This is a genomic window from Glutamicibacter arilaitensis, from assembly GCF_044793945.1.
Taxonomy (GTDB): domain Bacteria; phylum Actinomycetota; class Actinomycetes; order Actinomycetales; family Micrococcaceae; genus Glutamicibacter; species Glutamicibacter arilaitensis_B.
In genome coordinates, this window is record NZ_CP084994.1 from 2,295,661 (window position 1) to 2,353,331 (window position 57,671).

Annotated in this window: 48 protein-coding genes (2 of these 48 only partly in view); 21 read left to right on the forward strand and 27 right to left on the reverse strand. The window is 58.2% G+C overall.

All coding sequences use genetic code 11. The annotated features are described in order from the left end of the window. From LG294_RS10850 to LG294_RS10885, 8 genes are all read left to right on the forward strand, one after another. A protein-coding gene (locus tag LG294_RS10850; RefSeq protein ID WP_404285581.1) for an SDR family NAD(P)-dependent oxidoreductase crosses the window boundary here: on the forward strand, positions 1-109 show its end. The gene continues 581 nt to the left of window position 1, outside the view; 109 of the gene's 690 nt are visible here — the last part of the coding sequence; its start codon lies off the left edge, out of view; its stop codon occupies positions 107-109. Positions 110-190: 81 nt separating this feature from the next. Further along, positions 191-1,252, forward strand: coding sequence for a threonine aldolase family protein (locus LG294_RS10855; protein WP_404285583.1), 1,062 nt, complete (start codon positions 191-193; stop codon positions 1,250-1,252). Positions 1,253-1,307: 55 nt separating this feature from the next. Further along, the gene (locus tag LG294_RS10860) at positions 1,308-1,949 is read left to right on the forward strand and encodes a DUF3000 domain-containing protein (RefSeq protein WP_404285585.1); all 642 of its coding nucleotides are present in this window, start codon (positions 1,308-1,310) and stop codon (positions 1,947-1,949) included. Between the two features lie 34 nt (positions 1,950-1,983). Then, positions 1,984-3,201 (forward strand): ribonuclease D, encoded by a 1,218-nt coding sequence (locus tag LG294_RS10865; protein ID WP_404285587.1) that lies wholly within the window; start codon positions 1,984-1,986, stop codon positions 3,199-3,201. Between the two features lie 147 nt (positions 3,202-3,348). Further along, a complete protein-coding gene (locus LG294_RS10870; RefSeq protein WP_404285589.1) occupies positions 3,349-4,599 on the forward strand; it encodes a thiolase family protein in 1,251 nt (416 codons plus the stop codon). 10 nt (positions 4,600-4,609) lie between these two features. Beyond that, positions 4,610-6,724, forward strand: a complete 2,115-nt coding sequence (locus LG294_RS10875; protein ID WP_404285591.1) for a 3-hydroxyacyl-CoA dehydrogenase NAD-binding domain-containing protein — start codon at positions 4,610-4,612, stop codon at positions 6,722-6,724. Between the two features lie 153 nt (positions 6,725-6,877). Continuing rightward, entirely contained in the window at positions 6,878-7,351 is a 474-nt protein-coding gene (locus LG294_RS10880; protein WP_404285593.1) for a Rieske (2Fe-2S) protein, read from the forward strand. 69 nt (positions 7,352-7,420) lie between these two features. After that, entirely contained in the window at positions 7,421-7,897 is a 477-nt protein-coding gene (locus tag LG294_RS10885) for a ubiquinol-cytochrome c reductase iron-sulfur subunit (RefSeq protein WP_404285595.1), read from the forward strand. 93 nt (positions 7,898-7,990) lie between these two features. On the opposite strand, the gene LG294_RS10890 is transcribed toward LG294_RS10885, so the two are convergent. Continuing rightward, positions 7,991-8,965 carry an aldo/keto reductase gene (locus LG294_RS10890; protein ID WP_404285597.1) on the reverse strand — a complete coding sequence of 325 codons (975 nt, stop codon included), beginning with the start codon at positions 8,963-8,965 and terminating at the stop codon, positions 7,991-7,993. A 136-nt stretch (positions 8,966-9,101) separates the two neighbouring features. Between LG294_RS10890 and argG the strand changes: the two genes are divergently transcribed. Beyond that, complete coding sequence (gene argG, locus LG294_RS10895) at positions 9,102-10,529, forward strand: argininosuccinate synthase (protein WP_404285599.1); 1,428 nt, start codon at positions 9,102-9,104, stop codon at positions 10,527-10,529. A 100-nt stretch (positions 10,530-10,629) separates the two neighbouring features. Here the strand turns inward: argG and LG294_RS10900 are convergent, their stop codons facing one another. The 9 genes from LG294_RS10900 to LG294_RS10940 all read right to left on the reverse strand — a co-directional run bounded on the left by LG294_RS10900 (position 10,630) and on the right by LG294_RS10940 (position 21,887). Next, entirely contained in the window at positions 10,630-10,875 is a 246-nt protein-coding gene (locus LG294_RS10900; protein WP_404285601.1) for a hypothetical protein, read from the reverse strand. Beyond that, positions 10,872-11,207 (reverse strand): hypothetical protein, encoded by a 336-nt coding sequence (locus LG294_RS10905; protein WP_404285603.1) that lies wholly within the window; start codon positions 11,205-11,207, stop codon positions 10,872-10,874. Before LG294_RS10905 ends, LG294_RS10900 begins: the two co-directional genes overlap by 4 nt. Positions 11,208-11,340: 133 nt before the next feature. Beyond that, positions 11,341-11,910, reverse strand: coding sequence for a hypothetical protein (locus LG294_RS10910; protein WP_404285605.1), 570 nt, complete (start codon positions 11,908-11,910; stop codon positions 11,341-11,343). Positions 11,911-11,943: 33 nt separating this feature from the next. Beyond that, positions 11,944-12,519: a DUF402 domain-containing protein gene (locus LG294_RS10915; protein WP_404285607.1), complete on the reverse strand. Its 576-nt coding sequence runs from the start codon at positions 12,517-12,519 to the stop codon at positions 11,944-11,946. Between the two features lie 8 nt (positions 12,520-12,527). Further along, the gene (gene dxs / locus LG294_RS10920; RefSeq protein ID WP_404285609.1) at positions 12,528-14,495 is read right to left on the reverse strand and encodes a 1-deoxy-D-xylulose-5-phosphate synthase; all 1,968 of its coding nucleotides are present in this window, start codon (positions 14,493-14,495) and stop codon (positions 12,528-12,530) included. A gap of 181 nt (positions 14,496-14,676) precedes the next feature. After that, entirely contained in the window at positions 14,677-15,531 is an 855-nt protein-coding gene (locus LG294_RS10925; protein ID WP_404285611.1) for a phosphotransferase, read from the reverse strand. A gap of 113 nt (positions 15,532-15,644) precedes the next feature. Next, the gene (acnA, locus tag LG294_RS10930) at positions 15,645-18,353 is read right to left on the reverse strand and encodes an aconitate hydratase AcnA (protein WP_404285613.1); all 2,709 of its coding nucleotides are present in this window, start codon (positions 18,351-18,353) and stop codon (positions 15,645-15,647) included. A 190-nt stretch (positions 18,354-18,543) separates the two neighbouring features. After that, positions 18,544-19,866 (reverse strand): class I SAM-dependent RNA methyltransferase, encoded by a 1,323-nt coding sequence (locus LG294_RS10935; RefSeq protein ID WP_404285615.1) that lies wholly within the window; start codon positions 19,864-19,866, stop codon positions 18,544-18,546. 5 nt (positions 19,867-19,871) lie between these two features. Continuing rightward, positions 19,872-21,887, reverse strand: a complete 2,016-nt coding sequence (locus tag LG294_RS10940; protein ID WP_404285617.1) for an APC family permease — start codon at positions 21,885-21,887, stop codon at positions 19,872-19,874. A gap of 143 nt (positions 21,888-22,030) precedes the next feature. Here LG294_RS10940 and LG294_RS10945 point away from each other — a divergent pair, with 143 nt between their 5' ends. Together LG294_RS10945 and LG294_RS10950 are read left to right on the forward strand one after the other, a co-directional pair. Beyond that, the gene (locus LG294_RS10945) at positions 22,031-22,705 is read left to right on the forward strand and encodes a potassium channel family protein (protein ID WP_404285619.1); all 675 of its coding nucleotides are present in this window, start codon (positions 22,031-22,033) and stop codon (positions 22,703-22,705) included. 17 nt (positions 22,706-22,722) lie between these two features. Further along, on the forward strand, positions 22,723-23,388 hold the full coding sequence (locus LG294_RS10950) for a potassium channel family protein (RefSeq protein ID WP_404285621.1): 666 nt from the start codon (positions 22,723-22,725) through the stop codon (positions 23,386-23,388). Positions 23,389-23,390: 2 nt separating this feature from the next. On the opposite strand, the gene LG294_RS10955 is transcribed toward LG294_RS10950, so the two are convergent. The 4 genes from LG294_RS10955 to dut all read right to left on the reverse strand — a co-directional run bounded on the left by LG294_RS10955 (position 23,391) and on the right by dut (position 25,723). Further along, positions 23,391-24,098, reverse strand: coding sequence for a DUF3159 domain-containing protein (locus LG294_RS10955; protein WP_404285623.1), 708 nt, complete (start codon positions 24,096-24,098; stop codon positions 23,391-23,393). Positions 24,099-24,163: 65 nt separating this feature from the next. Then, positions 24,164-24,538 carry a hypothetical protein gene (locus tag LG294_RS10960; RefSeq protein ID WP_404285625.1) on the reverse strand — a complete coding sequence of 125 codons (375 nt, stop codon included), beginning with the start codon at positions 24,536-24,538 and terminating at the stop codon, positions 24,164-24,166. 4 nt (positions 24,539-24,542) lie between these two features. Continuing rightward, positions 24,543-25,226 carry a DUF3710 domain-containing protein gene (locus LG294_RS10965; RefSeq protein WP_404285627.1) on the reverse strand — a complete coding sequence of 228 codons (684 nt, stop codon included), beginning with the start codon at positions 25,224-25,226 and terminating at the stop codon, positions 24,543-24,545. A 38-nt stretch (positions 25,227-25,264) separates the two neighbouring features. Then, the gene (dut, locus tag LG294_RS10970) at positions 25,265-25,723 is read right to left on the reverse strand and encodes a dUTP diphosphatase (protein WP_404285629.1); all 459 of its coding nucleotides are present in this window, start codon (positions 25,721-25,723) and stop codon (positions 25,265-25,267) included. A 133-nt stretch (positions 25,724-25,856) separates the two neighbouring features. Between dut and LG294_RS10975 the strand changes: the two genes are divergently transcribed. Then, positions 25,857-26,417 (forward strand): DUF3093 domain-containing protein, encoded by a 561-nt coding sequence (locus LG294_RS10975; RefSeq protein ID WP_404285631.1) that lies wholly within the window; start codon positions 25,857-25,859, stop codon positions 26,415-26,417. Between the two features lie 34 nt (positions 26,418-26,451). Here LG294_RS10975 and LG294_RS10980 read toward each other — a convergent pair whose 3' ends face one another. Continuing rightward, on the reverse strand, positions 26,452-26,754 hold the full coding sequence (locus tag LG294_RS10980) for a DUF4193 family protein (RefSeq protein WP_404285633.1): 303 nt from the start codon (positions 26,752-26,754) through the stop codon (positions 26,452-26,454). Positions 26,755-26,994: 240 nt separating this feature from the next. Between LG294_RS10980 and sepH the strand changes: the two genes are divergently transcribed. Beyond that, positions 26,995-28,047 (forward strand): septation protein SepH, encoded by a 1,053-nt coding sequence (sepH, locus tag LG294_RS10985; protein WP_404285635.1) that lies wholly within the window; start codon positions 26,995-26,997, stop codon positions 28,045-28,047. Between the two features lie 94 nt (positions 28,048-28,141). Here the strand turns inward: sepH and LG294_RS10990 are convergent, their stop codons facing one another. Genes LG294_RS10990 through LG294_RS11000 form a run of 3 tightly spaced genes read right to left on the reverse strand, consistent with a single transcriptional unit; the run spans position 28,142 to position 32,630 of the window. Beyond that, complete coding sequence (locus LG294_RS10990; protein WP_404285637.1) at positions 28,142-29,326, reverse strand: alkaline phosphatase family protein; 1,185 nt, start codon at positions 29,324-29,326, stop codon at positions 28,142-28,144. Between the two features lie 6 nt (positions 29,327-29,332). Further along, on the reverse strand, positions 29,333-29,917 hold the full coding sequence (locus LG294_RS10995; protein WP_404285639.1) for a DUF5998 family protein: 585 nt from the start codon (positions 29,915-29,917) through the stop codon (positions 29,333-29,335). Between the two features lie 52 nt (positions 29,918-29,969). Beyond that, a complete protein-coding gene (locus tag LG294_RS11000; protein ID WP_404285641.1) occupies positions 29,970-32,630 on the reverse strand; it encodes a GNAT family N-acetyltransferase in 2,661 nt (886 codons plus the stop codon). Positions 32,631-32,729: 99 nt separating this feature from the next. Between LG294_RS11000 and LG294_RS11005 the strand changes: the two genes are divergently transcribed. Beyond that, complete coding sequence (locus tag LG294_RS11005) at positions 32,730-35,360, forward strand: DNA topoisomerase (ATP-hydrolyzing) subunit A (protein WP_404291728.1); 2,631 nt, start codon at positions 32,730-32,732, stop codon at positions 35,358-35,360. Between the two features lie 14 nt (positions 35,361-35,374). Here the strand turns inward: LG294_RS11005 and cydC are convergent, their stop codons facing one another. From cydC to LG294_RS11020, 3 genes are read right to left on the reverse strand one after another with little or no spacing between them, the layout of a single operon-like run. Beyond that, positions 35,375-38,692, reverse strand: a complete 3,318-nt coding sequence (gene cydC, locus LG294_RS11010) for a thiol reductant ABC exporter subunit CydC (RefSeq protein ID WP_404285643.1) — start codon at positions 38,690-38,692, stop codon at positions 35,375-35,377. Between the two features lie 26 nt (positions 38,693-38,718). Beyond that, positions 38,719-39,744, reverse strand: coding sequence for a cytochrome d ubiquinol oxidase subunit II (cydB, locus tag LG294_RS11015; protein ID WP_404285645.1), 1,026 nt, complete (start codon positions 39,742-39,744; stop codon positions 38,719-38,721). 14 nt (positions 39,745-39,758) lie between these two features. Beyond that, positions 39,759-41,348, reverse strand: a complete 1,590-nt coding sequence (locus LG294_RS11020) for a cytochrome ubiquinol oxidase subunit I (protein ID WP_404285647.1) — start codon at positions 41,346-41,348, stop codon at positions 39,759-39,761. A gap of 393 nt (positions 41,349-41,741) precedes the next feature. Here LG294_RS11020 and LG294_RS11025 point away from each other — a divergent pair, with 393 nt between their 5' ends. Together LG294_RS11025 and LG294_RS11030 are read left to right on the forward strand one after the other, a co-directional pair. Continuing rightward, positions 41,742-42,113: a BlaI/MecI/CopY family transcriptional regulator gene (locus tag LG294_RS11025; RefSeq protein WP_404285649.1), complete on the forward strand. Its 372-nt coding sequence runs from the start codon at positions 41,742-41,744 to the stop codon at positions 42,111-42,113. Between the two features lie 23 nt (positions 42,114-42,136). Then, on the forward strand, positions 42,137-43,102 hold the full coding sequence (locus LG294_RS11030; protein ID WP_404285651.1) for a M56 family metallopeptidase: 966 nt from the start codon (positions 42,137-42,139) through the stop codon (positions 43,100-43,102). Between the two features lie 107 nt (positions 43,103-43,209). On the opposite strand, the gene LG294_RS11035 is transcribed toward LG294_RS11030, so the two are convergent. After that, positions 43,210-45,318: a type IIA DNA topoisomerase subunit B gene (locus tag LG294_RS11035; protein WP_404285653.1), complete on the reverse strand. Its 2,109-nt coding sequence runs from the start codon at positions 45,316-45,318 to the stop codon at positions 43,210-43,212. Between the two features lie 222 nt (positions 45,319-45,540). Between LG294_RS11035 and LG294_RS11040 the strand changes: the two genes are divergently transcribed. Continuing rightward, the gene (locus tag LG294_RS11040; RefSeq protein ID WP_404285655.1) at positions 45,541-45,765 is read left to right on the forward strand and encodes a hypothetical protein; all 225 of its coding nucleotides are present in this window, start codon (positions 45,541-45,543) and stop codon (positions 45,763-45,765) included. A 157-nt stretch (positions 45,766-45,922) separates the two neighbouring features. Here LG294_RS11040 and LG294_RS11045 read toward each other — a convergent pair whose 3' ends face one another. The 4 genes from LG294_RS11045 to LG294_RS11060 all read right to left on the reverse strand — a co-directional run bounded on the left by LG294_RS11045 (position 45,923) and on the right by LG294_RS11060 (position 50,796). Beyond that, a complete protein-coding gene (locus tag LG294_RS11045) occupies positions 45,923-47,122 on the reverse strand; it encodes an RNA polymerase sigma factor (RefSeq protein ID WP_404285657.1) in 1,200 nt (399 codons plus the stop codon). A 282-nt stretch (positions 47,123-47,404) separates the two neighbouring features. Beyond that, positions 47,405-48,508 (reverse strand): DUF4192 domain-containing protein, encoded by a 1,104-nt coding sequence (locus LG294_RS11050; protein WP_404285659.1) that lies wholly within the window; start codon positions 48,506-48,508, stop codon positions 47,405-47,407. Between the two features lie 81 nt (positions 48,509-48,589). Continuing rightward, entirely contained in the window at positions 48,590-49,744 is a 1,155-nt protein-coding gene (locus LG294_RS11055; RefSeq protein WP_404285661.1) for a nitrate/nitrite transporter, read from the reverse strand. Between the two features lie 95 nt (positions 49,745-49,839). After that, positions 49,840-50,796, reverse strand: coding sequence for a proteasome assembly chaperone family protein (locus LG294_RS11060; protein ID WP_404285663.1), 957 nt, complete (start codon positions 50,794-50,796; stop codon positions 49,840-49,842). Positions 50,797-51,041: 245 nt separating this feature from the next. On the opposite strand from LG294_RS11060, the gene LG294_RS11065 reads away from it, so the two are divergent. The 4 genes from LG294_RS11065 (at position 51,042) to LG294_RS11080 (ending at position 56,545) form a co-directional block, all read left to right on the forward strand. Further along, complete coding sequence (locus LG294_RS11065; protein ID WP_404285665.1) at positions 51,042-52,556, forward strand: leucyl aminopeptidase; 1,515 nt, start codon at positions 51,042-51,044, stop codon at positions 52,554-52,556. Between the two features lie 256 nt (positions 52,557-52,812). Beyond that, entirely contained in the window at positions 52,813-54,192 is a 1,380-nt protein-coding gene (lpdA, locus tag LG294_RS11070; RefSeq protein WP_404285667.1) for a dihydrolipoyl dehydrogenase, read from the forward strand. A 159-nt stretch (positions 54,193-54,351) separates the two neighbouring features. Next, the gene (gene sucB, locus LG294_RS11075) at positions 54,352-56,085 is read left to right on the forward strand and encodes a 2-oxoglutarate dehydrogenase, E2 component, dihydrolipoamide succinyltransferase (RefSeq protein ID WP_404285669.1); all 1,734 of its coding nucleotides are present in this window, start codon (positions 54,352-54,354) and stop codon (positions 56,083-56,085) included. Between the two features lie 109 nt (positions 56,086-56,194). Next, entirely contained in the window at positions 56,195-56,545 is a 351-nt protein-coding gene (locus LG294_RS11080) for a hypothetical protein (protein ID WP_404285671.1), read from the forward strand. Positions 56,546-56,617: 72 nt separating this feature from the next. Here the strand turns inward: LG294_RS11080 and LG294_RS11085 are convergent, their stop codons facing one another. Beyond that, positions 56,618-57,671, reverse strand: partial view of a serine/threonine protein kinase gene (locus LG294_RS11085; RefSeq protein ID WP_404285673.1) — the 3' portion only. 461 nt of this gene lie beyond the right edge of the window; only the last 1,054 of its 1,515 coding nucleotides appear in the window; its start codon lies off the right edge, out of view — the gene reads right to left on this strand; the stop codon is at positions 56,618-56,620.

A 57,671-nucleotide genomic window follows, 5' to 3' on the forward strand; every position in this document is an offset into this window, starting at 1 on the left:
GCCCACTGGGCATACCTCCGTTGACACTGTCGCCCAGGCGGCGCTGCGGCTTCTGGACGCCGAGACGGTGGAGCACAACGGGCAGCGGCTTCCGCTGGCTCAGGCCTAAGCGCGATTCGACGGTGGTGGTGTAGCGTTTTTCACGGGCACATCACCACCTCAGTACCTCTACGAAGGACCAAAAAATCTTATGACTTTTAGCCACGACCCTGCGGTGCGCGGATTCGCCTCCGATAACTACTCCGGCGTGCACCCACGCATCCTTCAGGCGATCACGCGCGCCAATGGCGGGCACCAGAGCGCTTACGGCGATGACGAATACACCGCTGCGCTGGACGCGATGGCAGGGGAACTATTCGGTGCGCAGGCTGCAATCTTCCCGGTCTTCAACGGCACCGGCGCCAATGTCACCGCCTTGCAGTCACTGCTGCCGCGCTGGGGCGCGGTGATCTGCGCGAGCACTGCACATATTAATGTGGATGAGAATGGCGCTCCGGAACGCATCGGCGGTTTTAAGCTCTTGCAGGTGGACTCCCCCGACGGCAAGCTCACCGCCGAACTGATCGATCAGGAGGCTTGGGGCTGGGGTGACGAGCACCGCGCGCAGCCGCTGGCGGTGTCGATCACCCAGGGCACCGAGCTGGGCACGATCTACACCCCGGATGAAATTCGAGCCATCACCGAACACGCCCACAAACTGGGCATGAAGGTTCACCTCGATGGTTCACGCTTGGCCAACGCGGCGGCTTCCCTCGGTGTCGAATTGCGCGAGCTGACCACCGATGTCGGGGTAGACATCGTTTCGCTCGGCGGCACCAAGAATGGCTTGCTGCTCGGTGAAGGAATTTTGACCCTCGATCCGGCACTGGCCCAGGATCTGAAGTACCTGCGCAAGATGAATATGCAGCTGGGCAGCAAGATGCGATTCATTTCCGCCCAGTTGCTCGAACTCTACGGAACGGGCCTGTGGCGTGAATTGGCTGGGCATTCGAATGCGATGGCTGCGCTGCTAGCCTCCGCTGTCGAAGAGATCGACGGCGTGGATCTGGTCTACCCGGCGCAGGCCAACGGCGTTTTCGCGCAACTGCCGACCGCGGTATCCGATCAGTTGCGCGAGCACTTCCGCTTCTACGATTGGGACCGTGCAGCAGGGCACGTGCGTTGGATGTGCTCATTTGACACCACCGCGGAAGATGTCAGCGCATTCACCGCCAAACTTCGCGAATTGATGACTGCCCATCGCGCAGCTTAATGCGACTCGGCGCGCCGTACCGCCACCGCGGTGCGGCGCGTTTTAGACTCGTCCTGTGACCAACGATCGTGCTGCCGCAGTCATCCCACCGGCCTTTTCCAAGGCCCTGGGCGAACTTTCGCATGCCGCCGTTCGCAAAGAACTGAAGATCACCGAAATCCCAGCTCCAGCCCGTCTGGCGCCGTTCGCTTTAGCGCTCAGCGGCGATGTGCTGGAAGGCTCCGGACCAGGCCATGGAGAGCACGGCCAGGAATACTCCCGCACCCCGTTCTTGCAGCCCGAAGCCCCGTTGGCGACCGGACGCTTTGTTTTGCTCTTCGACCCTGCAGGCCAGGAATTATGGGGCGGCCAATTCCGCGTCGTGAGCTACATCCGGGCACGCTTGGATCACGACATGGGCCAGGACTCGATGCTTGCCTCCGTCGCTTGGAGCTGGCTTGAAGATGCCCTGCGCGAACGCCAAGCTTCCTACCATTCCTCCGGCGGCACCGCCACGCGCGTCATCTCAGAATCATTTGGCAACCTGCAAGGCGAGCAAGACCATATCGACATCGAATTGCGCGCCTCGTGGACTCCGCAGCAGAGCGAAGAGCTCGGTGCACATTTGAGTGCGTGGGCCGATATGGTGTGCACATTTGCAGGCATGCCACCGCTTCCCGAAGGCGTGCAGCAGCTGCCGCACCGTCGCCTAAGCTAAAGCCGCGCGCCATCGGTCCTAGAATAGAAGGACCATGACTACTTCAGATCCAGCCGTAGACCAGCCAACCCTGACCCCACTGACCTCTCCTAGAGACGGTATTCCGGAAGTCATCAACACCGCGGCGGGACTGAACCGAGCGGTGCGAGCGCTCCGTGCCGGCACCGGGGATTTGGCAGTGGATACCGAACGATCCAGTGGATTCCGCTACGGACGACGCGCCTTCCTCATCCAGATCCGCCGCGAAGGTGCAAGCACCTGGCTGATCGACCCAGAGAGCTTGGATTCGCTGGAGCCACTGCTGGAACTCATGAATGAACTACCGTGGATTTTGCATGCGGCTACCCAGGATCTGCCCTGCCTGCACGATGCAGGGCTATCCCCCACCGGGCTGTTTGATACCGAACTCGCCGGACGTTTGGCCGGCTTCCCCCGCGTGGCACTGGGCACCATGGTTGGCGAACTGCTCGGACTGCAATTAGCTAAGGAACACTCTGCGGTGGACTGGTCCACTCGGCCGCTGCCAGAGTCTTGGCTGAACTATGCGGCGCTGGACGTTGAGGTGCTCTTCGAACTGCGCGAAAAAATTTCCGAGGTGCTCGAAGAGCAGGGCAAATTGGATTTTGCCGCCCAAGAATTTGAGTATGTTCGCCAGCTCCCGGATCCCGTTGCGCCACCTGAAGCTTGGCGCAAACTATCGGGAATCCATAAGATCAAGAATCGGCGCAATCTCGCGGTGGCTCGCGAGCTGTGGCAATCACGCGAGGCCTTGGCTCAAAGTCGAGATGTGGCTCCGGGCAGATTATTGCCAGACTCGGCGATCATGGCCGCGGTCGATCACCGACCAAATAGTGTCCCCGCATTACTGCAGATTTCAGGCTTCCATGGCCGCAGCGCCAAACGCGACGCCCCACGTTGGCTGGACGCGATGCAGCGTGGACGAAATTCCAATGATCTCCCAGAACTACGTACCGGCAACGCGGAGCTGCCAAATGCGCGAATCTGGGGAGAGAAAAACCCGCAAGCCGCTGTTCGGCTGACCGCTGCACGAGAGGTACTTTCCGAAGTCAGCGAAGAATGGAACATCCCGGGAGAAAATCTTTTGACCCCGAAATTCTTGCGTTCGCTGTGCTGGAATCCCCCGGCAACAATCAGCGCCAGCTCGATAGATACCGCCTTGGAAGAGCTCGGCGCGCGACCTTGGCAACGCGATCTGCTCAGCGCAAAACTCGCCGAAGCACTGCGCGCCTAGAGCAAAATCTCATCGGAGGGTCCCGGAGCGTGGAACCAGCACTTGCACTTCAAGTTACTCATGAGTAACGTATGGTTTAGGTCACAGTGATGCTGGCCACTGCCCCGGCTCTCGGGGCAGCCTAAAACTACCCCAAGGAGCCCGACGGTGAGTGTCAACACCTCGACCGTGCCCGGAAACGCGCACGCCTCGCTCGACGACCGCGACGTCGTCTTCATCGACGGGGTACGCACCCCCTTCGGTAAGGCAGGAGAGAAGGGAATCTACCACGGCACCCGCGCCGATGACCTCGCGGTCAAGGCCGTGCGTGGCCTCCTTCGCCGAAACCCGGAGATTCCAGCCGAGAAAATCGATGAGATCGCCATGGCTGCCACCACCCAAACTGGCGACCAAGGACTAACCATTGGGCGCACGGTGGGGCTGCTCTCCGGAATCCCGAAGTCTGTTCCCGGTTTTGCCATCGACCGGATGTGCGCCGGCGCCATGACCGCGGTAACTTCGCTAGCCGGCGGCATTGCCTTCGGCTCCTATGACGTAGTAATCGCCGGCGGCGTCGAGCATATGGGAAACCACCCCATGGGTGAAGGCGCCGATCCAAACCCCCGCTTTCTCGCCGAGAAGATCGTTGATCCGCAGGCCTTGAACATGGGCAATACCGCGGAGAATCTGCACGATCGTTTCCCCGAAATCACCAAGGAACGCGCCGACAGCTACGCGGTGGCTTCCCAGAACAAACTTGCCCGCGCCTACGAAAACAACCAGATCCAGCCAGATCTCGTGGCGGTCTCCGCGAAGCGTCCGGGTGAGGGCTGGGCGGTCAACACCGTTGATGAGCCGCCAAGACCGGGCACCAGCATGGAATCACTGGCCGAACTGCGCACCCCGTTCCGCGCCCACGGCCGCGTGACCGCCGGAAACGCGGCGGGACTGAACGATGGCGCCACCGCCGCCATGCTAGCTAGCGGCGCGGCAGTGCGCGAGCTGGGGCTGACCCCGAAAATGCGCATGGTTTCCTTCGCCTTCGCCGGCGTGGAGCCAGATGTCATGGGATACGGCCCCGTTCCAGCCACCGAGAAGGCACTGTCCAAGGCAGGCCTGAGCATAACCGACATTGGACTGTTTGAAATCAATGAGGCCTTCGCCGTGCAGGTGCTCTCCTTCCTCGACTTCTACAACATCGCACAAGACGACGAGCGGGTTAACCGCTACGGCGGAGCGATCGCGGTCGGCCACCCGCTAGCATCCTCGGGCGTTCGCCTGATGACTCAGCTAGCGCGCCAGTTCGAAGAAGATCACACGGTGCGCTATGGAATCACCACCATGTGCATCGGCCTCGGCATGGGCGGCACGGTGATTTGGGAGAATCCAAACCACCCAGACTTTGGCACGAAGGCTTAGGGAGCTAGAGATGACTCAGGATTTTTCGGCAGTTGCCGAACTTATGCACGATGAAACGATCACCCATTCATTCGCCAAGGATGTGACCCTACCCAGCGGTAAAACACTGGTACTGCTCACGTTGGATAACGGGTTGGACCATAAAAAACCCACCACGCTGGGTCCCAATGGTCTGCTGGAGCTGCGCGCCGCACTTGAAAAACAGGCAGAGCGCGCCAAGGCGGGCGAAATCCACGGCCTGGCCATCACCGGCAAACCGTACTTCCTCATCGCTGGGGCCGACCTCTCTGCGGTAACCCGGCTTTCCGCACCGGAGCAGGCAACCGCGATGGCGACCCTCGGGCACCAAGCCTACGCTTTGCTCGCAGATTTAGGCGTGCCGACCTTTGCTTTCACCAACGGGCTTGCCCTAGGTGGCGGTCTGGAAATCGCTTTGGCCTGCAACTACCGAACCGTGAGCACCACCGCCGGAGCCTTGGGATTGCCCGAAGCATTCTTGGGCTTGATCCCCGGCTGGGCCGGCGTTTACCGACTGCCACGGCTCATCGGACCAGAAAACGCGTTGAAGGTGATGGTGGAGAACCCACTGAACAGCAACCGCACGCTCTCGGGCCCGGCGGCCTACAAACTAGGTGTGGCGGATGCGCTATTTGAGCCTGCCGACTTTATCGAGCGTTCGGTCGAGTTCGCAGACGGCGTGCTCAACGGCAGCATCGAGGTCAAACGAGCGAACTCGGTCGACCCCAAGGATCCAGAAGTTGCTCAACGCTGGTTGGAGGCGGCAGATAAAGCCGAACAGTTCGTAGACGCGAAGCTTTCGGGGGCCGCCCCCGCGCCGTACAAGGTGATTGAAGTTTTCCGCAAAGGGTTGAAGCTGTCCCAAAAGGAATCGGCCGAATTAGAAATTCAGGCGCTTACCGAGCTGATGGCCACTAATCAGTTCAAGAACACGGTGTATGCGTTTCTAGATCTGGTGCAAAAGCGAGGCAAGCGTCCGGCCGGCGCACCCGATGCAAAGCTCGCCCGGCCCGTCACCAAAATCGGCGTGGTCGGCGCGGGACTCATGGCGAGCCAGCTGGCATTGCTCTTCGTGCGTAAGTTGAATGTGCCAGTGGTCATTACTGATCTGGATCAGTCACGTATCGACAAGGGCCTGGCGTACATCCACGGTGAGATCGATAAGTTGCACGCCAAAGGCCGGATGAGCCAAGATGCAGTCAACCGCACCAAGGCCCTGGTCTCCGGCTCGGTCACCAAGGACGTGTTCGCCGACGCCGATTTCATCATTGAGGCGGTCTTTGAGGAACTGAACGTCAAGAAGCAGGTCTTCGCCGAGGTGGAAGCAGTAGTCTCCCCCGAATGCATCCTGGCCACGAACACCTCTTCGCTCTCGGTGACCGAGATGGGGCGGGATCTGAAGCATCCCGAGCGCCTTGTCGGTTTCCACTTCTTCAACCCGGTAGCCGTGATGCCACTGCTGGAGATCGCTGCGACACAGTGGACCAATGAGTCCACCGTAGCCACCGCCTTCGCCCTGGGTAAGAACCTGCGCAAGACGACGGTACGCACCAAAGACGCCACGGCTTTTGTGGTGAACCGTGTGCTTTTGCGTTTGATGAGCGAAGTGCAGGCCGCCTTCGACGAGGGGACCGATGTGCGGACGGCGGATACAGCGCTGACTCCCATGGGGCTGCCGATGACGCCGTTCACCCTCCTGGCAATGGTTGGCCTGCCAGTGGCACAGCACGTCAACGAGTCGCTTAATGCGTCCTTCGGGAATCGATTTGCAGTGTCCGAGAACCTCGGCAAATTGATCGATGCGAAGGTCACCACCTTGTGGTCCAAGGACGACAACGGCCAGCCGATACTGAATCCCGAGGCAGAGGCACTGCTGAGTTTCGGAGATAAGCCCTCAACCAAGGCTGAAATTCTCATCCGGGTGCAAGATGCACTGGCCGAAGAAATCGGCCTGTTGCTTTCCGAAGGCGTAGTCGCCGAGGCAGCCGACGTTGATCTGTGCATGATTACAGGCGCGGGTTGGCCGATGCATCTGGGCGGGATCACCCCGTACCTGGATCAGGTCGGTGCCTCCGAACGTGTGAACGGGAAGAAGTTCAATTCCTAACTCCACGCAGGACAACGCCCCGTGTTGCCGGCTCCACAGTGGAGTCGTTGGCAACACGGGGCGTTGTCATTGAGCGGCACAATCGCCGTTGACTAGTGAGAGAAGAAATATTCAGCTTAGCTACGGCACAGGTTAATCTGAGAGAATCCCGATATGACCGATTTTGCACGCCCAGCCCGCCGCACCGTGATGTGCGCCTCCGCACTTCTAGGATCCAGTGCCCTGCTAGCCGCCTGTGGCAACGGAGAATCTGCCGCACCGAATCCGACTCCTGCACAGGTCCCTGAACCAGCTGGCGAAGCACAGATGGTTCTTCCGCTGGCGGATCTTCCCGAAAAGGCCCGCGCGCAGGTACTGGCCAAGGACCCGGTGACCGGAGAAGAAATAGGTGTCCTGCTCTTCCGCAAGGACGCCAAGACCGTCCTCGCCTACTCGAGTATCTGCACTCATCAGGGATGTGCGGTCACTCCGAAATCTTCCAAAGACGATTTCTACTGCGCCTGCCACGGTTCACGCTTCCAGCCCGCCGACGGTGCAGTTTCCGCCGGCCCGGCGATTGCCGCCCTTCCTCGCTATGCCTGCGAAATCGAAGGCGAGCACATCGCAGTGTATCTGGGCCAGGCCTAGCGGAGTACCGCAAAAAATAAAAGCCTCGAAGTTAGCGTCAGCTAAGCCATAGTCTGCAACAATTGGCTTATGAATGGACCAATACCACCAACGCGCCGTCATTTGCTCGGCGCGGCCGGTGCCGCCGGAACCATCGTTGCACTCACCGCATGTAGCGGTGGGTCCTCCTCCGAACCTCCTGTCGAGGCGAGCGAGGCACCCAGCCCCACTGGGGAAGGACAAATTGTCCTCAGCGCAGAAGAATTACCGGAGAGCGGTAAGGCCGAAGTGACTGTCAAAGGCCCGGCAAGCGGCAAGGACCTAGGAGTCTTGCTTTATCGCGTCGATGCAAGCACAGTGCTGGCATACTCCAATGTCTGCACGCACCAAGGTTGCGCGGTGGGCACGGACACCGATGAAGCGAATTTTCACTGTCCATGCCACGGATCACGCTATGCCTACGAGGACGGCACCGTCCTCGGCGGCCCGGCGCCGCTTCCGCTGACCCGCTACGCCGCGGCTATCGAGGGCGAGAACATTCTCGTCTTCCCACCGCAAGACGCCTAAACCGGGAACGATTGAGCGCGCGTCGAGCGTAGGGGGTGCTGGCCTGAGATTGGGCCGGCACCCCCTATGCTTTGCGGCTGCGGCGAAGTACCGCTAAAACAGTGCAACCTTTTGCGGGCTAGGGAATATCGCATCGATTTCTGCGCTTTCTTCCTTAGAGGGCACCCACCGGATCGCGTGCGCATTGGCCTTGACTTGTTCCGGACGTGTGGATCCGGCGATGACCGAAGCCACCGTATCCTGTGCGGCCAGCCAGCAGAAGGCGAGTTCGGCCGGAGAGAGGTCGCGGTAGGCGGCAAAGGCGGAGAACTTTTCCAGCTGTTCGAAGTCGCTGGTTTCCAGCAGATGCTGGCGGGCATGGGTCAGCCGACTTCCTTGGGGAGCCGAGCCCTTCGTGTATTTTCCGGTGAGCAGCCCATTAGCCAGTGGGAAGTAGGGAAGGACTCCGAGCCCAAATTCCTTGGCTGCGGGCAACACTTCCAGCTCGGCACGACGGTCGATCAGGTTGTAGTGGTTCTGCGCCGAGATGAATCGCTCCGTTCCGAGCTCGCGAGCCACGTATTCAGCCTGGGCGATCTGCCATCCGGATCGATTGGAGTGACCGATATAGCGCACCTTGCCGCTGGTGACCAGATCGTCCAAGGCACGCAAGGTTTCGTCGATCGGGGTATTCGCATCCGGGGTGTGGAATTGGTACAGGTCAATATGGTCGGTGCCCAGTCGGCGAAGTGAGGCTTCTAGCGCGTTGACGATATAACGGCGTGAACCGCGCGCGTCAAAGTCGGGGCCGTTTACGCCTTTCATGTCCATGCCGAACTTCGTGGCAAGAACAACGTCCTTGCGCGCGTTTCCCAGCGCCTTGCCAAGTCGCTCTTCGGATAAACCGGGTTCCCGCCCATAGGTGTCGGCAACATCGAAGAGGGTGATTCCTGCATCGAGAGCGGCGTGGATCACCGCATCGGTTCCTTCTTGTGATTCTGTGGCGGTTCCGGGACGCCCCAAGTTGTTGCAACCGAGTCCGACGACGGAAACACTCAGACCACTGCGGCCAAGCTGGCGAAATTCCATGAGCACCTCTTTGATTGTTTTCGTGGGGCCGCTTCACGCAACGGCTACTTACCCATAGGCTATCGGGTAGGACGGTGTGCTGAACATTTCACGCCTCAATTCACTGTGTTGCATATTTATCCATTAGGATGGAAACATGTCTAAAGTCCTCACCTCTCTCCCTGTAGGCGAACGCGTTGGTATCGCGTTCTCCGGCGGCCTTGATACTTCGGTCGCAGTTGCCTGGATGCGCGAAAAGGGCGCCATCCCGTACACCTACACCGGCGATCTTGGCCAGTATGACGAGCCGGATATCGACGCAGTTCCGGACCGCGCTCTGGAATACGGTGCCGAGGCATCGCGTCTGGTCGATTGCAAGCCAGCCTTGGTCGAAGAAGGCCTCGCCGCGCTTTCCTGCGGTGCCTTCCACATTCGCTCCGGCGGAAAAGCCTACTTCAACACCACTCCACTGGGCCGCGCAGTTACCGGTACCCTGCTGGTACGCGCCATGCGCGAAGACGGCGTTGATGTGTGGGGCGATGGTTCGACCTACAAGGGCAACGATATTGAGCGCTTCTACCGCTATGGCCTGATGGCCAACCCGAAGCTGCGCATCTACAAGCCTTGGCTCGACCCGGCATTCGTCGCTCAGCTCGGCGGACGCTCGGAGATGAGCGAATGGCTGCAGGAGCACGGTTTCCCTTACCGCGACTCGGCCGCGAAAGCTTACTCGACCGACGCCAACATCTGGGGCGCAACCCACGAGGCGAAGACCCTGGAACTGCTGGACACCTCTCTTGAGGCCGTCGAGCCGATCATGGGCGTGAAGTACTGGGACGAATCCGTGGAGATCAAACCCGAGGATGTTTCGGTCACCTTCTCGGCCGGCCGCCCGGTAGCCATCAATGGCAAGGAGTACACCGATCCGGTAGCCCTGGTCAACGAGGCTAACATCATCGGCGGACGCCACGGCCTTGGCATGAGCGACCAGATCGAAAACCGTATCATCGAAGCGAAGTCGCGCGGCATCTACGAGGCTCCTGCCATGGCGCTGCTGCACATCGCCTATGAGCGTCTGGTTAACGCCATCCACAACGAAGACACCGTGGCCAGCTACCACAATGAGGGCCGCCGCTTAGGCCGCCTGATGTACGAAGGCCGTTGGCTGGACCCGCAGGCCCTGATGCTGCGCGAATCGCTGCAGCGTTGGGTCGGCTCGGCCATCTCCGGTACCGTGACGGTACGTCTGCGCCGCGGCGACGACTACACCATCTTGAACACCGAAGGCGACAGCCTGAGCTACCACCCGGACAAGCTGTCCATGGAGCGCGTTGGCGACGCAGCCTTCGGCCCGCTGGATCGCATCGGCCAGCTGACCATGCGCAACTTGGACATCGCCGATTCGCGCGGCCGTCTGGAACAGTATGCAGGCATGGGCCTTGTTGGCGGATCCACCGCCAAGCTGGTTGGCGCATTGGAGAACGGCGGCGCCAACGATATCGTCGACGCTTCGCCAGTGGATGATTCGGGACGGGCGCAGGACCGGGCCATCGAGTCCGCAGCATTCGACTCCGGAACCGACTAAGCTTCAAGCTAGGCTAAAAGAGCCGGCCCGAACATTTTCCCTAGGGGATTGTTCGGGCCGGCTCCTGCGCTTTTAACTGTATGCTAAAACTTATCCTGGGCTAGCTGCCTGCGCTCCAACCGTTGAGCACCAACAGCGACTGCAAAGCCATGATGAATCCCGCCAGGGACAGGAACCGCAACCCACCATGGATGAGCGCTCCCCTTCGGGTTTCTTTCGATGGGAGCTTCATCGTTTCATCGGGCAACGTCATGGCTTTGGCCCAGCTAAGGCCCAGCACCAGCACGACAAGGGAATTGCGCCGGGTCTGGCTTGGCGGTTCGCTGGCTCCTAGCGATTCGCTCACGATTCGATCAGAGTCAACAGCGGGCTGACAGCGATCGTGAAGCCGACAAGTGCAATCAGGCGCAGGATCAAACGGATCCGCGATCCGTTCTTCGTAGTCGGAGCCGGCAGCCGGAAACCTTGCTCGACGATCCACGCGGCAAGCACCACGAACACGCCACCGAGGGCCAGCTGGGCGCCCGGAACTTCGCTAAGCAGCGAGGTAATGCCGATACCAATAATCACACCGACGCACGCTTGGAACACCAAGTGGAGTGGTGTTCGTGTGGCGCCAATCTGCGACGTTTTACTCTTGGCTCCCGGGGATTCGTCCCGATCCTCTTGAGGAATCATTTGTCCTTTGTCCTTAGTTCAATGTGCAGCCGCCATCGCGTGGCTGCAGGCGCCCAGCTGATAGCGAAGAATCTGGATCCACCACAGCTTTCGAGCGCAGTTAATGCGGTTCAGCGCGCTGACCCGCGGCCCTTTAGCTCAGCGAGAATGGTTTCGCCGGCATTGGATGAGCCATCTTAACTGCCTCTACATTGTCATAAGGCGCGGTGCCCACGCTCATCTTGGTGAAGTCCAGCTTGGCATCGCGGATGCAAACCTTGACTGCCGCTACCGCAAGCTTTGGTGCCGGTGAAAGCACCCGGATGTTCAGCTTGCGTGGCGCGAAGTCGCTTGATTCCACGGTGCCAAGTCCACGCCAGGCGAGGTGCCCGGTCAGCGCTTCAGTCGCTTTCTTCTCCATGTAGCGGTCGCGTTCGGTGCCTTCAACCGACTTCAGCGCGTACTGTACGATCACCCAGCTCTGTTCCTCGCTAGGGATCTCCGAGAAACCGTCTTCCTGGCAGGTGGCCAAGAATCCGGCGAAGAGTTCGTCGGCGCGTTCGGCCTTAACATCCTGGACCTCGTTGGTCTTCGACATGTGGCCCACGGTGCCGTGGTTGATCACGAACTGCCCGAGTTCCTCGTCATCAAACTGCTGGTACCAGGCTTCGCGGAACTGAAGTTCGTTCTTCTCGTCAAGACGGTAGGTGCGAATGATCGCCATCGTTTTTCCTCTGTGTTGGTTTTGATGCTGGGTCTAGCGCGGAAGTTCCGCGACCTTGGCCAGCCAGATCTGTCGGTGTGAGTGTGTGAAGGGCGGCAGGTTCTCGGCGACATCATGCAACAGCGACGCGCTGGTTTCGCGCATCTGGCGCTGCAGCGCTTCGGGATAATTCATGCTGAGCGCATGTTCGGCGAATTCGTCTTCGTCGTCCAGAAACGTGCCACGGGAGCGTGAACGGATGACGTCGAGGTCCATATCCACGGAGTTCACTTCCCACCCGCCGCGACGCAGTGGTTGCCAACCGATGGAAGTGGCCAGATCAATGTAGACGTCGAAGTCGTCGGCCGCGTCGGAGTACAAGGTCGCAACCCAAAAACCGCGGTGAGGGATCAGGCACAGCGCGTCCGTGGCCGCCAGATGAGCGGTTCCGGGCCTGGCGACCAACGAACCGGCTGGCTGGTGTAGCCAATGGCCATGCTCATCGGAACCTAGGTAAAAACCTGGGACTACCCAGTGGGCGCTTCCATCGTATTTCCAGGCACGGCTGACAATCAGCGAGCCGAATTCCACTGCTTCCGGATTCCGCGGCAATCCGGCTGGAAATGGCATCGATCCACTCACAGCTTCGGAAGCTGCCCGGTGGGAAGATCCTGGCCAGGCAGCGGCCGGGCGAAGGGCACCTTCGTGCCGAGCACTTGGGCCAACGTGTCGCGAGCTACCTGCTTGGCGGTCAATCCCACGCGTTCAAGCACCTGGGCACGGCTGCCGTGGGCGAGGAATTCGGTGGGCAGGCCGACCTCGTTCAAGGCCGTGTCTACCCCCGCTGCACGCATTTCGGTCCGCAGCCGGGAACCGACTCCGCCTGCGCGAACGCCATCTTCGATGCAGACCACGATGCGGTGGCGGGCAGCTAGTGAAACCACCGAGGCCGGTACCGGCAGCACCCAGCGAGGGTCAACGACAGAGACCGAAACGCCTTGGCTATGCAACCGGTGGGCGACGTCCAAAGCCAATTCGCTCATCGCGCCCACCGAGACGATCAAGACGTCCGGTGCGGCTCGGTCGCCGAGTCGCGCCAGCACATCCACCCCATCTGGCAGGCGGTCGATGGCTTCAACTTCTTCGCCCACCGACCCCTTGGAGAAACGAACGACGCTCGGCGCGTCATCGATGGCCAGTGCTTCGCGCAGTTCCTCGCGCAGGCGCGATGCATCGCGTGGGGCGGCCAGGTGCAGATTTGGAATGATCTGGGTCAGCGCCATATCCCACATGCCGTGGTGGCTTGGACCGTCGGGGCCGGTGACGCCGGCACGGTCCAGCACGATGGTGACCCCTGCCTTATGCAGCGCCACGTCCATCAGAAGCTGGTCGAAGGCCCGGTTCAGAAAGGTTGCGTAGACGCAAACGACCGGGTGAAGGCCGCCGAAGGCCAGTCCCGCTGCAGCCGTCATCGCGTGCTGCTCGGCAATTCCCACGTCGATGACGCGCTCGGGGTACTTGTCAGCCATTTTCTTCAGCCCCACCGGCTGCAGCATGGCACCGGTGATCGCGACAATGTCATCGCGTTCATCGGCAACCAAAGCGATCTCCTCGCCGAAGACGCTGGTCCAGCTCTGCGCTCCCCCGCTGGAAACCGGGGTGCCGGTCTCAGGGTCGATCACGCCCACTGCGTGGAACTGATCGGCCACGTCCGCGATGGCCGGCGCATACCCGTGTCCCTTTTCGGTCATCGCATGCACGAGTACAGGGCCGCCGAATTGCTTGGCTTGGAGCAATGCTTCTTCTACGGCCGCCTGGTTGTGCCCATCGATCGGACCGATATATTTCAGCCCCAGATCCTCGAATAAGCCCTGCGGAGCCCACCAGTCCTTAATGCCTTTTTTGGTGGCATGCAGGGACTTGTAGGCAAAGCTTCCTACGGCCCCCGAGTCTTTGAGCTTGCCTTTGAGCTTGCTCATGGCATCCTCGTAGTACGGGTGCGTACGGAACTTGTCCAGTTGCTGGCGCAGACCCGAGAGCTGATTCGCGAGCCCACCGATAGTCGGCGCATAAGAGCGTCCATTGTCGTTGACCACGATGATCGCCTTGCGATCTTTGTCTGCGGCGATATTGTTGACCGCTTCCCAGGCCATGCCACCGGTGAGCGCGCCGTCCCCGACCAGGGCAATCGCGTAGCGGTCGATGTTGTTGCGTAGTTTATTGGCCCGCGAGATGCCATCAACCCAAGACAGTGAGGAGGAGGCGTGGGATGATTCGACGATGTCGTGTTCGGACTCCCGGCGATCCGGGTAGCCGGCAAGTCCGCCTTGCTGACGCAGGGTGGTGAAGTTTTGGCGTCCGGTGACGAGCTTATGCACGTAGGACTGGTGTCCGGTGTCGAAGACGATGGAGTCGGTGGGCGAGTCGAAGACGCGGTGAATGCCTAGGGTTAGTTCTACCACTCCGAGGTTTGGTCCGAGGTGGCCGCCTGTCCGGGCGACGTTGGCGATGAGGAATCCACGAATTTCCTCCGCAAGATCCTCTAGCTGTTCCAGGGTAAGAGCCCGCAGATCGCTAGGCTTGTTGATGGTCTCCAATAAAGACACTGTCATCCCCTTTACTTGTTCGCCCACTACGGACCTGTCGATCCAACCGAAACCCTTATTGTAGCTTTCGCAGGACTATTTCCATTATCCGTCACCTTTCGGTGAGGTGCGAATTTACCGGCAATGAGCTTGACTACTGTCGGACAACGGCCCGAATAGCTGCAAGCCACCGCTGGTATTTTCAGAATAGTTCCAGCGAGTCGCGCAGCATGCGGTGCCCTTGAGATTCAAAGGCCGTGTCGCCGACTTGATATGCCCAGGCTGCGGTGCCGATCGCCTCGCGTAGTTGTGTGATGGGCCAGCTGCGCAATTCTCGTGGGTCATCTCCGTATCCGCGAAAGAACGCGGTAGCTAATTCAGGATGAACGCGCCATTGCTGAGCCGCAAGCCTGGCCAGGTCGCTTTGGGCGGGCCGTATGGCGAATCGGCCGAAATCGATCACCCGTAGTTTGCCTTGATCTATCACCCAGTTGCGTGGTTGCCAATCACCATGAGTGGGCACGACGAGTACCGGTTCAGGACGATAATCTGCGAAGATCTTGCGGGCGGCGGCCAAGGCACTCGGTTCAATCCGGTGCTCCGCATCCAGCCATTTCACGCCGTTGGCGATGAAGTTCTTTTCATAGCTCTCATCCATCTTGGCCTGCTGCCCGTGCAGGAGCTGCAAGGCTTGACCTGCCTGCTCGTGAATATCCGGGTCATCGGCGCTGGAAGTCTGCTCGCACAAGACACCGGGCAGATAATCCAGGAGCAGCATGCGCAGCGTTCGGTCTTCATGACGCATCGGGGCAGTCAGCCCGTGTGCCAGCAACGGGGCGGTGTACGCAGCGTGGGCCTTGAACTCTCGAACAAGATGAAAATTCGACGGTCCTGCAGTTTTCAGGACAAAGTCCCGACCGTCCGAACGCAACCGCAGCACCTTGGTGTCCGTCAGACCCCATGAAAGATCTTCAACGAGCAGCGGACTGCTCAGCAACTGTTCCACTAATGCCGCCTGCGGATCGGAGAGCAGGCCTCGATGCCACAAAGTACTCATGGTCTCAGCTTAGTTCTTTAGAGGACAGCGTTAAACGCCTGAAGGCCTCAAAGCGATTGCTTTGAGGCCTTCAGGGTTGTTCCAGTATCTGGATCTAAGTTCAGGTAGGAACCTTAGTTAGATGCCGCAATCTGGCGCAGGACGTACTGCAGGATGCCACCGTTACGGTAGTAATCTGCTTCGCCTGGGGTGTCGATGCGCAGGTCGGCATCGAACTCGGTGACCTTGCCGTCTTCGGCGGTAGCGGTCACCTTCAGGGTCTTCGGGGTGGTGCCGTTGTTCAGCTCGGTCACGCCAGCGATCGAGAAGCTCTCGGTACCGGTCAGACCCAGCGAATCAGCGGACTCGCCCTGAGGGAACTGCAGTGGCAGAACGCCCATGCCGATCAGGTTCGAGCGGTGGATACGCTCGAAGGACTCGGTGATGACGGCCTTGACACCCAGCAGTGCGGTGCCCTTGGCAGCCCAGTCACGCGAGGAGCCCGAACCGTATTCCTTACCACCAAGCACGACCAGCGGAGTGCCGGCGCTCTTGTAGTTCTCGGCAGCGTCGTAGACGTAAGCCTGCGGTGCGCCGTCCTGGGTGAAGTCGCGGGTGAAGCCACCCTCGACGCCGTCCAGGAGCTGGTTCTTGATGCGGATGTTCGCGAAGGTACCGCGGATCATGACTTCGTGGTTACCACGGCGCGAGCCGTAGGAGTTGAAGTCCTTGCGATCCACACCGTTCTCGATCAAGTACTGTCCGGCCGGGGTTTCCGACTTGAAAGAACCTGCAGGCGAGATGTGGTCGGTGGTGACCGAATCGCCCAGCTTCAACAGCACGCGAGCGCCATCGATGTCGGACACTGGCTGTGGCTCGGCGGTCATGCCATCGAAGTACGGAGCCTTGCGTGCGTAGGTCGACTTCTCGTCCCACTGGAAGATCGCACCCTCTGGGGTGTCGAGCGCCTTCCAGCGCGCGTCACCCTCGAAGACACCTTCGTAGCCCTTGGCGAACATGCCTTCGTCGATCGAGGAATCAATGATTTCCTGAACCTCGACTGGCGATGGCCAGATGTCCTTCAGGAAGACATCGTTGCCCTCGTTGTCCTTGCCCAGGGAATCGGTTTCGAAGTCGAAGTCCATGGTGCCGGCCAGTGCGTAAGCGATGACCAGTGGCGGGGAAGCCAGGTAGTTCATCTTCACGTCTGGGTTGATGCGGCCTTCGAAGTTACGGTTACCCGAGAGCACTGCAGTGGCTGCGAGGTCGTTGGTGTTGATGGCCTCGGAGATCTCAGCATCCAGTGGACCGGAGTTACCGATGCAAGTTGCGCAGCCGTAGCCTACGACGAAGAAGCCGAGCTTCTCCAAGTAAGGCATGAGGCCGGACTTCTCGTAGTACTCGGTGACGACCTTCGAGCCTGGGGCGACAGAAGTCTTGACCCATGGCTTGGAGGCCAGACCCTTTTCGGCGGCGTTGCGTGCGAGTACTGCAGCAGCAAGCATGACCGAAGGGTTCGAGGTGTTGGTGCACGAGGTGATCGAAGCGATCGAAACCAAACCGTGGTCGATGGTGAACTTCTGACCATCTTCCTTGGTGACCTCAACTGCGGTCGAAGGACGGCCAACACCCTGGGTGTCTTCCGTATTCGAAACGTAGTTGTGGATGTCCTTGCGGAACTGTTCCTTCGAGCCGGAGAGCTCGATGCGGTCCTGTGGACGCTTCGGGCCAGCGATCGATGGAACGACGGTGGACAGATCCAGCTCGAGGTATTCCGAGAAACGGATCTCGCGGCTTGGATCGTGCCACATGCCCTGTTCCTTGGCGTAAGCCTCGACAAGGTCAACGTTCTCCTGGCTGCGGCCGGTCAGGCGCAGGTAGTCCAAGGTGACGTCGTCGATTGGGAACATTGCGGCAGTCGAGCCGAATTCTGGGGACATGTTGCCGATGGTTGCACGGTTAGCCAATGGCACTGCTGCCACGCCTTCGCCGTAGAACTCAACGAACTTGCCAACAACGCCGTGCTTGCGCAGCATTTCGGTGATGGTCAGCACCACGTCGGTTGCGGTTGCGCCAGCTGGGATCGAGCCAGCAAGCTTGAAGCCGACAACGCGTGGGATCAGCATGGATACTGGCTGGCCGAGCATTGCTGCCTCGGCCTCGATGCCGCCAACGCCCCAGCCCAGCACGCCCATGCCATTGACCATGGTGGTGTGCGAGTCGGTACCGACGCAGGTGTCCGGGTAAGCGCGAAGCACACCGTCGACCTCGCGGGTCATCACGGTGCGAGCCAAGAACTCGATGTTGACCTGGTGCACAATACCGGTTCCCGGTGGGACGACCTTGAAGTCGTCAAATGCGGTCTGGCCCCAACGCAGGAACTGGTAACGCTCACCATTGCGCTGGTATTCGATTTCCATGTTGCGCTCAACAGCACCGGCGAAGCCGAAGGTGTCGATCTGCACGGAGTGGTCGATGACCATTTCTGCAGGTGCCAGCGGGTTCACGCGAGTTGGATCTCCACCGAGTTCCAGCACGGCTTCGCGCATCGTAGCAAGGTCAACGATGCAAGGCACACCGGTGAAGTCCTGCATCAGCACGCGTGCCGGGGTGAACTGGATTTCGGTGTTCGGCTGAGCCGATGCATCCCACTGGCCCAGGGCCTTTACGTGATCCGCGGTGATGTTCGCGCCGTCTTCGGTGCGAAGCAGGTTCTCCAAAAGAACCTTCAAGCTGTAGGGAAGGCTGTCTGAGCCTTCGACCTTGTTCAATCGGTAAATTTCGTATTCGGTTCCCTTGACGTCAAGTACGCCCTTGGCCCCGAAACTGTCCACTTTACTCATTGGGACTCCTCTCGCCAGACACTCATTCTTTATGCATGCGTAAACATAATTCCAGTTAGGCGTTCCTAACTGAGACTGACATGCTTGTACCGCTGCAGAGCTAAAAACAGTCTATCCGTTACTGAAAGAAAATGCCGGATCCGCAGGAAAATTCCCGCAAAATCGTGTTTCAGCGGACTAAAACAGCCTTTTAGCGGCGCACGAACAGTCCAATCGACTCCATGTGGTGAGTATGCGGGTATAAATCGTGAATCTCCATGTGATCTAATTCGTAACCGCGGGCCATCAAACGAGCGGTATCACGGGCAAAAGCAGCCGGGTCACAGGAGACGTAACAAATGCGTTGCACGCCACTTTCAGCTAATTCCGCGGCGGACTGCTTGTCCAAGCCCGTGCGCGGCGGATCGAGGACGACCGCAGTCAAGTCCGCTTCGCGGGCCAGCTGACGCATTAGTCGTTCAACACGTCCGCGGGTCACCGTCACTTGACGCACCTCGGCTAGGTTCTTCTTCGCGTCCGCATGTGTGCCTGGCGCACCTTCGATGCTGAATACGCGCCCGTGCTGCCCCACCGCTTCCGCCAAGGGAAGCGAGAACAGTCCTGCCCCGGCATAGAGGTCGGCGATGACCTCGCCCGGTTCCGGCTGCGTCAGATCCAGCACTCGTTCGGTCAACAAAGTGGCCGCTTGACGGTGCACCTGCCAGAATCCCTCACCGGTGATCCGGAACGTCTTGCCGAGCACCTTCTCGGTCAGCCAGCTGTTACCCACGATGGTCTGCAGCTCGCCCTTGCCATCGGCCGCCGAACCACCGCTCTGGCTAAACGCCGCAACGTTCACCCCTTCGGGTAATTGCTGCGCCACCCGCTTGGCCGCACCCGGACGCATCTCCGAGAGCAAGACCAGAACGGTTGAGTCATCCTCGCTGGAGACCGCCGCCTCCACCCGGTCGATGCCGGTGAAGTCCACGGCATACAGGCCAATGGCCTCGATGCCTGGATGCGCCAACGGCATTTCGTTGATTGCGGTTAGTTCGTTGCTACGGAAGCCACTCATCGCAAGGCGTCCGTCCTCGGTGACCGAGTAGGACATCCTGGTGCGCCACCCCAGTCCGGCGGAGTCGCCTGCAACGGCCTGAACCTCCGGGAAATTATAGTCTTCGGCCTTCAGGCCGCCTAAGCGAGTTAGCTGTTCGGCAGCTACCTGGGCCTTGAGCTCGCGCTGGTAGGCCAGGCTCATGTGACCGAATTCCGCGCCCCCAACCGGATCGCTGTGCTTCAACGCATCGGCCTGTTCCCAGATATGCGGGACGCGGTGTTCGCTGGCTTCGATCACCTCAACGACGTCTCCGCGCCAGAACTTGGCGTTCTCACCCGAGTCGGTCAGGCGCACATTGACCAGTTCGCCGGGGATGCCGTGGCGGACAAAAATTACGCGTCCATCATGGCGAGCGACGGTATGGCCGCCATGGGCAATAGAGCCTAACCGCAGCTGCAAGGTTTCAGGGGCGTTCATAAAATTTATCCTTCGTGAGGTGTTGAATGGCGGTGCGCCGAGGATTCCTCGGTCGGGCCGCCGATGTGTGCATCGGATGAGCTCAGCAGGCGCCAAGGCACCGAGGCGATGAGCACTCCGGGTTCGTAGTGCAGACGGTTCTTGACTCGCTGCGCGGTCTGGTTATGCACCAGCTGCTCCCACCAGTGCCCGACCACATATTCGGGAATGTACACAACGATGAGGTCGCGTGGAGATTCACGCTTGATCGAGCGGATATGTTCGATCAGCGGTCCGGCGATGTCGCGATAGGGAGACGCAAGTGCGGTAATCGGCACTGGGATGCCCAACCGATCCCAGGCTTCCAGAGTCTGTTCGGTCTTCTCCGCTTCGATATCCACGATGATCGCTTCTAATTTCGATGGGCGTGAGGCTCGCGCAAAAGCGAGCGCACGCAATACCGGTTTGCGCACCGTGGACACCAGCACCAGTGCATGGACACGCGCCGGCAACGCGGTCGCCGACTGCTCATCGGAGATCGCCAATTCGTGGTCGACCTGCTGGTAGTGACGCTGCAAGGACTCCATGATCAAGGTCAACGCCACTATGCCAAGCACCGCAAGCCACGCACCGTGAACGAATCTGGTCGCGAGCACGACCACCAGCACCAGCAGCGAAAGAATCAACCCGATGAGGTTCAGCAGGCGCTTGCGCTGCTTTGCGGCGCGCACCTTGCGATCGGTAACGGTGACCAGCACACGAGACCAGTGCTTGAGCATCCCGAGCTGGCTGAGCGTAAAGGAAACGAACACTCCGACCACGTAGAGCTGCACCAGAATCGTCACATCACCGCTGAACAGCAGGATCAGTACGATCGCCGCGGCGCCAAGGGAAAGGATTCCGTTGGAGAAACCGAGACGATCGCCACGGGTGCGCAGTTGGCGCGGCAGGTAGCCATCTCCAGCCAAATGGCTGGCAAGGTTCGGGAATGAATTAAAAGCCTGGTTGCCGGCGAGCAACAGGACTGCGATGGTCAGCAGAGAGACCACCATGGTGCCGAGGAAGAAATTTCCAAATACGGCTTGGGCCAACTGCCCCAAGACCGGAACTTGCACGTAATCTTGGGAGATCGGCTCACCGGCGAGCATCAACGAGGCCTGCGGATCGGCCACGACTTTGATTCCGGTCGCCCGCGCTAGCATCAGCGTCCCGAGGGTGAGCACCCCGGAAAGCAAGCCCATCACCAAGAGGATGCGCCCAGCATTTCGGGCGCGCGGCTTGCGCAGATGATGCACATTCGAAATGGGCACTTCGATACCGGTCAGCGCCGCCGAACCGGTGGAGAACGCGCGCAAGATCAGCAAGGCGCCAAAGACGCCGTGCATACCGGTCGCAAATTCCTGTTCCGGAACAATATTGAATTCTGCACTCGGAGCCAGACCCAGATTTCCGGTCAGCGCCAGCACCCCGCCGATAGCGATCATTGCCAGCATTCCGGCAACGAATAGGTAGACCGGAATCGCCAAGGACCAACGGCCCTGTCCGCGACCACGCAGGTTTGCAACAACCAAGAAGGCTACGATCGCCGAGGCTACCCAGGCACGGTGCTCCCCCAGAGCAGGAAATACGCCCGAAAGGTACTGCGCTGCCGAAGAACTCGACACCGCAACGGTGAGCACGAAGTCAACCAGAAGAGCCGAGGCCACTGTGGTACCGGAGCGTGGCCCGAGGTTCTTGCGGACGATCTCATAATCGCCGCCGCCAGACGGATAGGCCTCTACGGACTGCCGGTACGACAGCACGAGGACCAACAGCACAACAAGAACCGCCGCACCAACCGCCGGCGAAAGCATTGTTGCGGCAATCCCTGCCATGGCTAATGTCAGCAGAATTTCGTCTGGTGCATATGCCAAAGATGACAGCGCGCTGGAAGAGAAGATCGGCAGGGCGATCTTAGGTGGGAGCGGCTTACGTTTGAGCTGTTCGGTGCTAAACGGCCGGCCCACGAGGATCCTTTTAAGACCATCAAATAAAGCAGGCACGAGATAACGTTATCGCAGGGCGCGCCATAGGCAGTACCCTCGTCTCGGACGCGTGGTTCGCGGCGCGCTATTGTTACTTGCGTAGCTGTGAACTGCGCAGCACACGGAAGTTGTACTGGTAGCAAGAAAGCAAGGAGTTGGCGGTGGCGCACTTTGTGATCATGGGTTGCGGACGCGTAGGCGTTGCGCTGGCCCATACGCTGGACGAAGCCGGACATTCGGTGGCGGTAATCGACCAAAATGCTGAGGCTTTCCGCCGTCTGGGACAAGAATTTACTGGAACTAAAGTCGTCGGTTTGGGCTTTGACCGGGACACTCTAGTCGAGGCTAAAATCGATGAAGCCTACGCCTTTGCGGCTGTTTCCAGCGGTGATAATTCCAACATTCTCGCCACGCGCGTGGCCCGTGAAAGCTACAACGTGCCACATGTAGTTGCGCGAATCTACGACCCGGGACGCGCCGAAATCTATCAACGACTGGGAATCCCCACAGTAGCGGCAGTTCGTTGGAGCACTGATCAAGTCTTGCGACGCATCCTGCCGGAGTACTCCATCCGTGGAGATTACCGCGAGCCGTCTGGGCGGCTAATGCTTACCGAAGTCGCATTGCACCGCGACTGGTACGGGCACCTGGTAAAGGAGCTCGAAGAAGCTGCCGGTGTTCGCGTGGCCTACCTGACCCGTTTCGGTGAAGGGACCATCCCTGAGAGCCGCACCCGACTGCAAGGCGGCGACCTAGTCCATGTCATGATGCGTCTGGAAAAAAGCAAAGATGTCGAAAAGGTACTTGCCAACGCGCCGATTCCGGCCATCGACTGATCGAGAGAGCTAAACACGTGAAAGTAATGATTGCCGGGGCTGGATCGGTTGGTTCGTCTATCGCCCGAGAACTAGTACTAAATTCCCATGAGGTGCTCATCGTTGATCCGAAAGCCGAGATGGCCGAACGAGAAGATCTCGAAAACGTCCAGTGGCTGATCGGAGACGCCTGCGAACTGGCCGTCTTGCAACGAGCCAAGCTCGAAGATTTTGATGTGGTCGTCTCGGCCACCGGTGATGACAAAGTTAACCTAGTGGTCTCGTTGCTAGCCAAAAGCGAATTTGGCGTGCGTCGAACCGTGGGACGGGTAAACCATCCAAAGAATGAGTGGATGTTTGACGATGCCTGGGGCGTGGATGTGGCAGTGAGCACCCCGCGGCTGATGACAGCCCTGGTCGAAGAGGCGGTAGAGGTTGGCGACTTAGTACGCCTGTTGACGCTCAAAAGCGGCGAAGTGCATATGGTTGAATTCACCGTGCCGCACGATTCTGCGCTGATTGGACGCACGCTCGGACGAGTCATGTGGCCCCAAGACACCACCATCGTGGCGGTGGTGCGCGATAAGGCACCATTCCCACCTAGCGATGACGACGTGATTGAGGGTGGAGACGAGATATTCTTCATCACCACCCCCGAAGCCGAGAGCCTGTTGCGTGACACGCTGCGCGGAGCCACTCGATAGCTTTACTGTGCTAGCTGCTCCGGGTGAATATCCTTGGCCGGACGGGATACCAGCCAGGCGAACCATAGCCCTGCGGCATACAGCGGGGCGCCCATCAATGCGCGCGCTAGGCCCAAGGCCACCACATTGTCGGCGAAGTACATGGGTAGCTGCACCGCGAGACGCGCAATGAATACGCCGATGATGATCCACGTTGCGACGCTGTAGCGGCGCAACCTTGCCGGCTGGGAGCGCCAAGCGGTTCCCTCGTTGCGGATGAATCCGAAGAGCACCCCGGCTAGTGGCCACCTGACGATAATCGAAATCAGCATTGCGAGCAGGTAACCGGCGCCGATAAAGAAGCCTGGAACGTAGTAGTCCTTGGCTTCGCCTGTGGCGCGAGCCGCGAACGCGCAGATCAGAATCCCGACGAGACCGCTGGCGGCCTGCATCAGCGATGATTTCTTCACCAGACGCACGATCATGAACAGCACGCCGAGCCCGATCGAGGCGATCAGCGCCCACGAAAGCTCCAGGCTGAGCGCGTACACCATGACGAAGACGAAACCCGGAAGCACCGTCTCAACGATGCCGCGGGGACCGCCAACGCTGGCGATGACATCGATCCCGCCGTCGGCATTCTGCGCCAGCTTTGCGTTCTGCCCGAGGCTCGATGCGAACGAGTGCTCCTTGTGTCGTTGCGGCTCGTTTGGCTGTTCTTCGTTGTTCATACTTCTCACTTCTGCATCGGTCACGGTGCGAGACCTGCTTATACGGCAACTATAGAACCCAAAACCTAGCGGCGGTTGACCGGAACGATCAGGTACCGCGGGTTGAAGATGCTTGGCACATGATCTACCGGAGCAACCATGCCGGCATATTTGATTTTTACTCCGGGTTTGATTCCGGGTACCTGCTTCTGTCCCATGAACAGCAGCTTTACGTGCGGAACTGTGCCACGGCGCCCACCGACTCCAGCCAACTGGTCCACCACTACGGCGGTCAGACGCGGTGGCGAGTCGGGGGCCGAATAGCTGACCGACAGGATGTACCCGACATGTTCAATGCGGCCCTTTTCCGGCAGCTCGGACAGGGACTCCAAGCACAGGTGTGCTGACCTGATTTCTCTGCTGCCAAGATGCGCCGCTAATGGTCCGGGCTCGCAGGTCATGCCACTAGCCGATCTGGGTAATTTCAGGGCCACGTTCCGGACGGCTGATGTCCGGCTCGGGTGTTTCGGCCCGGGTGCTGGCATTGCTTGGTACGTTCAGTGGAAGTAGCTCTGCCGGCGGTAGTGGCTTGTCGCCGCGGTTGATCACTACGCTGCGCAGCAATTCGTCCACGATCTTGGTAGCCTCTTCATCGGCGATCGCGGCACCGCCAACGACAGCACGCAGGAACCAACGCGGACCGTCAACGCCGACGAAACGCAGTGCTACGTGACCGGCGCGGCCATCTGCCAGTTGCTGCGGAACCTTGGCCAGTAGTTCTTCACCATGCTCTCCATCGCGGGTGAAGATCTCGCCCTTCTGTTCACGGATATCGCCAGTGATTTTTTCACGAATACCAGGCCACAGGGATGAGGACTTCGAGGAAGCGAAAGCCATCAGTTGCACGCGCGACTCGGCGATCTCCAGCGAAACCGCCACAACCCGCTGATTCGCCTGCTCGATATCCATGCGCACCTTCATGCCAGGGATCGGTTTGACGAGAATCGAACCAAAGTCGAGGTAGCTATCGGTTTCAGACACGTCACTGATGTCGAAAGGGCCGTTGGTTGAGGTGGGCTCCGGCGTGCTTTCCTCGACGGTTGACTCTTCGACCGGCTGTTCTGCCGACTTCTTACGCTTGAAAAACATGATGTCCTTAAAGTTTTGCGCTCTTACACCAAGGGTACTTAGTTAGCGTTGAATCCGCCTGTTGAACCAAACCCACCGGTTCCGCGAGCCGTGTCGTCGAGCGAGTCAACCTGCTCAAAATGGGCAAGTTCGACTTTTTGAATGACCAGCTGGGCGATGCGATCGCCGCGGCGAACTTCGAAGGCGTTGGAGTTATCTGTATTCAACAGTGTGACCATGATCTCGCCACGGTATCCGGCATCAACAGTACCCGGTGCGTTGACGACAGTAATACCGTGCTTCGCAGCGAGGCCGCTTCGCGGATGAACTAGGCCAACATATCCGTGCGGCAGCGCCAGTGCGAGCCCAGTGGGAATTAGCGCGCGTTCGCCAGGCTGGAGCACTACGTCACCGCGGGCATGCAAGTCAGCCCCTGCATCGGATGGGTGTGCATAGCTGGGAGCCGGGAGCTGCGGATCGAGCATCTTGATTTTGACTGAAATCGTGGGCTCATTCATGAGTATTTCTATATCTCCCGGTAAATTGATTGGGCGTTTTCTACCTATCCAACTCTATCGCGCGCGGCCAAGCGGATGCGCCAGAGAATCCAGGCGGTTATTCAACGCTGAAAAATTGCCTAAACTGGTTGGTATGAGTACTCCCAGCCCAGAGGCTTCAAATGTTCTATTCCGTGAAAAGCTATGGCCATCGGTCGGCACATGGATTTGGCCTTTACTAATCGCGATCACCGCCGGTGTAGCGGTCGCCCCGATCAGCATCCCTTGGGGTATCGCGGTCGGGCTCATAGTCCTGGTCGGCATCGTGGTGCTTTTCTTGCTTAAGGTACCTACCTTAGAAGTCACCGAGGAAAGCCTCACCGTGGGCCGCGCTACGATTGAGCGCAAATTTGTCGGCGAGGCAATCGGCTACCGCGGCGAGGAAGCATTCAAGCAGCGCGGCCAGAAGTTGCATGGCCTCGCGTTCATGAACTTGCGCGGATGGCTTGATGCGGTAGTTCGCATGGAAGTTACCGACCCGCGCGACGAAACCCCTTACTGGATCACTTCAACTCGTCGCCCCGAAGAGCTCACCGCGGCTCTGGGCGGAGTGATGTATGAATTCACCGAGGAAGCTCAGCGTGAATCCTCGGAACTCGAAGCCAAAGAGGCCGCTCGGTTCCGTACTCCGGATTCCACCAATGAGCAGGGCTAGCTCTTAGAGTTCCTTTTGCATCGAGTGTCGGGGCCTAGCCCTCACACTCGGTGCAATATTTTTGCCCTTGATCTTCGCGGACAAGCTGGGAACGGTGACGCACCATGAAGCAGGAAGCGCAGGTAAATTCGTCGGCTTGCTCCGGAATTATATCCACACTTGCCTCATCTTGTCCGGCTTCTCCCCCGGGCAAAACATAGGCTTCGGCAAGTTCGGCTTCGCCTTCATCGACCAGGTTCGCGGTCGCGGCGGTGCCTAATTTTTTTGCGGCGGCCAGCTGCTCGGCGCGGGACTGGTCTTGGCTGGTCTCACGTGAGGCAACATTTTCGTTGGCCATGATCGTATTTCACTCTTTTCCACTGGCGATAATCTCGATACTTGGCACTTGTTGGTAAACACCAGTACCGGCCTAAAAGTATAACGTTGAACTGAGCCGAACATTCCCGCCGGTGACACATCAGCCACAAAGTGATATGAACTTGCGAGTATTCTTACGCCACACCCGGGGTGATGATAGGAAATCGGAGTCATCAGTGGCAGAGTTTTACTCAGGAAATAAACCGTGTGGAGGGTAGTAATGCGTCAGCTGAGACTGGTAGGAATTCATGAAAATGGTTCCAGCCTGCAGGTCAGCAGCGACGATGGGATGAGCTTCGAGCTTCCCGTCGACGATGCGCTGCGCAGTGCAATGTCCGAAATCGCCCGAGCTCGGGCACCGCGTAATCGCGATGAGTCTTCGGATCATTCGCCGCGCGAGATCCAGGCACGAGTACGTGCTGGAGCTTCTGCCTACGATCTGTCCTTGGAATGGAATGTTCCGATCGAACAGATCGTCAAGTATGAAGGCCCAGTGTTAGCAGAACGTGAGCACATCGCCGAGCTGGCTCGTCGGGTAGAGGTTTCCGGACCGCAAACCGATGCGGAGTACCGCGAGATTTTCGGTGAAGAACCGGCGGATCTTGGTTCGATGGTGACGCATCGTTTGCACCAGCTCAATATCGACGCCGATCACGCGCGCTGGAACTCTTGGAAAGATCCTGAGGGCCAGTGGATCGTAACGGTAGAGTTCGACTCTCCTTTGCCATCGGAAAACGTTGAGTCGCTGGATAACGGTTCGGCAGACGATAAGGGAAATATCGCAAAGTGGGCTTTCACGCCAGCGCGTAAGTCCCTGAAGAATCTTAACCGCTGGGCGCAAACTCTAAGCGAGCAACAGGCGCCAGAATATTTTCGTCCCATCGCAGCAGTAGGCCAGGCCGAGCAGCCGGCCCCACCAGCCGCCAGCGCTGGCAATAATGATTCCGAAGAATTGGTCAGCCTGCTCAATTCCCGCCGCGGCCAGCGAGCACCGGAGGATCCTGCGAAGGATGACCGGTTGAATGAGATCATTGAACGCAGCATGAGTAAGTACGAGAACGATGATGAGGATTCATTCCCCCATCTGTCCCAGGGCGTCTCATCTCGGACTTCGCAGTTGGTGGTAGTCACCGACAAGGAAGACTCCGGCGACGCAAGTGATGAGCCTGAACCTTCTGCTGAGGACTCTTCCCCGCGCAAACCGAAGCGTTCTTCGGTTCCAAGCTGGGATGACATCATGTTTGGAAAGCGCAAAAAGGATACCGACTCCTAAGCTAGCCGCTTCCGCTAGAACTAGAGGCACTGCACAAAGTCTTCAACCTTGTGCAGTGCCTCTAGTTTTAAGCGCCCCAAGGCGCCTCAGGGAATTACTTGGTCCGATGAGTGAATAGCGGCACGAATCGCTCGCCGGCGGTCAGCGAACCATGCTGGCCAACCATGTCAAAGGCCATCGGAGCCACCCTCCGACCATCGTAGAACGCAATGGCTTCGGCCGCCATGATGATCAGGTCACCCATACGAGCTGCATGATCTTCAGTTATATTTCCGAAATAGCCTAGGTCGATTGCTTCGTTTCGGCTCAGCACCCAAGCCTTCGAGCCATAGGCACGTTGCCAAGCTTCACGAACCTGATTCCGTTCTGCGTCGCTGGTCTCCGTGGCAAAAGTTAAATGGACGCCGCGAGGTTCTCCACTGGTCAGTTCGACTCCCTCAATGAGGTCCGGCTCGAGGCTGTAATCGATCCGCTGCGATTCTGGCACGTCAACCATTCCGTGGTCACCGGTGATCAGTACTGTGGTCTCTTCCGGCAAACGGGAAACCAGCGACTTGATGACGTAGTCGATTTCTTCGAGAGTATCGCGCCACTGGCTGGAATCCACACCGAATTTGTGTCCGACTTTATCTAATTCATTAAAGTACGTGTATACCAGCGCGTTTCTGTGACTGGCAAAAACTTCTTGAGTGGCTCTGGCGCGTGCCGTAATTTGCTTTGCCGCCACAAATTTCGGGCCACGCAAGGCTGCACGAGTCAATGCAGAATTTGCGAAAAGCGGCAACGAAACCGAAGCAACATGAATGCCGTGTTCCTTGACTCGCTCAAATACCGTGGGAACGGTCTGCCAGGTGTCTGGCTCCAGATCCGCAGGCCAGCCGCCAAGTTGGTTGACTACTCGCCTGCGATCCGGATCGATCACGTCATAGCCCAGCATGCCGTGTTCGCCAGGAGCGACACCGGTGGCCAAGCTGGTTAGGCTCGTCGCAGTCGTCGAAGGGAAACCAGTGCCAAGCTTCTGCGCCCTTTCAAAAAGAGAACGCAAGAATGGGGCATGCGCTGCATGAGACTTGAATTGATTCCACCCCAGCCCATCAACCATGATCAGGCTGACCCGTTTAGTGGGATTTAGCCCCAGCGGGTTGAGGTAGCCGGGAACGCCAAGCGCGTGGGCGGCAGAAGGGAGAATTTCCGAGAGCGTCAATTTCCCGTAGGCAGGGGCCGCAGGCACAGCCTGCGGCGGGGTTGGCAAGGGAGAATCACTCAAAATTTCGCTCATGCGCAATCAGATAGTCTCTTGACGCAAACGCACCGCGAACTCGCGCGCTTTATTGACCGCGCGCTGTCCGTCGGCCTCAGCGCTTACCCGAATCACCAGGTCCTCGGGCTGCGCGGTTCCGTTCAGCCCATGATCTGCATCGCACTGCGGATCCGCGCAGGGGGCAGGCGCGAGATCGATTCGGCTGGTCCCGTTCCAAGACATGCCGAAGGTCAATTCACGCACCTCATCACCTGTGCGGTAATGCTGTGGTTGGTGATAGACATAATTGGTAGCGACCGAGGCGATACGTCGCAAGGCGATCATTTCGGTGGAGACCTGAGCCACGACATCGTTGCCGTGGTCATCGAGCTGCTGATCGTCAACGTGGATGATGAACAAGACTTTTTCACTGAGCACCAAGACCGTGATGTGTCGGTGGACTTCAGTGTGGTCGAAGTGAGTCTCCAAATGAACGTAGTGGTCAAGCACCGGTTGGGACATCATTGCTTCAGCTAAGACGTCCTGCACCATTTGCGGGTAGAAGCCGGCCCTGACCAGGTCGTGCTGCAAATCAGCACCAGCGGTAGTCGAATACGTTGGTGAGTTCATAACCTAATTCTACCGAGTGCACCCGACCAAATCATCCAAGCCACCCCTCAGCTCAACTTCGCAATGCCCTTCGCACGCTATCGGTACGCTGTTCGGCATTACCGATCTTCATGTTGACTCCCAGCACACTCAGCGAATCCTGAGCCACACTGACCGGCGCAAAGTTCATTATTATCACCGCTGGGTGGTGATCTTTGAGCATGGAAACGCGAGTTATGAAGTCCTTCAGGGATTCCAAATCCACCGCTGGCAGGCCCTGATAGCCAAAGAGCCGTGCACTACTGCGCGGTCGTCGAATCAGATTGTCGAGATCTTCTGTGGTGAGCGGTGCCACGCCATGGGCCCAATCGTCGAGCAAATTTACCGGATCGCCGCTAAGCCCAAAGGAAATCACCGGGCCGAGCAACGGGTCTTCCACCGCTTTGATCACACAGGCTTGTCCGGCAGGTGCCATGGATTGCACCTCGAGCGAAGTCACGTCATAGGCAGCCATGAGGGTGCTCATATGTTTGAAGTTTGCTTCCAGACTCTGCGCATCTGGAATGTTTAACCGAACTCCGCCCAGATCGAGGCGTTGGCGCATATCCGGATCGTTCGCCTTCAGCGCGACAGGCCAACCAAGCCGGTGGGCGGCATCGATTGCTTCTTCGACAGACTTAACCACCTTCGAATCGAATACCTTGATGCCATAGTACCCAAGGAGTTTACTGGCTTGTTCGTGGTTCAGCTCTTTCAATTCGGTTCCGGCGATGCCTCCTACTAGCTGCTCAAGATACTCATGCGCGCCGGCAACATCCACATCGGTCGGTTCAGGCAGTGCTTGAAAGGGGACATTCATCCATTGGCTATAACCGTAGGCTTTGGACAGTGCACCAACGGTCTCGCTAGGCGAGGTGAACACGGGAATTCCATGATGCACACCCTCACGGAATTTCTGGTCCGTCATGCCAGGCATGAGTGCGATGACTGGTTTGTCCTGCCCACTAAATTCGGTCAACACCTTGATCACTGATTGAGCATTTATGCCCATGGCCGGAAGGTGCGCGACGATCACTGAATGCACTTGCGGGTTTTGCACCAGTTCAGTCACCCGCTCACGCAATTTTGAGATCGCTCGTGATTGCCCGAGCGAGTAGTCCAGCTCTTTGGCTTGCGCGGTGGCGAACAAGTTGCGTCCCACCGTGACGTCGCAGACAATTTCGGCCAGTGCCAAAGAATTTGAGAGCACGGCGACCTGTGGTCCGGCAGGGGCCGGGAATATGGACAGCAGTGAGGCGACGTCCATGAGCTCTTCGATGGACCGCACTCGGATCACTCCGGATTGCCGCAGCATCGCATTGAGCGCCGCCGGAGGGGCTTCTCCCAAGCGCACCGAGTGCCCCGGGGGGATTCGTCGGCCCATCAGATCAGATTTGGCCACGATCACCGGTTTGCTGCGCGCCAAGCGGCGGGCGATCCGGGAGAACTTACGTGGATTACCGAAGGATTCCAGATGCATCGCAACCACGCCGGTGCGCTGGTCATCCTCAAAATATTGCATCGCGTCATTGCCTGACACGTCTGCGCGCAACCCCGCCGAGATGGCGCTGCTTTGCCCCACTGCTCGTTGCGTCGCCGCACCTTGCAAGACGATGCCCATGGCCGCCGACTGGCTGAACAGTCCTACCGGACCCGATTTCGGTAGTTCACTTGCCAGCGAGGCATTGAGTCGGATCTGCGGGTCGGTATTGAGCACACCCAACGATGCCGGGCCGATGACTCGCATGCCGTTGGCGCGGGCAAGCGCCACCAGCTCGCGTTGTGCCACCAGTCCGTCGGCTGTCTCATAACCGGCGGTCATCAGAATCAGGCTTTTAACTCCGTGGGCGCCGCAGTCCTCGATAGTCTCTAGAACTCGTTCACGTGGCACGCAAATAATTGCCAGGTCCACCGGTCCGGGAACCTCGGTAACCATTCCATAGCTAGGCAGTCCGCCGACTTCGAATGCCTGCTCGTTGACGGCATAGACGGTTCCGGTAAACCCACCTTCGACAAGCCTGTCCAGCACGTCGTGGCCGATACTCCCCCAGGCGCGGCTGGCACCAATAACAGCCACGGAGGAAGGGGCGAGCACTGCGGCAACGCTGCTTGCCTCGGCACGGTGTTCTCGTGCTTCGGTGACTTCTCTTGATTTCTCAGTGGGGCTGATCGGGAATTCCAGCATGATCACCCCGTCTTCAAAGTGCCGGGCCACCGCATAGCCGGCGTCGGAGAATACGGTGAGCATCTTGCGGTTCTCCGGAAGGATTTCTGCGGTGAACTTGACTATGTCGTTTTCTCGCCCGGCCGCAGCGAGATGCTCTAGCAGGATTGAACCGATCCCGGTGCCTTGGTATTCATCCGAGACGTTGAAAGCGACTTCGGCTTCGTCTGGGTTATCCAGCCGGTCATATCGGCCCACTCCGATGATCTTCGAACCGCGCAGCACGGTGAATGCCACCCGATTGCGATGATCAACATTCGTGAACCGTTCGAGCTCTTTAGGAGTCAGCGACGACTTGTACGTAAAATAGCGTAGGTAAACCGAAGTTTCAGATTGATGTTTGTGCATTTCTTGCAAGGCTTGAGCATCTTGGGGCGTAATTGGCCGAAGATGCGCGGTCGTGCCGTCGCGAAGAACAACATCTGCTTCCCAGTGGGCTGGATATGCCGCTGAAAGTTTACGATCCACCATAGGCTTAGAATAGTCGCGCTTTCGCGTTTGCGCCCACCAGCAACACGAAATCCGATATTTTAGGCCGTGAAGCAGCAGATGAAGGGCGAAGGCAGAGTAATGGCTCGCAAGAACACTCCCGAGATTCCAGAGGATTTCGTCGAGAACATCGTCGATATCGATGTCACCAGCGAAATGGAATCCTCCTTCTTGGAGTACGCCTACTCGGTGATCTATTCGCGTGCGCTACCGGATGCCCGAGATGGTTTGAAGCCGGTGCAGCGACGCATCCTTTTCCAGATGGCCCAAATGGGGTTGCGTCCGGAGAAGGGCCATGTGAAGTCGGCTCGCGTGGTCGGCGAGGTCATGGGCAAACTCCACCCGCACGGCGACACCGCGATCTACGATGCGATGGTGCGTCTGGCTCAGGATTTCTCGCTGCGCCTGCCCTTGATCGATGGTCACGGCAACTTCGGTTCCCTCGACGATGGCCCGGCCGCGCCGCGTTATACCGAGGCCCGGCTCGCGGCTTCCGCGGTGGCGATGACTGCGAACCTCGACGAAGACGTGGTGGACTTCGTCCCCAATTATGACAACCAGTTCATGCAGCCTGTGGTGCTCCCGGCGGCGTTCCCCAACCTGCTAGTGAACGGCACCACTGGTATTGCGGTGGGCATGGCCACGAATATGGCACCGCATAATCTCAACGAGGTCGTCGCCGCCGCGCAGCACTTGATCAAAAATCCCGATGCGCCGGTCGAAGAGCTCATGAAGTTCGTTCCCGGCCCGGATCTGCCCTCTGGCGGCACGATCGTGGGACTTGACGGTGTCAAGGACGCCTACCGAACCGGCCGCGGTGCATTCCGCACCCGAGCCACGGTAGCTCTGGAGAAGATCTCGGCTCGCAAGTCCGCGTTGGTAATCACCGAATTGCCGTACACGGTAGGGCCAGAAAAAGTCATCGAGAAAATCAAGGACGGCGTTAACAGCAAAAAGATTGTTGGCGTATCGGATGTCGTTGACCTCACCGACAGGCACCATGGCCTGAAGCTTGTGATCGAGCTGAAGAATGGCTTCAACCCGAACGCCGTGCTGGCCGCGCTCTACAAGTACACCCCGATGGAAGACTCCTTCGGAATAAACAACGTGACCCTGGTGGAGGGTCAGCCGCGCACCTTGGGACTGCGCGAGCTGCTGACCGTCTATGTCGAGCACCGCATTGACGTGGTCCGGCGGCGCACCGCGCACCGTCTGGCCAAACGCGAAGATCGGTTGCACCTGGTGGAGGGACTGCTGATCGCGATCGTCGACATTGACGACGTGATCGCTGTCATTCGTTCCTCCGAGCAGACCGCGGAAGCCCGCGAACGGTTGATGTCGATCTTCGACCTCAGCGAACCGCAGGCAAGCCATATTTTGGAATTGCGCTTGCGCCAACTGACCAAGTACTCGCGGATAGAGTTGGAGGCCGAAGCCGAACAGCTGCGCGCCGAAATCGCCGAATTGCGCGAGATCCTCGGCGATGACCAGAAGCTGCACGCCCTGGTTTCCGAGGAGCTCGGACAGATGGCGGAAACCTTCGGCACGCCGCGACGCACGAAGCTGAACAAGTCCTCCGCGCTGGAACCATTGAAGGGTACCGCGCTGCCCGAAGAGGTAGGCACGGGGAAAACGGCGAAGCTTGCCTTAGAAGTCTCAGATTCGCCATGTTTTGTGCTGCTCTCGGCCACCGGACAGATCGCGCGCACCCACGACCGCACGTCATTGGACTTCTCATCGGCACGCATCAAACACGATGTGCTGTCCTCGCAGGTCCCCTCGACCGCGCGCGGCGAGATTGGCGCACTGACAACCACTGGACGAATGATCCGGATTTCGTTGATCGATGTGCCGGTGCTGCCTGAAACTCACGGCTTCCCGCAGCTGGCCAATGGTGTCCCGGTCGGCGAATTCCTGAAGCTGGAAAAGGGCGAACGCGTGGTGGCGTTGCTGCCACTGAATCAGGTCTTCGCCATGGGTACGCAAAATGGCGTGGTCAAACGGGTAACCCCGGATTACCCGTTGAACCGCGAAGAATTTGAAGTGATCACTCTGAAGGACGGCGATCTGGTCGTTTCCGCCGCGCCGGCCGAGGACTCAGATGAGCTGGTCTTCCTGACTCGTCAAGCACAGTTGTTGCGTTTCCCCGCGACCGCCGTGCGCCCGCAAGGACGCACCGCTTCGGGCATGGCAGGCATCAAGCTGGCCGGCGAGGATAAGGTCATTCATTTCGGCGTGGTGGGCGCGGCAAATGAAGACGCGGTGGTTGCGACCATCGCTTCCGGTTCACAGACGCTTCCAGGAACCTCCAACCAGTCGGTGAAGCTCAGCGCGTTCAGCGAGTTCCCCGTGAAGGGACGAGCGACAGCCGGCGTGCGGGCACACCGCTTCTCCAAGGGTGAGGACTACTTGGCGCTGGGCTACGCCGGACATGGCCCAGCCCGTGCCAGCTCCACCGCCGGAGTGGTGCGCGCCTTGCCTACCGAATTCGCAAAGCGTGACGGTTCCGGCGCACCGCTGGCCCAGACCATTAACATTCTCGGCGGTTCCCTGCCGGGCCAAGCGCCGGCCGGCATGGGAGGCTCGGGTGAGCCCAGCGCGCCTGCGCCACAGCCAAACGACGGCCCTCCTGCTGCTAAGCCACGGGTGAAGCCGGACCTGAATCCCGGCGAGGATACCTTGCCGTTCTCTGACGGTGGCGTTCTCCTCTAGCAGGGTTACCGTTTTTAGCTGGTCGCTGCGAGGGTTCGGTCTAAGGAGATCGAACTCTCGCACGTTTGCGCAAGACTCGTCTCGTGGGTGATCAGCACAACGGTCCGTCCGGCGAGCGCCGCGCGGAGCGCAAGAATCAGCTCCGCGCTTTCATCGACGCCTAAGTGCGCGGTCGGTTCATCGAGCAGGATCACCTGCTGCCCGCCGACCAGCGCGCGGGCGACCGCAAGTTTGCAGCGCTGCCCTCCGGAGAGCCGGTGTCCACCGCTGCCGATGCGAGTGTCGAGGCCGGCAGGTTGCCCCGCATACCAGTGGCCGAGCCCTACCCGGTGCAGGATCCCGATGAGCTCCTCGTCGGTTGCCGGGGTCTCGGTGTTAGCTGCCAGGTTCAGATTCCTTCGCAGAGTTGAATCAAAGAGGTGCGCTTCCTGCGGGCACCAAGCCACCGAGTCCATCGCGCTTTGCTCCAGGACACGGTAGGTACCGTGTTCATCTATGCTTTCCAGACTCCCGGCGCTAGCGGGCAGGGCACCGAGCAAGGCGGTGAGCAGCGTGGATTTGCCCGAGCCCGAGGATCCGGTCAGCGCGGTCCATTCTCCGGGGCGAATCTGTGCGTTCAGGTTGCTGATCACCGGGATTCCGGGCACGTAGCTCAGGACCAGCCCGGTCAGCCGGTAGCCATGGACCGTGTAGGCCGGTTGCGGCGCCGGTGCGCTACTTCCCTTGTCGGCTTGCTCCCCTACCCCGCGGCTGGCAAGCTGACCGGTCAGCTCGTACAAGGCTCGTCCCTGCTGGACTGCGCCGAGCGCATTAGCCGCAGGTTCCCCCAAGGACAGCGCCAGCAGCACGGCGAGGGCCGTGAACGACGCGCTGCTTTGCGAGATGGACACCAAGCTCGTGGCTAGCAGCACGGTAGTCAGCGCAGCGAGGGCCGGGCCGGTGCCCTGGCCATAGGCGTGGCGGCGGGCTCGGGCGGTATTTCTGCTTTCGGCTCGTGCGAGCTGCCCGAGCACCGGGCCGAGGCTTTCGTAGACGCGCAAGGCTTCTTTATTGCGCAGAATTGATAGCACCAGTTGGTTCAGCTGCAGGCGATGCTGCAGTTGCAGGGCTAGATGCCGTCCCTCGACGATCTTGACCAGCCATCGTGCTGGGAAGGCTAGGAAGAGCCCCGCGCCAAGCGTCGCGTAGCCGAACTCTGGTTGCATCATGAAAAGTACCGCTGCGGCCAGGATCCATACGATCAGTGCTTGCAAAGGAGGGAAGAGTACGCGGGCAATGGCGTCTCGTAGCTCGTCGACTTCGGCGAGTAAATATCGCAGCACCACAGAAGAGCGGCTCATCATGCCCCAACGTGCGGGGTTTGCGACCATCGCGTTCCACAGCTTTTCACGCAAGGCGCCAGCATAGCCCAGTACCGCGTCGTGGATGGCCAGTTGTTCCATATACCTGAACACCGCGCGTCCAATGCCCAAGGTACGCACCATGACGAAGGCGACAGTCAGGTGCAAGATGGCTGGCTGGTAGCTGGATTCAACGATGAGCCAACCGCTGAGTCCGGCGAGCGCAACCGCGCACAAGATGGAAAGCACCCCGTAGCACAGCGCCTTGCGGGCCGCCGGGTAGTTGTTCAGCACCTCCCGGCGTGGGTTCCACCGGGGCCGGTCCTTTGCATCCCTCGCGGATGATGGCTCGCTGAGCGTCGGTGATTGGCTTGCTGCTGTCTGGTCAATGGGACTTGTCGGCTGTGCGATCATCGCCGAATCAGCTTCGGCGAGCAGCGGGTCGTGGCTGGCCACCAGCATGGCGCAATCTGCCGGTAGCTGTGAGAGGAGCAGGCGTACGGCGGCCGCGTTCTGTTCGTCTAGATGGGCCGTGGGCTCATCGGCCAATAGCAGCCGGCAGCCGGGCACCGAATGCATCCGCAAGAGCGCGCGCAGCACTTCAAGCCTGCGTAATTCCCCTGGCGAGTACTCCCCTATGGTGCGCGGCAGCATGGCACTGAGATTCAGCTTGCCAGCTAGCGATTCCACCAGCTGGCCGGGCGCAGCGGGCACGTCCTGCGCTAATTGTGCTGTTCCCGTCGCCGCGTTGAACTGCGGGTGCTGGCTAATATAGGCCAGCTGTCCGGCAATGAAGATCTCGCCGCTCACCAGATCAGCGTCGAACTCACCGTTGCTGGTGTGTGCCTCGGCGATGAGTTTGAGCAGACTGGTTTTTCCGCTGCCGCTGGAGGTGCTCAGCAGCTGGCGCGCTCCGGCCCGCAGGGTCAAATTGAAGTCGCTGTAGAGCGGGGATTCGATTTGGTAGCTTAGCGACAGGTTGCGTACTTCGAGTACGTTCGCGTTCTGCTCCGGGCCAGATTGGGCGCGCGGAAATTTGTCGCGTTTACCGCGAATTTGTTTGCTGTAGCGTTCGTAGGCCGCGAGTCCGTCATCGGCCGCATGGTAGGCCGATCCGACCTCACGCAAGGCGATAAAGAGTTCGGGCGCGAGAATCAGGATGGTCAGCCCGGCTGTGAGATCCATGTTTCCGCCCACAAGTCGAACCCCAATGAGTACGGCGAGAACTGCCACCGAGAGCGTTGAGATCAGTTCCAGCCAGAAGCTGGACATGAAAACCGTCCGCAGGTTGTGCATGGTCGCGGCCCGGTAGCGTTCGCTCACCTGTGCAATGGCGTGACCTTGGTGGCGCGCGCGGCCCAGCCCCAGCAGCGCAGGCAGCCCCTGGGCCAGTTCGTAGAGTTGGTTAGCCAGGGCGTCGAGTTTTCCCTGCGACTGGGCGATGGTGTCTTGGGTGTGCATTCCGATGAGCGCCATGAATACCGGAATCAGCGGAATCGTCAGCAGCAGCACCAAGGCGCTGAGCCAATCGATGCGCAGGATGAAGATCCCCAATAACAGCGGTACGACTGCGGCACCGATCAGTGCGGGAATGAATTTGGTGAAGTAGTCATCGAGCTTTTCTATGCCATGGCTTGCCAGTGTCGAAGTTTCCGCCAGTGACAGTTCGTTTTCCTTTTCTGCAACGATCCCCGGGCGCGAGGCGGCGGATGCGATCAGTTTTGCGCGCATCCGCTCTTTCGCCCCTGCACCCATTCGACGGGAACCTGCGTTAAGGCCCCAGACTCCCACCGTGCGCAAGATCGCCCCGCTCAGCGCCAACCAGAGCAGCAACTGCTCATGCGGCTGCCCAACGGATATCTGGGAAATCCAAGTGGCCAAAGCGTAGGCCACGAGGATCAACCCGATAGTCTTCAGCACCGAGAAGGCCGCCAGCAGGGCAACCTGACGGCGTGGTAGAAGGTCACTGGGCAAAAAGCGGGGCGCAGACATGAGATGTTCCTTTCGAGCCGGCTGGACTAGTTCACAACCGAGGTCACCAAGTGATCCTCCGGGATGTGCTTTTCGCTGATGCGCTTGCGGAACACCCAGTAGCTCCAAGATTGGTAGGCAAGGACCAAGGGCACGCCGAAGGCTGCAACGATGCTCATCAGCTTCAGTGTGTAGGGCGAGCTCGACGCGTTTTCGATGGTCAGGTCAAAGGCCGCGTCAATGGTCGAAGGAAGCACCACAGGGAAGACCGCGACGAAGATCGCCGCCACCGCGGCCAGCAGGGTGATGCCCAGGGCGATGAAAGACCTGCCTTCGTGTCCCGACCGTCCGCTAATCCAAGCGCTGCACACCGTAGCCAGGGCTAGAGCGAAAAGCCCCCAGGCAATAGGCGAGCGCTGTCCGAGGAGAACGACGAGGGACCACAACAACAGCGGTGCGATGCTCAGTGGGAGCCAACGGACAAAGAGCTTGCCCGAACGGGCGCGGATTGGCCCGTCCGTTTTTAGCCGAAGGAAGGCGATCGAGTGGATCCAGCTGAAAGCCACTACCGCGACACCGCCGAGTATTGCGGACCACGTGAGCCATGCGAATGGACCACCGACCCGATCCCCATTTTCGTTCAACGGCAAGCCGAGGGTGGTCAGGGCCAGCATTGCGCCAACGCCGAAAGCCGCAACAAGCGACCCCCACCCCAAGGCTAGATCCCAAAGCCCGCGAGTTCTCGTGCTTTCGGCTTTCCCCCGGTATTCGATGGCTACCGCGCGGAAAATCAATGCCACTAGGATGAGCGTCAACGGGATATACAAGGCGGAAAAGAGCGATGCATACCAGTGCGGGAAGGCCGCGAAGGTAGCGCCAGCGGCAGTGAGCAGCCACACTTCGTTTCCGTCCCAGACCGGACCGATGGTGTTGAGAAGAACGCGCTTATGCTTCTCGCCGCCACGCCCCAAACCGATCTGCATTCCGATGCCAAGGTCGAAACCTTCAAGAAATAGGTAACCGGTCCAAAGCACGGCAATGAGAATAAACCAGAGAGTTGGAAGCCAATCCATTACTTTCCGCCTGTCTAATATGCGAAGGCGAGTACATCGCCATCGTCGTCGCTAGGGTCCTTGTCCGATTTCTGCCCGGTATCCAACAGCTCCGGCATCGCCGATCCTGTGCCTCCTCTGATGTATCGGGTGAGCAGCACCAGTTCCACTACCAGCAGCACCGCATAAACCAAGGTCAGCGTGATCAATGAGAACAGCATTTCTCCGGCGCTCACGGTTGGGGATACCGAGGCGGCGGTGTACATAAATACTTGGTCGACACCGCCCATCTGAGGGTTCGGCGCTACGGTGAAGGGCTGCCTTCCCATTTCCGTGAAGATCCAGCCTGCCGAGTTCGCGCCGAAGGGTGCCGCGATGCTGAGCAGAGCTAGCCGTGATAGCCAATTGCTATGCGGCACCGTCCCCTTGCGAGTGAGCCACAGTGCCAGGGCTGCAGCGACCGCCGAGAGCCCTCCGAGGGTGATCATCAGCCGGAATCCCCAGTAGGTTACTTCCATAACCGGTAGGTAGCTGATTTCTTCGCCTGCGTACTGCCCGAAAGCCGGGTCATCCGGGTAGTGGCTGCCGTACTTCTCCTGATATTCAGGAATCAGTGTGTTCACACCCTTGACCGGAGTATCGAAGTCGCCGTTGGCCAGATAGGACAACAGCCCCGGTAGTTCGAAAACTGCCACAACGTCGTCACAGGTGGTCGCTCCTTCGGTGCTCACGTTTCCTAGGGTGAGCACCGAGAAGCCTGTTCCGTCGTGGCATGCAGCTTCGGCGGCTGCCATCTTCATGGGCTGCTGCTCGAACATGAGCTTTGCTTGTTCATGTCCGGACAATGCGACCCCGAGGAACGAGACCATGGCGATGACTGCGCCGATACGCAATGAAGTGATCCAGACCTTGTGGTCTTTGCGATCGCGAACCCGGCCCTTGCTCGGGTCCTCGCCGACGATGACTCGTCCTTTGGCGTCAACGTTGTCGATGCCTTCCTTGCGCCGGCGATACAGGTGGAACCAAGAGATGCCCAATAGGAACCCTCCGGCGACGGCAAATGCGCCAAAAATTGTGTGCGGGAAGGTTACGAGCGCTGTGTTGTTGGTGAAGACTGCCCACGCGTCGGTCATCACCGCGCGTCCGTCGATGAGTTCGGTGCCCACGGGATGTTGCATCCATGAATTGGCTACCAGAATGAAGTAGGCCGAAAGGATCGCAGCCAATGAAGCGCACCAGATTGTGGCCAAGTGGATCCGCCGAGGTAATTTCTTCCAACCAAAGATCCATAGTCCAAGAAAAGTGGATTCCACAAAAAAGGCGAGCAGTGCTTCCATGGCCAGCGGCGCGCCAAATACATCGCCAACGTACCGGCTGTATTCGCTCCACGCCATTCCGAACTGGAATTCCTGGACGATGCCTGTGGCTACACCCATGATGAAGTTAATGAGAAAGAGCTTGCCCCAGAACTTAGTCATGCGCAACCAGTGTTCGTTGCCAGTTCTGTGCCAGACCGTCTGCATCACGGCAACGGTCAATCCGAGGCCAATCGTAAGCGGCACCATCAGGAAGTGGTACACGGTGGTAATGCCAAATTGCCACCGAGCAATCTCTAATACATCCATGGATTCCTCAACTATCGCGAGAACTCAATACTTGATTTCTACAAGCCGTAGAAACTTTCCTCATTGCCAGAATAGACCAACTTCGACAGCTTGTAGAACTCGAGGGCCTCCAGGGGCGCAACGGATTGATCGGAATGGAAAAAATCAAGATTCCTAGCATTGACACAGGTTGAACTTTCTGAAACAAAAAAGTCCAAGTCAACACTAAGCAGCACCTGTCACCTACCGGGCAAAATTTGTTATCTGCAAACCCAGTCATCATTCGATATTTTTACGCCACGTAGAAATATCGAACAAACGGTTATACAATGAAGACTCCAAGCAGAATGTTTTGATTCCTCTTTGGAGGATGGCAGCACTGCATCAGCACTAAAGCAAGTGAGGTAAGACCTGGTGGCCAGCCTTGGCGATCTGGAACGCTCCGTCATGGACCTGCTGTGGGATTCTGCAGAACCGCTTACCGCTAATGATCTTCGTGATGCCCTAGCGGCGCTCGGTACTGATGCTAAAGAACTCGCAGTAACCACGGTACTAACCGTGTTGGCACGACTGGAGAAGAAGGGACTAGTGGCGCGCGAGCGCTCCACTCGTCCACATCGATACACAGCGTCCTCGTCTCGCGAGGACCATACTGTTGGGCTGCTAAACGACGCCTTGGGCACTGCTCAAGATCGCGAAGCTGTCCTCGCCCGATTTATCGGAGGAATCTCGGCTGAGGAAGCAGTCTCCCTGCGTGCTATCTTGGATTCTGTAAAGACCGTCTGAGTAACATGAACTTCGGGGACTGAGTGCTTCTCACCTCATATTTCCTAGCGGCGTTGGCTATCGTCTTGGCGTGGCCGACGCCGTTGGCATTGTCTAAAGCAAAATGGACCGCACGCGCTCCGGTCGCAGCGGTACTGCTCTGGCAAGCTATCGCCCTGGGCGGCGGCCTATCCATGATTGGCTCCATGCTCGTCTGGGGGCTGACTCCGCTCGGCAACGATCTCATCTCAGCGCTGCATGCCGGCTGGCTCCTAGTCACCGGCGATACCAGCATTAAGTTCCCCGGCGTCGTTCACTTATTTGCATTGAGTACGGCGGTCCTCTTCGCCTTCCATCTTGTGCTCACCCTAGTGCGAGCTTCGTGGCGCACGACCCGACAGCGAGCTAGGCATCGCCATCTCTTGCGGTTGTTGAGTAACCCATCGCAAACCCGCCCCAACACGCTAGTGCTCGATCATGATCTTCCAGTGGCCTATTGCGTCCCGGGGTTTAATGGATCGGTCACGGTACTGTCAAAAGGCCTACTAACTCAGCTTTCCTCCGAGGAACAACGTGCCGTCATCTCGCACGAGAACTCACATCTCGATCAACGACACGATCTCCTAATTCTTGCCTTTACTGCCTGGCATGAGGCATTGCCCTGGTTGCCAACCTCGCGTCTGTCACTAGACGCGGTACGACAACTGATCGAAATGCTCGCAGATGACAAAGCCCTGGAATCAGTGAATCGATCGGTCCTCCTTCGTGCCATAGTTAGCGTCGCCTCTTCTATCGCGCCGCTTGGAGCGTCCCAAGGTGCCCTAACTAGCGCCCCAGGCGAAGTCGTGGGGATGCCTGGCGGCGAAGTTTCATCACGGCGGTTGCAACGTCTGCTGACACCGGTAGCGCCGCTGAACCGGTTGCAAAATTTTCTGGTTCTCTCCTGCACCGTGCTACTTCTGGTATGCCCCACCATCTTGCTCATCGCCCCTCGTTTACTGTCCTGGTAACCGGCGCGCGCAGCCCAGCACCAGAAGCGACGCAAAAGCCCTCCTAGACTCGCAGTTATGCGCGATGTCTAGGAGGGCTGCCCCTGATGCGGAAATATTGCGATCAACTACACGTCGATGCGATCCCGTTCAAGGTTCTCAGCGCCGGCGATGATGAAGTTCTTGCGCGGAGCGACGTCCGAACCCATCAGTAAGTCGAAGACTTCCTCGGCCGCCTGAGCATGTTCAATGCCAACGCGACGCAGCATCCGATGACGAGGATCCATAGTCGTCTCGGCCAACTGGTCAGCGTCCATCTCACCAAGGCCCTTGTATCGTTGGAGCGGTTCTTTGTAGCGCTTTCCTTCGACTTCGAGCTTGGCCAGAAGAGCAACCATCTCGGCCTCGGAGTATGTGTAAATTACCTCGTTCGATTTCGACCCGGGATTGATGACCTCGATTCGATGCAATGGTGGCACTGCTGCATACACACGGCCGTGCTCGATCATTGGACGCATGTACCGATAGAAAAGTGTCAGCAGCAGCGTACGAATGTGCGCCCCATCAACATCAGCATCGGTCATCAAGATGATCTTGCCGTAACGCGCCTGCTCGATATCGAAGCTACGCCCCGACCCTGCACCAATCACCTGAATCATGGCTGCGCATTCCACATTTGAGAGCATGTCGGAAATCGAAGCCTTCTGCACGTTGAGGATCTTGCCTCGAATGGGCAATAGCGCTTGGAATTCACTGGACCGCGCCACTCGCGCAGTACCCAATGCACTGTCGCCCTCGACGATGAAGAGTTCTGAACGCCCAACTTCTTTGCTGCGGCAATCGAGCAGCTTGGTTGGAAGCGAGGAAGACTCGAGCGCAGTTTTACGACGCTGAGTTTCCTTGTGCATTCGGGCTGAAACCCTGGACTTCATCTCGTTGACGACTTTTTCAAGAAGCGTCGAGGCTTCGACCTTTTCGTTGCGCTTGGTAGATGCAAGGCGCTCATTCAGCGCCTTTTCGACAACCTTCGTGACAATCTGTCGAACCTGCGAGGTACCAAGAATTTCCTTGGTCTGTCCTTCGAATTGTGGTTCGGCAAGCCGCACGGTGAGCACAGCCGTCAGCCCGGCCATCACATCGTCTTTCTCAATCTTGTCTTTCTGACCAAATTTGAGTTTGCGAGCATTTGCTTCGACGTTCTTGCGGAAGGACTTCAGCAGTGCCTGCTCGAATCCTGCGATATGTGTTCCGCCCTTGGGCGTGGCAATGATATTTACGAAGCTTTGGATGGTGGTGTCATATCCGATGCCCCAACGCAATGCGACGTCCACTTCGCACACGCGTTGAACGTCTTCGATATGGCTCCGACCATTTTCGTCGATTACGGGGACTTTCTCATGGAACGAACCGCTACCATGGACTCGCCATACGTCTGTGACCGATGAATCGCTGCTCAGGTACTCGACGAACTCGCTAATGCCGCCATCGTGCTGGAAAATTTCCTCAAAAGGTCCATCGGCTCCGGCGGTTCCGGCCAGCCCGCGTTCGTCGCGCAGGGTGATCCGCAGACCAGGAACTAGGAACGAAGTCTGCCGAGCGCGATTCTGGAGTTCTTCATATGAGAACTTTGCATCCGATGTGAAAATATGGTCATCGGCCCAATAACGGATACGGGTACCAGTCACCCCGCGCTTGGTTTTACCGATAATTTCCGGAACGGTGGCTTTCTCATGCGCTGCGAACGGAGCATCAGCTTTGGGCCGGCCGCGGTCAGCGAATTTACCCGGTTCACCACGGCGGAACTGCATCGAATAGGTTTTACTGCCACGATCGACTTCGACATCTAGTCGAGCCGACAAGGCATTAACCACCGAAGCGCCTACACCGTGCAGGCCACCGGAGGCACCATAGGAGCCTCCGCCGAATTTACCGCCGGCATGAAGTTTGGTGAAAACGACTTCCATGCCACTGAGACCGGTCTTCGGCTCGATGTCAACGGGAATACCACGCCCATCGTCATGCACCTCGACCGAGCCATCGGCATGCAAGATGACATTGATGGACTGCCCGAAGCCGCCTAGCGCCTCGTCGACCGAGTTATCAATGATCTCCCAAAGGCAGTGCATCAAGCCACGAGAATCGGTAGACCCGATGTACATGCCAGGTCTCTTACGTACGGCTTCGAGACCCTCAAGAACGGAGAGATGTCGTGCGTTGTAATTATCGGCTGAGGCCACGAGGGTGCAATCTCCTACTGACGCGGGAAAAGAATAAACTACTATTCATTCTACTCGTTTATGTGTTCGAATTTGGCGTTATCGTCCGGTCGGTAATTCCCTCAAGTTTCATCAAAAGTTCTCCACAATCGCTACGCGGTAAGCGAAAGCACACAGTTTTGGGCATAAAGTCAGTGCCAAAGCTGGTTGTATAGAGTGAACATCGATTTAAGGAGGCTGGCAATGACTACAACTACCACTAGTCGTGAACTAAGTGCCCTCGACCGGTGCGACCGATGTGGCGCACAGGCCTATGTACGGGCCGTGCTGGCTTCGAACAGCGGAGAGCTACTCTTCTGTGCCCACCACGCACGCTCCGTGGAACCCAAGCTACGCCCAATCACTTCGGTCTGGCAGGACGAGTCGGCACGACTTTACGAAAAGCCAAAGGTCGACATTAACGACTAAGAACAGGGACTTCAGTTCCGTTCAAAGGAAGGGTGATCCAGCCGACGCTGGATCACCCTTCCTGCATTAATGTGCTGTGTCTCCGAGAAGTTCCTTAAAAAGAAATGCGATCGCGGCATCCTCAGGAAGGATACTGCGATCGCATAACATCGAAACTTTAGTCTAGGTAGTCACGCAGAACCTGTGAACGCGATGGGTGTCGCAGCTTCGACATGGTCTTCGACTCGATCTGGCGAATACGCTCACGGGTCACACCGTAAACCTTACCGATTTCGTCTAAGGTCTTCGGCTGACCATCGGTCAGACCAAAGCGCATAGCTACAACGCCTGCTTCGCGTTCAGACAGGGTGTCCAGAACCGAGTGCAGCTGTTCCTGCAACAGGGTGAAGGAAACCGCATCGGCCGGAACGACCGCTTCGGAGTCCTCAATCAAGTCACCGAATTCAGAGTCGCCATCTTCACCAAGCGGGGTGTGAAGCGAGATCGGTTCGCGACCGTATTTCTGAACTTCGACAACCTTTTCAGGAGTCATGTCCAGTTCCTTAGCCAACTCTTCTGGAGTCGGTTCGCGGCCCAGATCCTGAAGCATCTGTCGCTGTACACGTGCCAGCTTATTGATGACTTCAACCATATGAACCGGGATACGAATGGTACGTGCCTGGTCTGCCATGGCGCGGGTAATGGCCTGACGAATCCACCAGGTTGCGTAGGTAGAGAACTTGAATCCCTTGGTGTAGTCAAACTTCTCAACTGCACGGATCAGGCCCAAGTTACCTTCCTGGATCAAGTCCAAGAAAAGCATCCCACGTCCGGTGTAACGCTTGGCCAACGAGACAACAAGGCGAAGGTTCGCCTCAAGAAGGTGGTTCTTTGCGATCTTTCCGTCGTGGATGATCTGCTCGTAGTCCCAGCGGAGGCGCTGATCAATTGAGCCATCATCCTTGGACAGCTTATTGGTAGCGAAAAGCCCAGCTTCGATACGCAGAGCCAAGTCGACTTCTTGCTCTGCATTAAGCAGTGCGACCTTACCGATCTGCTTTAGGTAGTCCTTGACCGGGTCGGCGGTTGCACCTGCAACCATGACCTGCTGCTGGGGAGCATCATCATCGGCGGAAGACAAGGTGAATCCCTTGGATTCTTCTTCTGGCTTTGCCGAGCCGTCCTTGGCGCCAGCTGCGTCAGTGGCACCCGACTCAACATCGTCTTCGGATTCTTCAGAACCCTGTTCGACTTCCGGCTCTTCGGAAGTAGTAGTCTTCTTTGCGCGAGGCTTAGCCTTCGCACGGGTAGCGCGCTTTTTCGCGACAGGAGTTTCTGCCGTTTCCTCGGTCGCTGTGGCCTCAGCCTCAGTAGCCATACGATTAGCGTTCGTCTCAGAAGATGACACGAATAACCTTTCTAACGATGCGTTCCGGATGCACCTGCCGGTAACACCACTATGACCCTGTCAAGTCCGAATGCGCTGTATCAGTGACACAACGCAACGACGGGTACATTGATAACAACGCACCAACCGCGTCTAATGTTCCCAAAAACGACGTTTCTGGAACCTAGACAACTCGAACCTAACCGGGTCTGTTTTTTCATTATCCACTAATTCGCCCACAGACACCACTTGACTCGGTCACCCGCGCGTCTGCTAGCCCAGTTGGGCTCGCCAAGCGCGCAGTTCGTCGGTCGCCCATTCGGGCATGGAGCCTCGATTCATAAGCTCTCGAAGAAGCTGAGCTAAGCGATAGTCTCCCTGCTCTTCGAGCACTTGATCGAGCAACGTGATGGCCATGGAGCCGCGCCCGCGCGCCCACTCGATCCAGGCCAAGATACACATCAAGGCGTGACGTTCACCGTCAAGTGCTACACCGAGAAGATCACGGGAAACCATCCATAGGCGTTCCAGCCGCCTCCAGTCCGGACTCTGCCATCCTCGCCCCAAGAGAAAATCTGCCAAGGGTTTGACCTGCTCGCCATCATTTCCAACGCACAATTGCTTAGTCATTTCTATAGTTTGCGCCGAGCCAATACCAGCGAGGAAAGGCAGCACATCACGGACCATGCGAATTCTCAGCCCCGCAAGCATTCGCGCACTGCTCAATGAACTCGAATGAATGCGTTCCAGCGCCTCATCAGCACTCAGGTTAAGGACTTCTGCCCACGCGTCGAGGCAATCCAGCAGATCGTTTCCCAACGAGCTTGTGAGCTCTCGAACTTCTGCCGCGTTGGCCCAGATAGCTATGCCGGTGCCGTCCCACGGGCGGTCCAATGGTGCAGATCCAGCAAGTACCAGCGACAGGTTGGTTTCGCCCAGCGCGATGTCTGGCCGTGCGAAAGTTATTCCAACATCACCGTCGTTGTAGTCCCAGACTCGCTCGCGGCATATGCACCAGGCCTGACGTAGCTGGATGCCACCATGACCAAAGGCTTCGTCGAGTTCGGCGATCATCTGCTGGTAAGGGATTTTCTGTGAGATTTTGATGTCTCCCGGTGCGTATACCACCGCGACCACGCTTCGCACCTGCGGTAGTCGTCGCAGCAAGCTGAGCACTTGGGCCACCCACGGCTGGCGATCTATTTCATGTATTTCGCTTGGCAGGTCGACACGAAGCGTCGCTTCAAGGCGTTGACCGACGAGCAGAAGGAGAACCATGGACTTTTGCGGGTGAAAGCCAAGAGCGTGGGGAATGTAGGCGAGCACGTCATCGCAATCAGATAGCGAAAGAGGCTGCCGTTCGGGTGTAGTAGTCATAACCCCACGATGCGCCCCAAAAACCATTCCATGTTTCAGATCAGCGCGTGCTGTGGAGAAGTGTTCTTACCGTATTTTGGGCTACTGCCGTCGCGCCTTGCGTCGTTCAATCAACATGAAAGTCACACCGATAGCTGCCATCACAAATTGCACCGACAGCGCGATGCGGAAGGCCGGTAGATTGTAGAGCTCGCCCACCGACCCGTTAGCTACATAAAGCCAGTCCATGACGACTCCAACCAAGTAAATGGTGACAAACCCACCGAAGAACCCACCGGTGTTGACCAGTCCGATTGCGGTCCCCATGATGTTTGGCGGGTTGAAAGTCCGGGCAAAGTCGAAGGCGATGACCGATGAAGGACCACCGGCCGCCACTGCCACCAGCAAAAGGATCAGCACCCACAACGGTGCTGCGCCAGGCCAGAGCAACACGATCGCCCACATGAACACCATTGCGCCAATAACTCCAAGAGCAAAGTTTGAGCGCTTATGCGGGTATCTGGCAGTCAACGCTCCGAGGAGCGGTCCATACAAGACCGCCACCGCGACGAAAATTGACATCAATCCCGAAGCGAAGCCACCGTCGAGCCCCTGGCCTTGGACTAAGAAGGGGTATCCCCAGGTCAACAAGAAAACGTTGATCATGAAAGAGGTCGTAAAGTGAGTCCAAAACCCAAGCCGGGTACCGGGTTGCCGCCAGGCGGTGGTTAATCGATCCCGGGTACGCATCGGCGCGCCTTCGCTCAAATGCGCCCAGCCAGGACCGTTGCGAATCAAAGTTATGGCGATTAGCAAGCTAGCTAATGCCAGACCCGACATGACCGAAAACGCCGGCGTCCATCCAAACTGCACCAGGATCAGGTGAAAAGGGAAAAGACTGACTAATTGTCCGGCTTGCCCGAAAGTACCTACCAGTTGTGTCAATACAGGGATTCGGGAACCGGAGAACCACAATGGCAGCAGCTTAAGTACCGAGACGAACACCATCGCATCGCCCGAACCGACTAGGATCCTTCCGCCCAAACCCATGGGAACGCTAGTTGAAATAGCTAGGAACGCTTGTCCCATAGCCATCAACACCGAACCAGCGATGATCATGATGCGCGGACCAATCTTGTCCAGCAACAGGCCTACGGGAACTTGAGCGCCGGCGTAGACAACTAGTTGAACCACCGAAAATGACGCCAAGATCTGCGCCGTGGCTTCGAACCGTTCGGTGGCTTGAAGACCTGCCACGCCAAAACTTGTTCGTTGGGACACGGCTGCCATATAGGTAAATATTCCGGCGCAAACCACAAGCCAAGATTTTGTCGAGTTCAGGTGCGACTGGATCACTGCTCTGGGTCACCCGATGGAGAGTCCGCTCCCCCGGTGTTCCTGTTGGCGTTCAGCCAGTCGGTGCTGTTGTCGATTGTAGCTAGGAAGTCCTCAACGCTTGCCCCCAGTTCCTCGGCATTGGGCATGTTTTCGTCTTCGTCCAGTAACAGCGAGCGCCGTTCGTGTTCTTGCGCGTGCTCGTCAAAACGCTTTTCGAAACCGAGCACCATTTGTTTGACTTCGTTGTTGCCTTCGATCTGTTCGGCCAGCTGTGATTCGATCAACCGGCCCGCTTCGCGTAACTTCTCCGTGGGAAGCGCCAGCTTCAGTGCGGCGCCCACATGCTCTAAGGCGGCTACTGCGACGGCGGGATATTCGGACTCAGCCAAATAGTGCGGCGTGTGCAATGAGTAGCCCACGACGTCACGACCCGCATCATTCAGGCGGATCTCCAAGAGCGCCATCAGCCCAGAGGGGGTTTCGGCGGTAGGGCTCCAGGTGGAGATGTTCTCGGTGAGATCTTTGCGGTTTCCGTGAGCGGTCACTCCCACTGGGCGAGTGTGGGGAACTGGCATCGGAAGCGACACGGTGCCAGACACCAATTGCACGTTGAATGCGTCGATAAAGTTGAGCAACTCGGCAATAGTGCGTTCCCAGCGCAAATCTGGCTCGACTCCGGTGAGGAACCAGAACTTCCGGTCCAGTGCATCGGTCATCAGATAAATTTCGATGCGCGGCTCTTGATAGCCGGCAAAGTGATCGCCGAGAAATGAGACCCTTGGGCGCTGGGCGGTGTAAACAACAAGCTCATCGGCGTCGAAACGAGCATAGAGTTCGGAACTCAAATGTCCGAAGAGTTCGTTGCTCACCAAGTCATGCGCATGGCCTGCGTCAGATACTCCACGCAATGAAACATACATTCCCAGGCCCTGCAGACTCGGATCGTCCAAGTTAGTGCTGACCAGAGTCATCAACGGATCCTTGGACATTCACACCTCAATCGTTTTCGGTACCGCTAAGCCGAGGCGGTTACTTAAAGCTCGAGAACTTATCCTATCCGTTCAGCCTTTCGCTCGCTGTGAAGTATCGCACGCCAGACTAAAACCTCGGCTAACATCGAGTGTAGGAAATACTCAGCTCACCGGCTCCATCCACCGGTTATTCCCGCGGGCTGAACCGTCCTTAGACCCTACAAAGGCATAGAAGGAATGATTTTGTGATCAACTCCAGTGATCTCACGTTGACCGCCATTGGTGCAGACATCAAACGTAAAAACGCCGACGCCCTCATTTTGGGTGTGCTGAAAAACGGCGACAAGGTATCCATCGCAGCTTCGCCACTCGCAGCAGAAACCACCTCCGCTCTGGAACAGTCGCTCACCGCGCTGAACGTCGCCGGTTCCGCAGACGAAGTAACCGTACTTCCAGCTGCAGAAGGCATCAAGGTCAAGACGATCATGTTCATCGGCTTGGGAGTGAAAGATCTATCCGAACTCAACGATGAGAAGTTGCGTCGAGCCGCAGGCTCGGCAGCACGCCAGCTTTCCAACGCCAAGACTGCGATCTTCGCCCTGCCGGCCGACACCTTGGAACGAGTTTCAGCCGTAGCCGAAGGAGTGGCTCTGGGCGCATACCGCTTTGAGAACTTCCGCTCGAAGAAGAGCGACAAGCCAGTTCTTGGCGAAGCCTTCATCGCTACCGCTGTCGCCACCTCAAAGGATCTGCCTGCCCTGCTCAAGCGCGCCGCAGTGATCGGCCGTGCTGTACGCGGCACTCGAGATCTGATCAACACCCCGGCCAATATCTTGTACCCTGAAACCTTTGCCACCGCAGTAAAGGACTTCTCCAAGTCCTTGCCGCTGAAGGTCACCATCTTTGATGAGAAGCGACTAACCAAGGAAGGCTTCGGCGGCTTGATGGGCGTAGGCGGCGGTTCTGCACGTCAGCCACGCATGGTCAAGGTTGAGTACTCCCCGGCCAAGGCCGCCAAGCATTTGGCGCTGGTGGGCAAGGGCATCACCTTTGACACCGGTGGCATCTCGATCAAACCAGCTTCCGGCATGCACGCGATGAAGTCGGATATGTCAGGTGCCGCTGCAGTTTTCCATACCATTGCTGCAGTGTCCGAGCTTGGCCTCGATCTGAAGGTCACCGCGTGGCTATGCCTGGCCGAGAACATGCCAGGCAGCGCTTCGACCCGTCCGGGCGACGTGTTGACCATGCTCGGTGGTAAGACGGTTGAAGTACTCAACACCGATGCCGAAGGACGCTTGGTCATGGCCGACGGTTTGGTAGCAGCCAGCCAGGAGAATCCGGATGTGGTGATCGACATTGCCACATTGACCGGAGCACAGATGCTCGCATTGGGTCTGCGCACCGCTGGAATCATGGGCAACGAGCAGGTACGTGACGATTTGGTGGCCGCCTCAGATTCAGTCGGCGAGCTCGCGTGGGCTATGCCGTTGCCCGAAGAGCTTCGTCCGAGCATCGATTCTCAGGTGGCGGATCTGGCAAACATTGGCGAACGCATGGGCGGAATGATGACCGCTGCGGTTTTCCTGGAAGAATTTGTGGGCGAAACTGACGGCCAGAAAATTCCTTGGGCGCACATCGACTTTGCTGGTCCTGCCTTTAACGAGGGGTCGCCTTGGGGTTACACCCCGAAGAACGGCACAGGTTCTCAGGTTCGCACCTTAGTGGCCTACGCCGAGAAGATGTCGGGCACCCGCTAGAAATGACTTATTGGACACATCCCGGTGCGGGCAATGTCATTGCCCAAAGCACTGGGATGTGTGCCAAAATACGAGATATGGCCGACTTTTAGCCAACTCAAGATGACTCTGGTGCTTTGACGGTACTAAAGTAAGTTTTGAAACATCACCGGTGGATTATTAGTTCGCGCCCCGTGCGAGAACTAGACCAGTTCACCACCCGATCTCCAGGTCGGCCATGGCCGACCTCACTTAGCTATTACGAGGGAGCGTTCACGTGGCCGATTCGGCAGCAACGCAAGAATTTGATGTCCTCATCCTCGGCGGTGGTTCCGCTGGATACTCGGTCGCTTTACGCGCCATCCAGTTGGGCTTCACCGTTGGATTGATCGAGAAGGAAAAGGTCGGCGGCACTTGCCTGCACACCGGCTGTATCCCTACCAAGGCTTACCTGCACGCAGCAGAGCTCGCCGAAAACGCTCGCGAAGGTGCCAAGTACGGCATCAACTCCACCCTCGAGTCAATTGACCTCGGCGGAGTACGCAAGTACAAGGACGGCATCGTCGCCGGCAAGCACAAGGGTCTTCAGGGTCTGCTGAAGATGAAGAAGGTCAACGTTATCGAAGGTAACGGTCGCCTGGTCTCCAAGGACACCATCGAGGTTGACGGCGTTCCTTACAAGGGCAAGAACATCGTTCTTGCGACCGGTTCGACTTCCAAGACCTTCGGTCTGGAAATCGGTGGCCGCGTGCTCACCAGCACCGAAGCACTGAACATGGTTGACATGCCAAAGAGCGCAATCGTGCTCGGTGGCGGCGTTATCGGTGTCGAGTTCGCTTCCGTCTGGAAGTCCTTCGGCGTCGAGGTCACCATCGTTGAAGGCTTGCCTTCACTGGTTCCTAACGAAGACCCAGCCATCATCAAGACCCTTGAGCGTTCGTTCAAGAAGCGCGGCATCAAGTTCAACACCGGCGTCTTCTTCGAGAAGGTCGAGCAGGACGATAACGGCGTGAAGGTCTCGCTGGCTGACGGCAAGGTCCTGGAGGCAGAAATCGTTCTGGTAGCAGTGGGTCGCGGCCCGGTCACCGAGAACATGGGCTTCGAAGAGCAGGGCATCACCCTGGATCGCGGTTTTATCATTCCAAACGAGCGTCTGCACACTGGCGTTGGCAACATCTACGCAATTGGCGACGTCGTCCCAGGCGTACAGTTGGCCCACCGCGGTTACCAGCACGGCATCTTCGTAGCCGAGGAAATCGCCGGGCAGAACCCAACCATCGTTGAAGACATCAACATCCCGAAGGTAACTTTCTGCGAGCCAGAAATCGCTTCAGTTGGTTACTCCGAGCCTAAGGCCAAGGAGAAGTTCGGCGAGGACCAGATCGAAACCACCGAGTACAACTTGGCTGGAAACGGCAAGTCCTCGATCCTGGGCACCTCCGGCCTGATCAAGATGGTACGCGTCAAGAACGGTCCAATCGTGGGCGTTCACGGCATCGGCGGCCGCATTGGTGAGCAGATCGGTGAAGCACAGCTGATCGTGAACTGGGAAGCCTACCCAGAGGATGTTGCACAGCTCATCCATGCACACCCAACGCAGAACGAGTCGCTAGGCGAAGCCGCAATGGCTTTGGCTGGCAAGCCACTTCACGGCTAATCATGCTGCAGGTCACCGGGTAGCGCGTTCACACACGTGCTGCCCGGTGCACTAAGCTCGGAGGCAACGCCTCCATTCATCGATTTCTGGGTGTTCATCCGCTTTGAGTTGCACACCCAAATCACACTTCAAGCTTTATTTAAGAGGAGATACGGGAAGATGTCTGAGACCGTAAACCTGCCCGCACTGGGTGAAAGCGTTACCGAGGGTACGGTAACCCGTTGGCTGAAACAGGTCGGCGACCGCGTAGAGGTTGATGAGCCGTTGGTGGAAGTTTCCACCGATAAGGTCGACACCGAGGTTCCATCACCTGTCGCTGGCGTAATCGAAGAGATTTTTGTCGCCGAAGATGAGGAAGCCGAAGTAGGCGCTCCTCTGGTTCGCATCGGCGATGGCTCGGGTTCCGGCGCTGCTGAGCCTGAGGCTCCTGCAGCTGAAGAAGCTCCCGCAGCTGAAGAGGCACCTGTGGCCAAGGAGGAAGCTCCGGCTGCTCCAGCTGCCGAAGAAGCACCTGAAGCCGCACCTGCTGCAGCGGGCTCCGCTTCGGGCACCGAGGTCACTCTCCCAGCTCTAGGCGAATCGGTCACCGAAGGTACCGTCACCCGCTGGCTGAAGGAAGTTGGCGAAGAAGTCGCCGTCGACGAGCCACTGCTCGAGGTTTCCACCGACAAGGTAGATACCGAAGTTCCTTCGCCTGTTGCCGGCACCTTGCTGGAAATCCGTGTTGCTGAAGACGACACCGCCGAAGTTGGTGCCGTTCTTGCTGTGATCGGTGCTGCAGGCGCTGCACCAGCAGCCAAGGAAGAAGCACCTGCTGCACCAGCAGCTAAGGAAGAAGCTCCAGCCGCTCCAGCTCCAGCTCCGGCAGCCAAGGAAGAGGCTCCGGCCGCTCCAGCTCCGGCAGTAAAGGCAGAAGCTCCTGCCGCTCCTGCTGCTCCTGCTGCTCCTGCTGCCGACAACAACAGCGACGCTGGATATGTGACCCCACTGGTGCGTCGATTGGCTAACCAGCACGAAATCGACATCGCATCGGTCAAGGGCACCGGCGTTGGCGGACGTATCCGCAAACAGGACGTTCTTGACGCAGTAGCTGCCAAGGAAGCCGCAGCAGCACCTGCTGCAGCTCCCGCTGCAGCGAAACCAGCTGCCCCGGTCGTTGAAGCATCCTCGTTGCGCGGTACCTCCGAGAAGGCTCCACGTATCCGTCAGGTTATCGCCCGTCGCATGCGTGAGTCCCTTGAGGTCTCCACCCAGCTGACTCAGGTTCACGAGATTGACATGACCCGCGTGGTCAAGCTGCGTGCCTCTGCCAAGAATAATTTCAAGGCAGTCAATGGCGTCAACCTGACCTACCTGCCATTCATCGCCAAGGCAGTAGCCGAAGCCCTGAAGGCCCACCCGAAGCTGAACGCCGAGTACAACGAAGAGACTCAGCAGATCACCTACCACAACGCCGAGCACCTGGCGTTTGCGGTCGACACCGACAAGGGCCTGCTGGTTCCTGTTGTGTCCAATGCTGGCGATCTCAACTTGGCTGGCATGGCTTCCCGTATTGCTGACGTCGCAGAGCGCACCCGCACCAACAAGATTGGTCCGGATGAGCTTTCCGGTGGCACCTTCTCGATCACCAACATTGGTTCGGTCGGCGCCTTGTTCGATACTCCGATCATCAACCAGCCACAGGTAGCAATTCTTGGTACCGGTGCGATCGTGAAGCGCCCAATGGTCATCACCGACGCCGATGGCAACGATTCGATCGCCATCCGTCACATGATGTACCTGTGCCTGACTTACGATCACCGCTTGGTTGACGGCGCCGACGCAGGTCGTTTCCTGCAGACTCTCAAGGCTCGCCTTGAGGGTGGCGCCTTCGAAGGCGACCTGGGTCTGTAAAGTCCTCAAAGGACTTTCCCCAGTAGGGCAAAGCAATCGCCCCTCCCGTTCATTCGGGAGGGGCGATTGCCGTTTCTACAATTCGTCGAAAATCAATTAGGCTAGAGACATGGACTTCCTTACTCTTATCCTCATTTTCTTGCATATTCTCGGTGCGGCAGCGATCTTCGGTGGCTGGCTAGCTAACTTCAAGACTCCTACCGTAAATGTCTGGCAGTGGTACGGCGCGATTGCTCAGCTAATTACCGGATTGGCCCTCGTTGGCATGGCTGAAGCGGGCGACGGCGACGTGAACCACATGAAGATCGGCATCAAGGTAGTCATCGCAATCGGCATCCTCGTCGTGGCATTTATTGGCCGTAAGAAGGTCAAGGCTGGAGAAGAGGTTTCGACCGGAATTGCGCACGCTACCGGCGGTCTGGCATTGATCAATATCGCGATCGCCACTCTCTGGGTCTAAGGTACAAGCGAGTCTCGTACCTCTAGGCAAAGGCGAGGTAACCCGAATGCAGTCCGGGTTACCTCGCCTTTGTCATGCCGAACGGCTGATTACTTTTCCGATTTTCCATTTACCCTCAATGAGTTTCAGCTCCACTTCGATATGTTCTCTCGTGCCACGGGCAACCTGATGGATCACGCTGTTCTCTGAATCGACGTAGTCGTAGGCTTCCTGAGTGGACGTAGCGCTGAGTATCACGGTGTCTGGTCGCGCTCGGGCAGTTACCGAGATGTCTTCCAACCGAGTGGAAAGTCCGTTGATTTTCAATTCGAGTGAGTCCAAGCGTTCAAGCGTCTGCCGATCCCTTTGGAGTTGTTCGGAGGCGGGTGGATAAATCGCTGACAGGGCTTTGGAATTTTCGGTATCTAGGGCCACATCGCGTTCGTGTGAGAGCTTGATGAAACTGGCAATCACCGTCTCAGCAGAGAATGCACAGGCAGGAACTACGGCGCCGTCTTGGATACGGCATGGCTCAGGCTGCTCCTGTGCTTGCGATAGGGCTTTCTTCTCTGATTGGGCGTGCTCTCCCATAAGATTCACGCCGAGAAAGCTTGCGCCGATGAGTGCCACCCCACCAACAACGGCAAGATATACCTTGGCGCGTCCTGGGGTACGACGTAAATCATGCATTCGCCACACAGGTGTGCCGCCATCATTTTGGATCTTCTGAACTTTCCGTTCTACCGGCCGTTTGCGCCGAAGTCGGTTGGACGAATCACCCGGATGAATTGTGGCCATGAGATGAGTCGAGTCGACCGGAGTGCACTGTTCCCAGTTGATTGGCTCGGCCTGCGCTGCGGCGAAGAGCGTCCGTGCGAATTGCTCCGCCGTCGGTCTCTGCAGTGGATCTTGATGCAAGGAATCAAGCAACAGTTCATGAATCAGGATGGGCACCGCTGGGAAAATGACTGTGACAGGGGGACGCATATTCGGCTCAGGAGGAGCCGTACCCTCAAGCAAGAACCAGAGGCACGCGCCGAGGGAGTAAACGTCCTGTTCGCCCAGGCGCCCCTCGGGCTCGCACGCTGAAACCTCAGGCGCCATAAAACCAGGAGTGCCCGAACCAGGAGTCTGGTCAATACCGGTT

Bases quoted from the DNA above. Each gene is read 5' to 3' on its own strand.
- LG294_RS10975 (WP_404285631.1), top strand. From the start codon at position 25,857: ATGAGTACTCCCAGCCCAGAGGCTTCAAATGTTCTATTCCGTGAAAAG.
- LG294_RS11040 (WP_404285655.1), top strand. From the start codon at position 45,541: ATGACTACAACTACCACTAGTCGTGAACTAAGTGCCCTCGACCGGTGC.
- LG294_RS11060 (WP_404285663.1), bottom strand. From the start codon at position 50,796: ATGACTCTGGTCAGCACTAACTTGGACGATCCGAGTCTGCAGGGCCTG.
- LG294_RS10875 (WP_404285591.1), top strand. From the start codon at position 4,610: ATGACTCAGGATTTTTCGGCAGTTGCCGAACTTATGCACGATGAAACG.
- LG294_RS10865 (WP_404285587.1), top strand. From the start codon at position 1,984: ATGACTACTTCAGATCCAGCCGTAGACCAGCCAACCCTGACCCCACTG.
- sucB (WP_404285669.1), top strand. From the start codon at position 54,352: ATGTCTGAGACCGTAAACCTGCCCGCACTGGGTGAAAGCGTTACCGAG.
- LG294_RS10965 (WP_404285627.1), bottom strand. From the start codon at position 25,226: ATGTTTTTCAAGCGTAAGAAGTCGGCAGAACAGCCGGTCGAAGAGTCA.
- LG294_RS10905 (WP_404285603.1), bottom strand. From the start codon at position 11,207: ATGATTCCTCAAGAGGATCGGGACGAATCCCCGGGAGCCAAGAGTAAA.
- LG294_RS10885 (WP_404285595.1), top strand. From the start codon at position 7,421: ATGAATGGACCAATACCACCAACGCGCCGTCATTTGCTCGGCGCGGCC.
- LG294_RS10925 (WP_404285611.1), bottom strand. From the start codon at position 15,531: ATGAGTACTTTGTGGCATCGAGGCCTGCTCTCCGATCCGCAGGCGGCA.
- LG294_RS10915 (WP_404285607.1), bottom strand. From the start codon at position 12,519: ATGCCATTTCCAGCCGGATTGCCGCGGAATCCGGAAGCAGTGGAATTC.
- LG294_RS10980 (WP_404285633.1), bottom strand. From the start codon at position 26,754: ATGGCCAACGAAAATGTTGCCTCACGTGAGACCAGCCAAGACCAGTCC.
- LG294_RS11050 (WP_404285659.1), bottom strand. From the start codon at position 48,508: ATGACTACTACACCCGAACGGCAGCCTCTTTCGCTATCTGATTGCGAT.
- LG294_RS10855 (WP_404285583.1), top strand. From the start codon at position 191: ATGACTTTTAGCCACGACCCTGCGGTGCGCGGATTCGCCTCCGATAAC.
- sepH (WP_404285635.1), top strand. From the start codon at position 26,995: ATGCGTCAGCTGAGACTGGTAGGAATTCATGAAAATGGTTCCAGCCTG.
- acnA (WP_404285613.1), bottom strand. From the start codon at position 18,353: ATGAGTAAAGTGGACAGTTTCGGGGCCAAGGGCGTACTTGACGTCAAG.
- LG294_RS10935 (WP_404285615.1), bottom strand. From the start codon at position 19,866: ATGAACGCCCCTGAAACCTTGCAGCTGCGGTTAGGCTCTATTGCCCAT.
- LG294_RS11045 (WP_404285657.1), bottom strand. From the start codon at position 47,122: ATGGCTACTGAGGCTGAGGCCACAGCGACCGAGGAAACGGCAGAAACT.
- LG294_RS10995 (WP_404285639.1), bottom strand. From the start codon at position 29,917: ATGAACTCACCAACGTATTCGACTACCGCTGGTGCTGATTTGCAGCAC.
- argG (WP_404285599.1), top strand. From the start codon at position 9,102: ATGTCTAAAGTCCTCACCTCTCTCCCTGTAGGCGAACGCGTTGGTATC.
- LG294_RS10960 (WP_404285625.1), bottom strand. From the start codon at position 24,538: ATGACCTGCGAGCCCGGACCATTAGCGGCGCATCTTGGCAGCAGAGAA.
- LG294_RS11080 (WP_404285671.1), top strand. From the start codon at position 56,195: ATGGACTTCCTTACTCTTATCCTCATTTTCTTGCATATTCTCGGTGCG.
- LG294_RS10955 (WP_404285623.1), bottom strand. From the start codon at position 24,098: ATGAACAACGAAGAACAGCCAAACGAGCCGCAACGACACAAGGAGCAC.
- LG294_RS11005 (WP_404291728.1), top strand. From the start codon at position 32,730: ATGGCTCGCAAGAACACTCCCGAGATTCCAGAGGATTTCGTCGAGAAC.
- LG294_RS10890 (WP_404285597.1), bottom strand. From the start codon at position 8,965: ATGGAATTTCGCCAGCTTGGCCGCAGTGGTCTGAGTGTTTCCGTCGTC.
- LG294_RS10880 (WP_404285593.1), top strand. From the start codon at position 6,878: ATGACCGATTTTGCACGCCCAGCCCGCCGCACCGTGATGTGCGCCTCC.
- LG294_RS11000 (WP_404285641.1), bottom strand. From the start codon at position 32,630: ATGGTGGATCGTAAACTTTCAGCGGCATATCCAGCCCACTGGGAAGCA.
- cydC (WP_404285643.1), bottom strand. From the start codon at position 38,692: ATGTCTGCGCCCCGCTTTTTGCCCAGTGACCTTCTACCACGCCGTCAG.
- LG294_RS10990 (WP_404285637.1), bottom strand. From the start codon at position 29,326: ATGAGCGAAATTTTGAGTGATTCTCCCTTGCCAACCCCGCCGCAGGCT.
- dut (WP_404285629.1), bottom strand. From the start codon at position 25,723: ATGAATGAGCCCACGATTTCAGTCAAAATCAAGATGCTCGATCCGCAG.
- LG294_RS10910 (WP_404285605.1), bottom strand. From the start codon at position 11,910: ATGGCGATCATTCGCACCTACCGTCTTGACGAGAAGAACGAACTTCAG.
- cydB (WP_404285645.1), bottom strand. From the start codon at position 39,744: ATGGATTGGCTTCCAACTCTCTGGTTTATTCTCATTGCCGTGCTTTGG.
- LG294_RS11020 (WP_404285647.1), bottom strand. From the start codon at position 41,348: ATGGATGTATTAGAGATTGCTCGGTGGCAATTTGGCATTACCACCGTG.